The 57,671-nt window shown below is 46.4% G+C and carries 52 protein-coding genes (1 of these 52 running past the window's edge); 8 read left to right on the forward strand and 44 right to left on the reverse strand.

The annotated features are described in order from the left end of the window. The 16 genes from KTH89_RS06605 to KTH89_RS06680 form a co-directional block, all read right to left on the reverse strand. A partial coding sequence (locus KTH89_RS06605; protein WP_238721124.1) for a hypothetical protein occupies positions 1-189 on the reverse strand: 189 nt, incomplete at its 3' end. A 57-nt stretch (positions 190-246) separates the two neighbouring features. Further along, positions 247-1,521 (reverse strand): L-cysteine desulfidase family protein, encoded by a 1,275-nt coding sequence (locus KTH89_RS06610; protein ID WP_408639958.1) that lies wholly within the window; start codon positions 1,519-1,521, stop codon positions 247-249. Between the two features lie 81 nt (positions 1,522-1,602). After that, on the reverse strand, positions 1,603-2,574 hold the full coding sequence (locus KTH89_RS06615) for an aldo/keto reductase (protein ID WP_238721126.1): 972 nt from the start codon (positions 2,572-2,574) through the stop codon (positions 1,603-1,605). Positions 2,575-2,583: 9 nt separating this feature from the next. Further along, complete coding sequence (locus KTH89_RS06620) at positions 2,584-3,660, reverse strand: LacI family DNA-binding transcriptional regulator (protein WP_158343774.1); 1,077 nt, start codon at positions 3,658-3,660, stop codon at positions 2,584-2,586. Positions 3,661-3,894: 234 nt separating this feature from the next. Beyond that, a complete protein-coding gene (locus KTH89_RS06625) occupies positions 3,895-4,434 on the reverse strand; it encodes an L-2-amino-thiazoline-4-carboxylic acid hydrolase (protein WP_158343772.1) in 540 nt (179 codons plus the stop codon). Between the two features lie 107 nt (positions 4,435-4,541). After that, positions 4,542-5,249 carry an ABC transporter ATP-binding protein gene (locus KTH89_RS06630; protein WP_238721218.1) on the reverse strand — a complete coding sequence of 236 codons (708 nt, stop codon included), beginning with the start codon at positions 5,247-5,249 and terminating at the stop codon, positions 4,542-4,544. Continuing rightward, complete coding sequence (locus KTH89_RS06635; RefSeq protein WP_238721127.1) at positions 5,242-6,030, reverse strand: ABC transporter ATP-binding protein; 789 nt, start codon at positions 6,028-6,030, stop codon at positions 5,242-5,244. Before KTH89_RS06635 ends, KTH89_RS06630 begins: the two co-directional genes overlap by 8 nt. Further along, the gene (locus KTH89_RS06640; protein WP_158343765.1) at positions 6,030-7,076 is read right to left on the reverse strand and encodes a branched-chain amino acid ABC transporter permease; all 1,047 of its coding nucleotides are present in this window, start codon (positions 7,074-7,076) and stop codon (positions 6,030-6,032) included. Before KTH89_RS06640 ends, KTH89_RS06635 begins: the two co-directional genes overlap by 1 nt. Before the next feature lie 12 nt (positions 7,077-7,088). Beyond that, a complete protein-coding gene (locus KTH89_RS06645) occupies positions 7,089-7,964 on the reverse strand; it encodes a branched-chain amino acid ABC transporter permease (RefSeq protein ID WP_158343763.1) in 876 nt (291 codons plus the stop codon). Between the two features lie 82 nt (positions 7,965-8,046). Continuing rightward, positions 8,047-9,291, reverse strand: coding sequence for an ABC transporter substrate-binding protein (locus tag KTH89_RS06650; protein WP_158343761.1), 1,245 nt, complete (start codon positions 9,289-9,291; stop codon positions 8,047-8,049). Positions 9,292-9,972: 681 nt separating this feature from the next. Further along, a complete protein-coding gene (locus tag KTH89_RS06655) occupies positions 9,973-11,577 on the reverse strand; it encodes a DNA/RNA helicase domain-containing protein (protein ID WP_238721128.1) in 1,605 nt (534 codons plus the stop codon). A gap of 190 nt (positions 11,578-11,767) precedes the next feature. Then, a complete protein-coding gene (locus tag KTH89_RS06660) occupies positions 11,768-12,574 on the reverse strand; it encodes a hypothetical protein (protein WP_238721129.1) in 807 nt (268 codons plus the stop codon). Between the two features lie 55 nt (positions 12,575-12,629). After that, positions 12,630-14,054 (reverse strand): sensor histidine kinase, encoded by a 1,425-nt coding sequence (locus tag KTH89_RS06665; protein WP_238721130.1) that lies wholly within the window; start codon positions 14,052-14,054, stop codon positions 12,630-12,632. After that, positions 14,051-14,710, reverse strand: a complete 660-nt coding sequence (locus KTH89_RS06670) for a response regulator transcription factor (RefSeq protein ID WP_158343754.1) — start codon at positions 14,708-14,710, stop codon at positions 14,051-14,053. Before KTH89_RS06670 ends, KTH89_RS06665 begins: the two co-directional genes overlap by 4 nt. Positions 14,711-15,183: 473 nt before the next feature. Beyond that, a complete protein-coding gene (locus KTH89_RS06675; protein WP_238721131.1) occupies positions 15,184-15,648 on the reverse strand; it encodes a GNAT family N-acetyltransferase in 465 nt (154 codons plus the stop codon). Between the two features lie 141 nt (positions 15,649-15,789). Continuing rightward, entirely contained in the window at positions 15,790-15,978 is a 189-nt protein-coding gene (locus KTH89_RS06680) for a hypothetical protein (RefSeq protein WP_238721132.1), read from the reverse strand. Positions 15,979-17,285: 1,307 nt separating this feature from the next. On the opposite strand from KTH89_RS06680, the gene KTH89_RS06685 reads away from it, so the two are divergent. Beyond that, entirely contained in the window at positions 17,286-17,882 is a 597-nt protein-coding gene (locus tag KTH89_RS06685; RefSeq protein WP_238721133.1) for a recombinase family protein, read from the forward strand. Between the two features lie 216 nt (positions 17,883-18,098). Beyond that, a complete protein-coding gene (locus KTH89_RS06690) occupies positions 18,099-20,228 on the forward strand; it encodes a hypothetical protein (RefSeq protein WP_238721134.1) in 2,130 nt (709 codons plus the stop codon). Between the two features lie 164 nt (positions 20,229-20,392). Here the strand turns inward: KTH89_RS06690 and KTH89_RS06695 are convergent, their stop codons facing one another. From KTH89_RS06695 to KTH89_RS06760, 14 genes are all read right to left on the reverse strand, one after another. Beyond that, a complete protein-coding gene (locus KTH89_RS06695) occupies positions 20,393-20,707 on the reverse strand; it encodes a type II toxin-antitoxin system RelE/ParE family toxin (RefSeq protein ID WP_238721135.1) in 315 nt (104 codons plus the stop codon). Further along, a complete protein-coding gene (locus KTH89_RS06700) occupies positions 20,704-21,012 on the reverse strand; it encodes a type II toxin-antitoxin system RelB/DinJ family antitoxin (protein ID WP_238721136.1) in 309 nt (102 codons plus the stop codon). The genes KTH89_RS06695 and KTH89_RS06700 overlap by 4 nt, the downstream gene beginning before the upstream one ends. Positions 21,013-21,409: 397 nt before the next feature. Then, positions 21,410-22,678: an L-cysteine desulfidase family protein gene (locus KTH89_RS06705; protein ID WP_238721137.1), complete on the reverse strand. Its 1,269-nt coding sequence runs from the start codon at positions 22,676-22,678 to the stop codon at positions 21,410-21,412. A gap of 85 nt (positions 22,679-22,763) precedes the next feature. Beyond that, a complete protein-coding gene (locus tag KTH89_RS06710; protein ID WP_238721138.1) occupies positions 22,764-24,122 on the reverse strand; it encodes an amidohydrolase in 1,359 nt (452 codons plus the stop codon). Positions 24,123-24,169: 47 nt separating this feature from the next. After that, positions 24,170-25,126 (reverse strand): ABC transporter permease, encoded by a 957-nt coding sequence (locus KTH89_RS06715; protein WP_238721139.1) that lies wholly within the window; start codon positions 25,124-25,126, stop codon positions 24,170-24,172. Between the two features lie 16 nt (positions 25,127-25,142). After that, complete coding sequence (locus KTH89_RS06720; RefSeq protein WP_238721140.1) at positions 25,143-26,228, reverse strand: ABC transporter permease; 1,086 nt, start codon at positions 26,226-26,228, stop codon at positions 25,143-25,145. Continuing rightward, the gene (locus tag KTH89_RS06725; protein ID WP_238721141.1) at positions 26,215-27,762 is read right to left on the reverse strand and encodes an ABC transporter ATP-binding protein; all 1,548 of its coding nucleotides are present in this window, start codon (positions 27,760-27,762) and stop codon (positions 26,215-26,217) included. The genes KTH89_RS06720 and KTH89_RS06725 overlap by 14 nt, the downstream gene beginning before the upstream one ends. Positions 27,763-27,923: 161 nt before the next feature. Continuing rightward, on the reverse strand, positions 27,924-29,087 hold the full coding sequence (locus KTH89_RS06730) for a BMP family protein (protein WP_238721142.1): 1,164 nt from the start codon (positions 29,085-29,087) through the stop codon (positions 27,924-27,926). A gap of 104 nt (positions 29,088-29,191) precedes the next feature. Further along, positions 29,192-30,115 carry an aldo/keto reductase gene (locus KTH89_RS06735; protein WP_238721143.1) on the reverse strand — a complete coding sequence of 308 codons (924 nt, stop codon included), beginning with the start codon at positions 30,113-30,115 and terminating at the stop codon, positions 29,192-29,194. Between the two features lie 79 nt (positions 30,116-30,194). Then, positions 30,195-30,686 (reverse strand): L-2-amino-thiazoline-4-carboxylic acid hydrolase, encoded by a 492-nt coding sequence (locus KTH89_RS06740; RefSeq protein ID WP_238721144.1) that lies wholly within the window; start codon positions 30,684-30,686, stop codon positions 30,195-30,197. A gap of 854 nt (positions 30,687-31,540) precedes the next feature. Next, positions 31,541-32,170 (reverse strand): GntR family transcriptional regulator, encoded by a 630-nt coding sequence (locus KTH89_RS06745; RefSeq protein WP_238721145.1) that lies wholly within the window; start codon positions 32,168-32,170, stop codon positions 31,541-31,543. Between the two features lie 340 nt (positions 32,171-32,510). After that, a complete protein-coding gene (locus KTH89_RS06750) occupies positions 32,511-33,281 on the reverse strand; it encodes a hypothetical protein (RefSeq protein ID WP_238721146.1) in 771 nt (256 codons plus the stop codon). A gap of 115 nt (positions 33,282-33,396) precedes the next feature. Next, a complete protein-coding gene (locus KTH89_RS06755; protein ID WP_002590762.1) occupies positions 33,397-33,627 on the reverse strand; it encodes a helix-turn-helix domain-containing protein in 231 nt (76 codons plus the stop codon). A 112-nt stretch (positions 33,628-33,739) separates the two neighbouring features. Then, on the reverse strand, positions 33,740-33,970 hold the full coding sequence (locus tag KTH89_RS06760; RefSeq protein WP_238721147.1) for a helix-turn-helix domain-containing protein: 231 nt from the start codon (positions 33,968-33,970) through the stop codon (positions 33,740-33,742). A 112-nt stretch (positions 33,971-34,082) separates the two neighbouring features. Here KTH89_RS06760 and KTH89_RS06765 point away from each other — a divergent pair, with 112 nt between their 5' ends. From KTH89_RS06765 to KTH89_RS06775, 3 genes are all read left to right on the forward strand, one after another. Next, positions 34,083-34,373: a DUF6809 family protein gene (locus tag KTH89_RS06765; RefSeq protein WP_238721148.1), complete on the forward strand. Its 291-nt coding sequence runs from the start codon at positions 34,083-34,085 to the stop codon at positions 34,371-34,373. A gap of 496 nt (positions 34,374-34,869) precedes the next feature. Beyond that, positions 34,870-35,964, forward strand: a complete 1,095-nt coding sequence (locus tag KTH89_RS06770) for a PDDEXK nuclease domain-containing protein (RefSeq protein WP_238721149.1) — start codon at positions 34,870-34,872, stop codon at positions 35,962-35,964. A gap of 17 nt (positions 35,965-35,981) precedes the next feature. After that, a complete protein-coding gene (locus tag KTH89_RS06775) occupies positions 35,982-36,503 on the forward strand; it encodes a helix-turn-helix domain-containing protein (protein WP_238721150.1) in 522 nt (173 codons plus the stop codon). A gap of 251 nt (positions 36,504-36,754) precedes the next feature. Here KTH89_RS06775 and guaA read toward each other — a convergent pair whose 3' ends face one another. From guaA to spoIIID, 3 genes are all read right to left on the reverse strand, one after another. Beyond that, positions 36,755-38,296 (reverse strand): glutamine-hydrolyzing GMP synthase, encoded by a 1,542-nt coding sequence (gene guaA / locus KTH89_RS06780; protein WP_238721151.1) that lies wholly within the window; start codon positions 38,294-38,296, stop codon positions 36,755-36,757. A gap of 400 nt (positions 38,297-38,696) precedes the next feature. Further along, positions 38,697-40,070, reverse strand: a complete 1,374-nt coding sequence (locus KTH89_RS06785; protein WP_238721152.1) for an MATE family efflux transporter — start codon at positions 40,068-40,070, stop codon at positions 38,697-38,699. A 387-nt stretch (positions 40,071-40,457) separates the two neighbouring features. Further along, positions 40,458-40,730: a sporulation transcriptional regulator SpoIIID gene (gene spoIIID / locus KTH89_RS06790; RefSeq protein ID WP_158343702.1), complete on the reverse strand. Its 273-nt coding sequence runs from the start codon at positions 40,728-40,730 to the stop codon at positions 40,458-40,460. Positions 40,731-41,031: 301 nt separating this feature from the next. Between spoIIID and nox the strand changes: the two genes are divergently transcribed. Beyond that, a complete protein-coding gene (gene nox, locus KTH89_RS06795) occupies positions 41,032-42,366 on the forward strand; it encodes a H2O-forming NADH oxidase (protein WP_158343687.1) in 1,335 nt (444 codons plus the stop codon). 278 nt (positions 42,367-42,644) lie between these two features. Here the strand turns inward: nox and KTH89_RS06800 are convergent, their stop codons facing one another. The 6 genes from KTH89_RS06800 to vanG form a co-directional block, all read right to left on the reverse strand. Further along, positions 42,645-43,280, reverse strand: coding sequence for a GNAT family N-acetyltransferase (locus KTH89_RS06800; protein ID WP_238721153.1), 636 nt, complete (start codon positions 43,278-43,280; stop codon positions 42,645-42,647). Positions 43,281-43,474: 194 nt separating this feature from the next. Further along, positions 43,475-43,690: a hypothetical protein gene (locus KTH89_RS06805; RefSeq protein WP_238721154.1), complete on the reverse strand. Its 216-nt coding sequence runs from the start codon at positions 43,688-43,690 to the stop codon at positions 43,475-43,477. Positions 43,691-44,132: 442 nt separating this feature from the next. After that, on the reverse strand, positions 44,133-44,789 hold the full coding sequence (locus tag KTH89_RS06810) for a VanW family protein (RefSeq protein WP_238721155.1): 657 nt from the start codon (positions 44,787-44,789) through the stop codon (positions 44,133-44,135). Further along, positions 44,786-46,237, reverse strand: a complete 1,452-nt coding sequence (locus KTH89_RS06815; protein ID WP_238721156.1) for a Na+/H+ antiporter NhaC family protein — start codon at positions 46,235-46,237, stop codon at positions 44,786-44,788. The genes KTH89_RS06810 and KTH89_RS06815 overlap by 4 nt, the downstream gene beginning before the upstream one ends. A 12-nt stretch (positions 46,238-46,249) precedes the next feature. After that, complete coding sequence (locus tag KTH89_RS06820; RefSeq protein WP_238721157.1) at positions 46,250-47,017, reverse strand: D-alanyl-D-alanine carboxypeptidase family protein; 768 nt, start codon at positions 47,015-47,017, stop codon at positions 46,250-46,252. A gap of 41 nt (positions 47,018-47,058) precedes the next feature. Next, a complete protein-coding gene (gene vanG, locus KTH89_RS06825) occupies positions 47,059-48,114 on the reverse strand; it encodes a D-alanine--D-serine ligase VanG (protein WP_238721158.1) in 1,056 nt (351 codons plus the stop codon). Between the two features lie 385 nt (positions 48,115-48,499). Here vanG and KTH89_RS06830 point away from each other — a divergent pair, with 385 nt between their 5' ends. Then, entirely contained in the window at positions 48,500-49,051 is a 552-nt protein-coding gene (locus KTH89_RS06830) for a YdeI/OmpD-associated family protein (RefSeq protein ID WP_275061757.1), read from the forward strand. A 528-nt stretch (positions 49,052-49,579) separates the two neighbouring features. Here KTH89_RS06830 and KTH89_RS06835 read toward each other — a convergent pair. From KTH89_RS06835 to KTH89_RS06855, 5 genes are all read right to left on the reverse strand, one after another. Next, positions 49,580-51,202, reverse strand: coding sequence for an N-acyl-D-amino-acid deacylase family protein (locus KTH89_RS06835; RefSeq protein WP_238721159.1), 1,623 nt, complete (start codon positions 51,200-51,202; stop codon positions 49,580-49,582). A 74-nt stretch (positions 51,203-51,276) separates the two neighbouring features. Continuing rightward, complete coding sequence (locus KTH89_RS06840; protein WP_238721160.1) at positions 51,277-52,548, reverse strand: hypothetical protein; 1,272 nt, start codon at positions 52,546-52,548, stop codon at positions 51,277-51,279. A 153-nt stretch (positions 52,549-52,701) separates the two neighbouring features. Next, on the reverse strand, positions 52,702-54,033 hold the full coding sequence (locus KTH89_RS06845) for an ATP-binding protein (RefSeq protein WP_238721161.1): 1,332 nt from the start codon (positions 54,031-54,033) through the stop codon (positions 52,702-52,704). Between the two features lie 194 nt (positions 54,034-54,227). Continuing rightward, positions 54,228-54,659 carry a helix-turn-helix domain-containing protein gene (locus tag KTH89_RS06850; RefSeq protein WP_238721162.1) on the reverse strand — a complete coding sequence of 144 codons (432 nt, stop codon included), beginning with the start codon at positions 54,657-54,659 and terminating at the stop codon, positions 54,228-54,230. Positions 54,660-54,763: 104 nt separating this feature from the next. Further along, the gene (locus KTH89_RS06855; RefSeq protein WP_238721163.1) at positions 54,764-57,043 is read right to left on the reverse strand and encodes an extracellular solute-binding protein; all 2,280 of its coding nucleotides are present in this window, start codon (positions 57,041-57,043) and stop codon (positions 54,764-54,766) included. A gap of 325 nt (positions 57,044-57,368) precedes the next feature. Here KTH89_RS06855 and KTH89_RS06860 point away from each other — a divergent pair, with 325 nt between their 5' ends. Then, positions 57,369-57,671, forward strand: the 5' end (the start) of a protein-coding gene (locus tag KTH89_RS06860) for an alpha/beta hydrolase (protein ID WP_238721164.1). The gene runs 579 nt beyond the window's last position; 303 of the gene's 882 nt are visible here — the first part of the coding sequence; the start codon lies at positions 57,369-57,371; the stop codon falls past the right edge of the window.

The raw sequence follows: 57,671 nt of genomic DNA on the forward strand, positions 1-57,671 counted from the left end.
CCGGGAACACATCACGTGTTCCTGGTGAATAGGCTCGGTTCCTGAACCCGGCTTTTCGATTTCACTTAGCGGGTGCCAGCGCAAGCCCTCCGCGCTCCCAGGGAGATACAAAAGAACCCGGCCGCCCGGAGCGTCCCCGGATACCATTCCCGGATACCGCCCGCGGTTCCAAGCCCTAAGCAGCGGCATACGAAGCCCCCAGGATGAACACTAAATTCGTGCGGCAGCAGCGCCAAACTAACGGTCTTAGGAATTAATCATCACATCCAGAATCACTTCATCCGTGATTCTCATGCCCTCCCGGGCAATCATCGCGACGCCCTCCACCGTATCGTTCACATCTTCCTTCACAATTCCTTCCCCCGGACTGAACGTCCGGCCACCAAACGTAAGGTTGATCGCCATCAGAGCCGCTTCCACGCTGGACGCGATCTTAGCGGCGCAGGAAGCCTTCGCCCCGTCGCACACGATTCCTGCCACATTAGCTAATGTATTTGTAACCACCGCGCCGATCTCTTCCACACCGCCTCCCAGCAGGTAGGCGATCCCGGCTCCCGCTCCCGCCCCGGCGCTTACTGCTCCGCAGTAGGCGGAAAGCCTTCCGATCTCCTTTTTCTGGTACACAGCGGTCAGATTGCTGATGCACAGGGCGCGGTACAGCTGTTCTTCCGTGGCTTTTAATTCTCTGGCATAGACGATAACCGGCAGCGAGACGGTCATCCCCTGGTTTCCGCTTCCCGAATTGATCACCACCGGCAGTTCGCATCCGCCCATCCTGGCGTCGGACCCCGCGGCCGGCATTGCTTTGGCCAGAGCGCTGACATTATCTCCGTACATCTTTATCAGCATCGCGCCCACATTGGCTCCGTAGGTATGTTTTAATCCATATTCCGCAATCGTGGTGTTATATTCTATCTGACGTTTCAGGATCGGTTTTACATCTTCGATCCGCACATTCCGGGCGAACTCGTAGATGGCCGGAATATTCAGGAAATCCATCTCCACTTCCGCTTCCATCTCTTCCTCGTCGTGAGGCACATCCAGCAGGACTTCCCCATTTTTTTCAATACGCACGATACCGGTGTGGGTGTGGATCACTTCCACTTTCGAGATCTGGTCCCCTTTTTGCATTTCCACGACAATATGCAGCTTCGCCGTGGAGTTCAGCAGCGCGGCGGTACAGATCCCCTCCTCCATCAGCTCTTTGGTACGCCTTCTGTGTTCTTCCGTTACCTTGCTCAACACTTCCAGTTCCAGGGAAGAGTCGCCTCCCACGGCCCCTATAATAGCCGCCGCCTCGATCCCCTTCAGGCCTCCGGTGGCAGGTACGACCACGCCCTTTACATTTTTTACGATATTACCGCTGCTGGAGACGGTGATCTTCTCAGGGAAATCGCCCAATACTTCCCTGGCTTTCGCCGACGCATAGGCTATGGCTATAGGCTCCGTGCACCCAAGCGCCGGAATCAGTTCCGTTTCCAATATTTCAATACACCCATGATAAATTCCCTGTTTCATAATTTCCTCCAGTGCCGCACTTGCTGCGGCTATATTCAGGTATGCGCTCTGCGCGTTCCTCCAGTGCCGCATTTACTGCGGCTCTTACTTAACCGGTTTCTGATTGGAATTCCCCAACTGTACTCTGCCCTCATCGGTCAGTGTGGCCCGATAGAGCTCATACCACTCTTCCCGGCTCAGCTCCACATTGCTGGCCGTGCAGATATCCTTAAGCCTCTCTTTGTTCGTAGTCCCGATCAGCGGCTGTATCTTTGCCGGATGCCGCAGTATCCAGGCTATAGCCAGCGCAGAGGGGGATACTCCCTTCTCCTCGCACATGCGGTCTACCGCCTGATTCAGGGCAGGATAATTGGGATCACCCATAAAGACGCCGCCGTAGAAGCCCACCTGGAACGGGGACCATGCCTGCGCCGTGATGCCCATCATCCGCATATAGGTAAGAACCGAACCGTTCCGGTCAATATTGTCTTTTTCGTTGAGTTTGATGGAATTCGTGGAATCGATCAATTCCGTGTGAGCAACGCTGAGCTGCATCTGATTGATGATAAGCTTCTGCTTCAGACAGGACTGCAGATAGGCAAGATCCATCATTTTAAAATTACTGACGCCGAAGTAGCGCACTTTACCGCTGGCCTGCAGGATATCAAAAGCCTCCGCGACTTCCTCCGGCTCGATCAAAGTGTCCGGGTGATGCAGCATATAGGTATCCAGATAATCTGTGTGAAGCCTCTGAAGGCTTCCGTCTACCGACTCCAGAATATGCTTTTTCGTGGTATCCAGGTACAGGGTCTTATCGGCATCCCGGATCAGTGTGCATTTCGATTGTATACGGATGCGGTTTCTAAGGCCGGGATTCCTGTCCAGGATTCTTCCGAAGACCAGTTCCGCGTCCCCGAAACCGTATACATCCGCGTGGTCAAAATAGTTGATTCCTTCTTCTACTGCCGTCAACACCAGGCTTTCCGCTTCTTCAAAGGGAATCCGGCAGTCTCTCATACATCCAAGCGCCAGCTCGGACGCGTTCATGGCACCATTACCGATCGATATCTGTTTCATCTTAGCCTCCTACTCGATGATCATAGTGCCCAGACTTTTTTTAGCTGATTTCAAGGTGGATTCGCGGATCACGACTTCCGTCTGTATGGGTAATACTTCTCCTTTCACCGCTTCTCCCTTCGGATTCCGTATACGTTCCAGCAAAAGTTCGGCGGCCGCCCGGCCATATTCATATTTTGGCATACTGATGGTGGAAATCGCCGGAGACGACACCGCGGACAAGGCCACACAGTCATTTCCGATCAAAGCGATGTCCTCCGGAATCCGGATTCCCGCTTCCTTACAGGCATAGAGCGCTCCCACCGCCATCTGGTCGTTGGACGCGAACACCGCGTCGATCTCTTTGCGCTTCATCAGCAGTTCCTTCATGCAGCGATATCCTTCCAGAACCTCGAAGCGCCCGCAGATGATCAGTTCTTCGTCTATTTCCAGACCCTCTTTTTGCAGCGCCCGCTTATAACCGTTCAGCCTCTGCTCCGCCATGGGGGAATTCTCCGGCACGGATATATAGGCAATGTGTTTTCTTCCGATTTCCGTCAAATGCATAACCGCCTGATAGGCCAGCTCGTCATGGTCCACCACGACGCTGTCCACATACGGATTCAGGCACGGGACTTCCAGCTGTACCACCGGGATATTGATATCCTTTTTCTTAAGCCTGCTTAAAGACTTCAGATAACCTTCGGTTTTCTTATCCGCGCGGGATACGGAAGGGACCAGGATAATGCCGTCGATCCATTGATGCACCAACGTTTTTACCATCTTCATCTCTTCCTCCACGCTGTCCTCGCTCTCCAGCACGTGGACACTGTAGCTGTTTTCCTTGCAGACGTCGCTGACCCCTTTTATCAAATCAATATAGAAGTTCCTTTTTAAGGAAGTAACGATCAGCGCAATCGTATCGGTCTTGGCATTCTTCAGCGTACGGGCAATGGGATTCGTCGTATACCCGATCTGATGCGCCGCGTCCAGCACCCGTTCCTTCAGTTCGTCGCTGACTCCGGCCGAATTATTTAACACCCTTGAAACTGTCGCGATTCCGACATTCGCCAGTCTGGCCACATCTTTGATTCCTACTTCACTCATTTGTATGTACTCCCTATTTCCATCATTTTCCCCAATCTCTCCTTAAGATCCGTTATCCTTATCAAGTGCAGGGCAGCCAGTCTTCTCCCAAGATTTGGCTCGATTATACTATTATAGCATATTCTTCTGTTTGGGAATAGCGGTGCACATATTTCTTCGATCCGCTCTGCGAAAGGAGTTTACCCCTTCCGCAGCAGGCGGTGAGTCACGAAGAGAAACTCTTTTTATCCGAAACTAAACAATTGTTTTTTCTTTTAATTTTTCAATCTTGAAATCACAGTATTCGCAGCCTTTTTTGGCGCTGGTGCATAACCAGGTTCCCTGCAGATCTAACGCGTTGGCATGTCCATAGTCCCCGTAGCTGGCGATATCGCACAGATATTCCACTTCTTCAGGCTCAAGTCCCATATTCTCCCAGCCCTGTACCAGAGCGCATTTGCCCGCCATACGTACGGTAGCGTACTCATCCGTCTCGTCGCAGATGCAGTTTCCAACCGCCAATGTGTTGGAAACCCCGTTGCAGGATACCAGGAATTCCGCCATGCCTTTGGGATTGCCGTCGCTGCCCGCTCCGCATCCGGACGCCGCTTTGTGCTCGCCGTATGCATATAACGCTTTTTTCGCGTACAGGTCAAAAAGTTCCCTGGGCATTACTTTGTAGAAAAATCCCAGATATCTGGCCCGGTCTTCCAGCGCGGATTCGATCATCTTACGCACTTCTTCGTATGTATAGTTATCCTTTTTGTTGTACTGTACTCTTTCTTCGTTTGTCATGGTTCATTCTCCTTTTTTTCCATTATGATTGCCTGTTTTACAAGGCATACGGGTACGCCCTCCGGGCGCTTCCCTCATTTATATGCAAATCCGTGATGCCGCCGCTGTTATGCGGAACCCAGATAAGCCTTCCGTACATCATCATTGGTCTGCAGCGCTTTCGCGGAGTCGCTTAAGGTAACCCTTCCTGTCTCCAGCACGTAACCTCTGTCCGCGATCTGCAGGGCCATATTGGCGTTCTGTTCGATCAAAAGAATCGTCACGCCGGTCTTATTAATCTTCACAATTAACTCAAATATCATTTCCACCAGGTTCGGCGCCAGTCCCATGGACGGCTCATCTAACAGAAGCAGCTTCGGCTTGCTCATCAGTGCCCTGCCGATAGCCAGCATCTGTTGTTCTCCGCCTGAGAGCGTACCGGCGGACTGTTTTCTTCTCTCCTTGAGCCTGGGGAACAGATCATACACTTCCTCATAGGAAGCGGCGATCTCTTTTTTATTTTTGCGGGTGAAAGCCCCGATCTGAAGGTTATCCTGAACGCTTAAGCCTCCGAATACTTCACGGCCTTCCGGAGACACGCCGATTCCAAGCCTGGTGATGTTGCAGGATTTCATCTTCGTAATATCCTGTCCGTTGAAGATGATGCTGCCGCTGGACGCGGGCGCAGTGCCGGTAATACTGCTGACCGTGGTACTCTTCCCGGCCCCGTTGCTGCCGATCAGCGTTACGATCTCGCCTTCGAGCACTTCCAGGCTCACGCCTTTGAGCGCGTGGATACTCCCGTAATACGTATGTATATCATGAATCTCAAGCATCTTGTTCGGCATCTTTTTCTACACCTCCACTCCCGAGATAAGCGCGGATTACCTGCGCATCCCTTGCGATTTCTGCGGGAAGCCCTTCTGCGATCTTTCTGCCGTGGTCGATCACGTAGATCCGGTCGGAAATGTTCATAACCACGCTCATATCATGTTCGATCAGCAGTATGGTGTGCCCGTTCTGTCGGAGTTTCAGAATAAATTTCATCAGCTCCTCTGATTCCTGAGGATTCATGCCCGCGGCCGGCTCATCCAGGATGATCAGCTTCGCGTTGGTGGCAATCGCCCGGGCGATCTCCAGTTTTCTCTGCATTCCGTAGGGAAGATTCTTCGCATAGTTGTTGATCTGATCCCCTAATTCCAGGGACTCTAACAGATCAATCGCTTTCTGGGCCGCCTCTTTTTCCGCTTTCCTGAATTTTTTCGTTCGGAAGAGCAGATCCAGGAAATTATACTGTATGTTAATGTGATCCCCCACCAGAACGTTTTCAATTACCCGCATCGTGGGAAACAGACGGATATTCTGGAAGGTACGGGCCATTCCGGCCTTGACGATCTCCCGGGGCGCCTTGTTCTGAATCTCTTTCCCCTCAAATTCGACGGTACCCTTGTTCACCTTATAGACGCCGGTCAGCATGTTAAAGATCGTAGTCTTACCTGCGCCGTTGGGGCCTATGATACTGACGATCTCCCCTTGATTCACTTCAAAACTGACGTCCTCTACAGCAATCAGACCGCCGAAAACCTTTGTAATCTCATTTACCTTTAACAACGCCATTATCCCACCTGCTTTCCTTTGCTGCCTTCCTTCCGGGCCTGTAGCGCCTTCGGAAGTGTCACTCCCCGCGGAAGCTTATAGGGCTTTTTGCTTAAGCCGCCCATAAGGCCCTGGGGCCGGAAGCGCATCATGAGGATCAACAGCAGTCCGTATACTACGAACCGGTAATCCGCCAGCGCACGCAGCACCTCGGGGAAGGAGATCAGCAGTATCGAGCCGACGATCATACCCGGTATGGAACCCAGGCCTCCGAAGATCACGATACACAGTATTGTCATGGAGATATCAAAGTTGAAGGAGTTGGCGTCGATATAGCGGTTCATGGACGCGTAGAACGCTCCGGCCATACCTGCCATGGCCCCGGACAGGATAATCGTCTGTACCCGGTATTTGGCCGTATTGACTCCCATCAGCTTCGCGGCCAGCTCATCTTCCTTGATGGCGATCACCGCACGTCCGAACTTGGACTTTAACACTGCCAGGCTCACCAGTACCGCTATGGTAACTAGAACTAACATCAGCCAGTAGAAGCCTCCGTTCGAGGTGGTGAATTCCCAGCCGAACAGGCTTGGCCGCGGGATATTCCGCACTCCCAGCGGTCCGTTGGTAACACTGTTGAAGTTGAGGATAATCATTTCCACCACTTCGCCGAAAGCCAGCGTGATAACTGCCAGATAAGAACCGGAGAGCCGCATCGTAGCGATACCCAAAACCAGCCCGCCGATCGCTCCTCCGATAATTCCAAAAATTAATGTGATCCAGAAGGGCCATCCCAGTTTCGATCCCAAAAGGCCCGAGAAATATCCGCCCAGGCAATATAGCGCCGCATGTCCCATGGAAGTCTGTCCCATATAGCCCGCGATCAGGTTCAGGCTCATGGTCAGAATCGCGTAGATTCCGATCAGGCACAGCACCCTTAAGAAATACTGGCTTTTGAATAAGAACGGGACTAAGATCAGGACCAGATAAAGCACCGGGATCACTATTTTTTTCTTTGCATCCAGGAAATCCGTAAACTTCGCATAGATTTCACCTAGTATTTTCATAGCTTTCCTCCCTTAGACTTTATCAATATTATCTTTGCCGAACAGCCCCGACGGGCGGATCAGCAGTACCAGGAACAACACCACATAGGCGATGGCGCTTCGGAAGCTTCCGCCTAAGAACGCTACGGCCAGGGCCTCCGCCACACCTACGACGATACCGCCCACGACCGAGCCATAGAGCACGCCGATTCCTCCCAGAACCGCGGCCGAGAAACCCTTGAGGCCCGCGTCCGTACCCATGGTACAGTAGACCATCTGGTAATAACCGGATACCAGTACGCCGGCTACCGCCGCGCACATACCGCTTAAGAAGAAGGTGAAGGTCACGACCTTTTTCACGTCGATCCCCATTAAGTTAGCGGCTTTTGAATTTTCTCTGGAAGCTCTCATAGCCAGTCCGATCTTGGTCTTGTTCACGATGATTGTCAGGATGACCAGGAATACCAGAGCGATTAAAAACATCATGATCTGCGCGCTAGTCAGCGTCACGCCGAATATCTCCACATTCCCGAAGTCGAAAAGCTTGGGAAATGTTTTTTTCGTACTGTCAAAGCAAATCATTAACATGTTCTGTATAATATAGGATACGCCTATGACGGAGATCAGGCAGGTAATATTGGGCGCGTTTTTCGCCCGAAGCGGCGCCAGGATCACACGGTCCATCGCCATACCCAGCAGACCGGTCATAAGAATCGAGAATACAAATGCCGCCGGCATACCCCACTGCATGGCCACCGCGAACAGGGCCATATGCGCTCCGAATGCAAAGATCGACCCGTGCGCCATATTCAAAAGTCTGAGAATACCGAATACCAGGGAATAACCAACCGCGATCAGCGCATATACCATCCCCAGCATAACACCGTTTAAAATCTGTTCGAGTAGCAAGCTGCCACCTCCATATCTCACTTAATCCCTGCCCGGCGGCGGTCACTATGCCGCGCCGCCGGACAGCTGCTGTCATACCGGGTTATTTGATGTGCTCTGCTTCCCAGTCTGCCTGGCTTTTCAATACATCCGGGATTTCCACATATTTTCCGTCTTCGATCTCCAGAAGAACCTGCTCTTTCAGACAGTTTCCTTCCTCATCGAAGGTAATTTTTCCGGTTACACCCTGGAAATCCGTGTTCGGAAGATTTTTCACAATGTCCGCTCTCTCGGCGGAGTTTCCGGCTTCGATGGCGTACAGGATCGCGTTGGTGGCGTCATATACCTGAGCCGCGAAGGTACTGGGGTTGGAGCCGTAAGCTTCCTCGAATTTCTTGGCAAAGGACTGGATAGCCGGGTCTTCACTTTCATAGAAGAAGCTGGTTCCTAATACTACGCCGTTGGCATCTTTACCGGCCAGTTCGATGAATTCCTGGGAGAAACATGCTGCGGACATAACGAATTTTACATCTTTGTCTTTTTCTCTGTACTGCTGGATGAACGGTGCGGTAGCGGAGTAAGGGCCGGAAGAATAGATGGCTTCCACGCCTGCCTGCTGGAACTTGGCAACCGTAGCGGTAAAGTCAACGGTTCCGTCTTCATACAGCTCTGCCAGTACCAGTTCTCCGCTGTACTGGTCGCCGTAGCGCTCCAGCATATCCTGGATTGCGGTGGTAACGGCTACGCCTGCGTCATTGTTCGGGTTGATGGTTCCGATCTTCTTAACGCCCAGGTAGTCCATGATCTGAAGCATGGTGTTCGCGTCCGTGGTGTAGATGGCGTTATTACGGAAGATGCAGTCGCCGACTTTCGCGAAATCCATATGGGCGGCGGAACCGTTGATTAACGCAATCCCGGATTCCTGATAAACCTCTCCGGCCGTCATTCCGACACCGCTTGAGAAATGTCCGAGTACCGCGCTGATGGAGCTGTCGCCTACGATCTTTTCCGCTATGGAAGCGGCCTGCTCGCTGGAGTTGGCATCGTCAAAGTCTACCAGTTTGATCTTTCTGCCGATGACTCCGCCTTTTTCATTCCATTCGTCTACCGCGATCTGCGCTGCGGTCTTCATGCTCTTACCGTACTCCGCGTTGTCTCCGGTCTGGGGGCCTACGAATGCCAATGTGATGTCCTCTTTGCTGTTGTCCGCGGCCTGGGTGGTATCCGCGTCTTTACTGCTGCTTCCGGCTTCCGCCTGGGTGCTTTCTGATTTTTTGTCACCGCAGCCTGTCAAAATGGAGGCAGCCATGACCAGGGTAAGTAATAGGCACATACTCTTCTTTTTCATCGTTTGTTCTCCTTCTCCTGAATGGTTTTTCGTGGTTGTTTCTTATTTCTTTTGAATAGGGGCACTTGACGGCTGGCTTTTGGCCGTTTCTGTGCAATCTATGAAAAATAGTCTGCGAAGGTTTATGGAACGCTGCTATTTTTCATGTAGCTTCGGCTATGTGATGTCCGGCGGCAGGGCGTCAGACTTGCTCGGAAACGTTTTCAACCGTGGGCAAAAAAATATTGGGATTTTCACTTGTTTTGTTTGCCTGGTTAGGTAATTGAACCCGGGCGGACCCAATTTTTTGCGGTTTATGACACTTTTTAACATTTTTCCGCAGAAAATAATCCTTTTTCTCTTCCAAATACAGCGGATCTGCCGTGTTTTTCCGGAATGTCATAGCTCTTTAGCTGATGCTGTTATTATATAATTCTTGAAAACGATTGTCAATATATGGATGTGATTTCATCGCCAATTCTTGCATTTTTAACGAATTTATTATAGTATTTTTGTGCATTATGCTTTCTTTTTTGTTAATTTTAGAGAGATGGCTCTTATGTTTAAGAAAACGTTTCCCAACGTTTGGACATATTTCTTCTGTTCCGAATAAAATAATAGATTTTTCCAGGTTATCGTATCGCTATATTATATTCTAAGTTGAAGATACTTTTTCAGCCTTGTCCTTCTGCCGGGAATTTTTCAAGACCATGTATCTATGAACTGTTCCATGTATTTCTTCAATGCCGGGTCGCAGATGTAGAGATAAGTCCCCCGTATACCGCGGGTCAGCAGTACGTAATAGATATTCTTAATGTAGGTATCCAATTCTTCCTCCGTAGCCGTCGCTTTCCCGTTTCTGTCGAAGTAATTTGATTTGTCGATTACCACCTTTTTGTTTTCGGGATCGTATTTGATATCATTTCCCAGGATCACAAACGCATAGTTCAGGTCATAGCCCTGGATGGAATGGATGCAGCCTACCTCCTCAAGGGCGGTCTCACTGTGAACCCAGTTTTTGGTACGGTTATTCCACATGCGCTCGGAATTTTCAATCCTGATATCTTTTATGGACTTATCTTTTTTGCTTTTCCAGGGCCACGCGTAACCGGCAACCATTCTGCACAGGTTGACCGCGCTTTCCTTTTCTGTCAGCAGTTGTTCGAAGTCGGCAAAAGAGTCTACGATCTTCAAGTCATAACCCGGGAAGGACTGCTTTTTCGTCAGGTTATTGTGCAGAAGATCTTTTATGTATTTAATGTAATTGCTGCCGCCCTTGACCCGCATCTGGCTGGTCAGAGTGTGGTAGGTCACCATTCTGTTCCGGAATCTTTGATTCATCGTGCGGCTCATAAGCTCCATGCTAATACCGGAGGGGCCCACCACCTGATCGCTGTCGTAGAAAAGGATCGGACAATCTGTCTGGTGGAATATCCAGTCTAATTCCGTAGCGTTTTGCGGAAGATTTAATTTCTGGTTATTACCGTCGTGGGAGCCCATGTTAGGGATATTTTTACGCTGGTGCAGACGATGGGCCTCATCTACCAGCAGGATGTCGTATCTTTCTTTTGTCACATCGGACGGGCCTAAAACTTCGGACGCTTTCAGGCCTTCGATATGGCTGAACAGGGTTTTAATTGTGGCCCGCAGAGAGGTCTGGGGGATCACGATGCCGATCTTTTTATGGCGGTAAGGGGCATTTCCGTGCTCGTCTGTATAGTCCCGCAGGTATTTGAACAGGAAGACCGCCACTATGGTCTTGCCGCTGCCGGGCATGCCCTGCACGATGATCGGATGCCGGCAGTTGTTCTGAAGGCTGTCGAATATGGCGTCTACAGCCGTGCGCTGGTCGTCGGTGAGTTCTTTGTAGGGGGAATATTTGAAAAGGTCTGAGTTTTTTATTTCAGCAATGTTCTTTCGGACCAGTTTTTTGGCGCGGAGCTGGTTCCACAGGTTCGGAAAATAATTGTCGTAGTATTGTTTATTATAATAATCTTTGTTGGCAATTCCACGGTTGTCGTTGGTCAGAATGAACGTTTCATCCGCGGCCATCAGCTGGATGAGCTGGGATTCGAAATCTAAAGTCACGGATTTGTTGAATTCGTCGGAATAGATGAAGTGCACGTCTTTGAATATCTTTTTGTCCCGTGTGTTTTTATGCTGGGACATACGGGTGGTGACGTCGTTGGATTCGCCTATGTAGGCTTTTCTTCCGTTTTCCAAGATGTATAGCATGGGCCAGTTGTGGAAGTGATGTTGGGGGCCGTAGGAATCGGCGCCGAATTGTTTGTCTGTGATTTGGAACATGTTCTCCCTCTCCCTGGATGGTTGTTAGGCGGTTTATTTATTCATTATACTTTTCTCCCATTCTATTGTAAAGAAAATCCGCCTCGTTTTCCTCGTTGAACTTACCTCGTATTGAGTACCTAGAAAAAGCACCGGCAGAGATCGGTTTACCGAAATCTGCCGGCGCTTTCCTATCAGACGAATTACAACATCATCCCAATCCGGAGCCTTCCTCCATAGGTTTTATAATGATCTCCGCCTGCTTTCTGCTCATATATTCAAAATGCTCCACCTTTCCCGCATAAGTGTCAACCGCCACTTGAACAGCCCCATCTTTTCCATTTCCATAGGTCAAAACCGTTCTCGAATCCGCAATAATTGTAGCGCCCATGAAATCAAGTTTGCCGTCTGCGATCATCTCGTGGGACTTCAGAAATTCTTCCGCAGCTCTTTTTGATTCCTCAACATTCAGCGGAACCTCTGATACCTCCCAGCCCATATAGCTTAAATACAGACCGTCTATTTCTTTATCCTTCGTAAACGTCGCATAAAATTGAGGCCGCATTTTTTCCTTTATCTCCGGCAGCGGAAAACCATCCGGCCCGATGCTGCCGTCCGCCCGAAGAAGTTCGTAATTCTCCGGAACGCTAAAGTCAACGCTATAGCTGCCTTCTAAATCTTCAAAAGGGTCAAAAGCGTAGACATTAACGTCAAATTGTGACGGATCTACGGTTACATCAAAATACTTCTCGAATCCTTCCACTGCCGCCTGTATAAGCTTCGGATCATCCTTCTCGCAAACAAAATCTGAATGAATGACCAATTCGGGCTCAGCTTCCGCATCCAAACCGTGTCCTGCATTGTCATCCGCCGCAGCTGTATGATACTCCTGCTGTATTACCTGCCCCGTCGTGTCGCGGTTGGCAGCGGCCTCTGCCGGTTTGCCGCCTCCTGTCAATGTCATAGCCAAAGCCGCCGCAATAATAAATTCTCCAAAAATCAAACCTTTCTTGAGCAAAACTAATACCTCCTTACTAATGTTGTTGTTATTTGTAACAATTATTATGATAAGTTCAGTTTGTATCCTGTTTGTAACATGGAAAAATTATTTTGACCAGAGTGCCTTTCCCCTCTTTGCTCTCCAGAACGATACCGGCCTTATGTATCTTAACAATATCGGCGCAGATCGACAGACCAAGCCCTATCCCGCTGTTCTTTCTGTTTCTGACCTTATCCGCCATATAAAAGCGTTCGAACACTCTCGCTTTATCTTCTTCCGGAATACCTTTTCCTTCATCTTCCACCTCTAAAATCACGCTGCTCTCCCCGGTATGGCTCCGCAAATAAATGCTGTCTCCATGCTCGGATGCTTTTTGGGCATTATCCAGCAGATTGGAAATAAGAATCAGGAGCAATTCCCGTTCTCCCAATATAACAGCGTCGGAATCGGGCATCGTACATTTTAATTCCGTTTCAAACGCGGCTGCTTCAAACCTTCCCGCAGCCTCCATCATGATAGTTCTTAAATCACAGGGTATTAATTCAAAAGAGTGCCGTTCCAAAAACACCAGATCCATCATAAACCGGGACAGCTTCTCAATCCTCTTCCCCTCCCGGAAAATCCGGTCCGCCAGCTCCTGTGTTTGTTCTTCCCCGCCGGGAGCGGAGCGCAGCAAGTCCGCGTATCCGATCACCGACGTCAAAGGCGTGCGCAGCTCATGGGTGAAATTATCCAGAAAACGCTGCTGCTCCTTTGCCTTATTCTCTAATTCAAGGATTGTTCTCTCGACCGCATCCGCCATCTCATTATAGCTGCCGGCCAGCTCCGCCACCTCATCCCTGGCGTGAATACGGACTCTCTCTTTATAATTCCCCTTTCCGATCTTCTTCACAGATTCTGTCAGCACGCGGAGTGTTTTCGTCAAATGCCGGATCATAAAATACATTCCTCCGGCCATAATCACCGATATGACCGCGCAAAGCTTCAGAAAATAAGAGTATTGATTCTTCCGGTCGGAGTAAATACCGCTGATATCCCGTATATAGGTATTCGTTAAATTTCTGTTTCTCAGAGGTATCTGATTAGTCAGAATTAAATATTGCCTGGAGCCAGATTCTTGTATCCTATACTCTGCAACGCCGCTTCCGCCTTCTCTGCCGGCGCCGGCAGCCGGCAGCGTCTCGTCCAGATTGCTGTACATGATTTGATCCTCATCCCGGATCTCTAAATAGATGCCTCTTGAATTTATCCGGCTGTCCAGATATTCCGTGATATAGTCCTTATCTCTCGCCCCCTCTATTCTGGATTCCTTGGCGCGGTTGAGCATGACATATCTCAAGATTCCCGATGAAATTCCGGTCTGTTCGTCAGCCGACTGGCGAAGCGCCTGTTCGAATGCTGTATTTTTGTTATTTTCAATCATCAGAATTCCGGCAATCCAGAAAGCCAGTAGAAAAAAAGAGAGGGAACAGATGCACATTTTCTGCCATAATCTCATTCATCCACCTCCAGCCGATAGCCTATTTTCCTGACGGTAATAATGGACGTCTCCAGGCCGAGCTTCTTTTTCAGCCTTTGTACATGCAGGTCTACGGTTCTGCTCTGCCCGTCGTATTCACCGCCCCAGACTTCCTCATATATCCGGTCCCGGTATAGAGCGATATTCCGATTGCGCACGAACAGGAGGAGAAGTTCCATTTCCTTCATGGTTAATTCTACTTTCTGTCCGGCTTTTTTGACGGTTCTGGAATCTATGTCGATTTCCATATCGGCTATCGTTATCCGGCTCTTCCCTTTGTGATAACGCCGCAGGACGCTTTCCACTCTGGCTGTGAGTTCCGCCATTTCGAATGGTTTCGTAATGTAATCGTCCGCTCCCAGTTTCAGTCCTTTTACTTTGTCTTCCAGACGTGTTTTGGCAGTGATGAAGATTACCGGGGTATGGAATTCTTTTATGTATTCCATCAGCTCGTATCCGTTGATTTCCGGCAGCATGATATCCAGGAGAATCAGATCGTATCTTTTTTGTTCTATCGCATCGGCCGCGGCTTGGCCATCATGTATACATTCGCAATCGTAGCCTGCTTTTGACAGGGCCAGATTGATGTAATCTGCTATGTATTCTTCGTCTTCTATGATTAATATTCTTATCATTTGGTATCCGCCTCCTGATGTCCTGATGTTTTCGTCTTGCTTTTTTACTCGTGCACGCTCACTGGTGTACTTTTCCTGGTATTGGTAAGTATGCATCTTGTTTGTATCAGACTTGTATCATTTGGGACTGTTGTTGGATGGGCTGAGGTGTTGGGGTGGCCGGGTTGTTGGATGGTTGATTTATTTTCATAATCAATCAAAAACCCTACTGATTTTCTTATTCTTGAAAATCAGTAGAGTTTTCTATTATGAGAGTATTTTTTTGTAATTATGGAAACATAGTTAGCGGTACAAGGCTTAAGTTTTTTCTGCTGTCTATATGATGCGCGGCTTATTATTCTATGATACTATGGTGCGACTATACGATTTATAAAATATGATTCTTCTCTTTAAGTAGTTCTCGATTGTTTACATCTTAGTATCTATTGATTGGTTGGAGTGTCTGGATAATGCATCATATACGGACTTGTGCATCAATCAACCCTCAACTTTTTCTCCATAATTTCATAAACAAGCTTAACATCATTTTCCAACTCACAAATTCCATGTTTCACTGTTTTATATCCTCTGTGCTCGTATATTAGTACCCCCGGAAGCGACGCATCTAAGCTAACGGTATCATAGTTTTTTATAATTTCCGCTTCTAAATGGTTCATAATCTGCGAACCGTAACCTTGCTTTTGATAATGGGGCAGCACATATACTCCTGTGATATGGTTCCTTTCGTAGCAGCCTGTTCCGGCAATAGTATTGCCGTCTGTTATGACTCCCATGTTGCCGGATAGTATACCATCCAAAATATGTTCCGTGCTATGGTGTTGACAGAAGAAATCTACTACCTCTTTAGGGTAATACTTGGGATATATTGATTGTATGGTGGTATGGAGAACGTTGCGGATTGCATCCGCCATGTCTAGAGTTGCTGTGATATATTCCATGCTTATCCTCCCAATATACTGTTTGGTTCGTTTAATATTTTTCTATTATATATTAAATTAATTATATTCAGCAAGGCAATATGTAATTGGCTCACTAATCGTTTCCCTGTTACGCTAAGGATGCGCTGCCTTATCCGGGGATTACTTCTTTCTTAATTCTTCGGATTCATTTTCTTCTTCATCAAGTTCCCGAACCTGTGCATCACCTGTTCCAGAAAGTGCTTCAAGAATCTTGGCTATCTCATTTTGGGCTATGGGGCCTGAGCCCAAGGACAGACACACCATTAGGGTGAGAAATAGTTTATATATCTTTGCTTTCATTGCTTTCATTCTTATTCCTCCTATTCAAGCTCTGATATGCTTCATTTTTGTAATAAGTATGAGTATGTGGTCTATACTTGCTGCTTCATTGCATACGAAAAGGAAGCCATTGTTTGATTAAAAATGGCTTATATCCACTAACTCATTTGCATTGATTTGAATAGGAGTTGATTCAATGATCCAGACGCACCTTCTGATTAATTAATGTCCATCTGTCAGGCAATAATATAAATAAGGTGTAAAAGAGAAAAAGAAAATCTATGATAATAAAAAGAAGCAGACTGGTATCTTTTGGGATAGCTGGGATTATGAGTATTGAGCTTATATTTTTCGTTATAGATTCATTAAAAGAATTGTCTTTGGGCGTAAATGAATCCTTTAAATAGGTAGTATTCGCTCTGTGTTCATTGGCAGTAATACTTTCTGAAGTTGGCCATACCTCATTTACTGTTGTCTTATCTATGAATTCATAAAGATTATACGAGCTGCAAAAGAACACATTCAGCGTTAAGCATATGGCAAAAAGAAGCATGCTGAATAAAAGTATAATACGAGATATGGAATTGTTCTTATTATTTATTTCCATTACATGTTCCTTCTTGGTTTCCGCTGGGACCAATGTGATCAAGGCTGCATTGGTTTTGATTTTATATCTTGAGTTGCCGGAAAATTCTATTTGTTGGTCTAAGTATAGCATAGTACTACATAGATTTACTACAAGAAAGAAGGGGCACAACTCTCCAGCGTGACAAGTATGTTAAGAGCAGAGGGAAAATGGGCATAAGGTGAACGTGAGACATTCGGAAAAATCCGGCTGTCTTTTTTTGCCTCAATAACCGCATACTGTAAATGAAGCGGGAGAAACACGACCATGTTAAGAATACGACAAATGATCAGATCAGTATCCGGCATATTAGTAATGGAGTTTTAAAAGACGACAGGAGTGGAAAAGCAGTGGCCTCGTCCGGACGGATGATGGCGGCAAATGGTTCGAAGCAACAAGCACAGCAGGCCTGACAAGGCTGTGCGGCAATCCCGTCAAGAACTGGAGAGCCAACCGACACGGCAAACCTCGTAAGCGCAGTTTGGTATTTTGCGGAGTCAAAATACTCTCCGTGTGACGGAACGGGAGTAAAATGACGCGATGGTAAGAGAAACAGCAGTTTACCCGCGCTTTTGCCATGACATACAATGGGGATAACCGCGTCATTCAACCAGGCTTTGACGGATGGAGCCAGCCCTTTTGCAGAAGGATGGCTCCATTTGTTTTTTGTCTCCTTGTCCGGCATATTTAAGTTGGAAAGGAGGTGAATGTTATGGATTTCGGCTATATACGGGTATCCAGTACAGACCAGAATGAGGACAGGCAGCTTGTGGCCCTGCGCGGGAAAGGAATACCGGACAATCGGCTGTACATAGATAAGCAGTCCGGGAAAAACTTTGATCGTCCCAAATACAAGCGGATGGTGAGAAGATTAAGACAGGGCGACCTCCTATATGTCCTGAGCATTGACCGGCTGGGGAGAAATTACAAGGAGATACAGGAACAATGGCGGTTGCTGACCCAGGAAAAGGGCGTGGATATCTATGTTCTTGACATGCCATTACTCGACACCCGGCAGGGAAAAGATTTGATGGGAACCTTTATTGCCGATCTGGTCTTGCAGATATTGTCTTTTGTGGCCCAGAACGAACGGGAGAACATACGCAAACGGCAAGCTGAAGGGATTGCGGCGGCCATGGCAAGGGGCGTGAAATTCGGCAGGCCGCCATATCCCCTGCCGGAGAATTTCCACGAGGTGCATAAGGCATGGCGGGACAAAAAAATGACACTCCGGCAGGCGGCGGAGGCCTGCGGAATGCCGGTCGGAACCTTCTATGCAAAAGCGGTCAAATTTGAAAATACCAATTAAATGAAACGTTTGCTGAATTTGCAAAAGTCTACTTTTGCAAATTTCAACGCATATATATATTAATAAAAATTATACAACAAAAAGCCTGATGTTTCAATTATTTTCCATATGCTTGCCTCTATTTCCCACCATGCTTTTTCCGCTTTGCAAAAGTAGACAAATGCAAACCGGCCTGTGCAAAGGGCAGGAAACGGAAACACGATAGGAGGAAAACAGATGAGAAGAGTAAAAAAAGCATGGGCTTTGTTATTATGCCTTTGCACGGCAATATCGCTCATGCCGACACCAGCATTAGCGGCAGGAATACCGGAGGATTGGGACGGCACAGTGGACACCTCATGGTATGATCCGGGAAGCCCGAATCAAAGTTATGAGATTGCTTCAGCTGCCCAGCTCGCAGGACTGGCAGAGCTTGTCAATGAGGGGAATGATTTCAGTGGCACGACGTTTACACTGACGACCGACATCAATCTCAACGATAAAGAGTGGACGCCCATCGGCAAGGGATATATGGATTGGGGAACCGGGGAAACCAGTCTGGGCTTTTCCGGTACTTTTGACGGCGGCATGCATACCGTCCAGGGATTATGCGTCACCGTCAATTCCGCCGCTTCCAATGACGGATATATCCTTGGCGGCGCAGCATTATTCGGTTATCTCCTTACAGGGACGGTAAAGAACCTCACGGTGAAGGGAAACGTCAGTGTGCAGGATTTCGGCCCCATAAACGCTCCTATGGGAAATAATGCCGGCATCGTAGGATTTAACGGTGGCGGTATTGTGGAAAACTGTATCAATTATGCAGCTGTCACCGGCTATTATACCGGCGCTGGTATCGTGGCTTACAACACCGAAGGAACCATCACCAAATGTACCAACTATGGAAATATCACTGCCCGTACCGGTACGGCCGGAAGTATTACCGGCGGAATTGCGGGCTATGCAGATGGCAGCAGTCTTTCTTTGTGCCATAATGCCGGTACCGTTACTTATGTTGGCACGGCAGGCGCTGGTTCTGTAGGCGGTATCGTCGGTGTTGGGGATGCCCCTCAAAATACGATTCAAAACTGTTATAATTCCGGTACCGTCTCCACCAACTGGAACGAGACATGCGGCGGTATCATTGGCAGCGCATCTTCAGTAGATATCACTGGTTGCTATAATTCCGGTACCGTCTCCAATTCTGCCAATGCAGCGAAGTGCGGTGCAATCGGCGGGAGTGTTGGTACAGGTTCTTTCATTGCAAACAGTTATTATTTAGACGTTTCCTGTGGACAGGGATATGCTGCAAGCAGCAGCGTCGAGCCTGAAAATGCGAATATCACCGCAAAGACGGCTGAAGAATTAAACGACGCGGACTTTCTTAACATACTCAATCAGTCAAACCCTGTCTGGGGCATTGCGAATGGTGTCGATTATCCAGTATTCCTTTTCACCATTCCGGCCGATTATACCGCTGTTGATAAAGCACTTTTGAAGATTCCGTCCGATATGGGCATTTACACCGACGCGACGGTAAAATCGGTAAACGATGCAGTCAATGCGGTAATTCGGGGGAAATTTGCTGATGAACAGGCTACGGTTACTAAATACGCCACTGCAATCGGGGAAGCCATCGCCGGTCTTATATACAAGGACGCCGACTATTCCGCCGTGGATCGCGCCATCGCCAAAGCAAATGCTCTCAACAAAGGCGACTATAACGATTTTTCCGCCGTGGAAGCCGCTGTTAATGCCGTTGTCAGGAACAAAAACATTACTGAGCAGGATGAAGTAAACAATATGGAAAATGCTATCGAGAAGGCCATCGCCGGTCTTATATACAAAGACGCCGACTATTCCGCCGTAGATAATGCCATCGCTAAAGCGAACTCCCTCAACAAAGGCAATTACACAGATTTTTCCGCCGTGGAAGCCGCTGTTAATGCCGTTGTCAGGAACAAAAACATTACTGAGCAGGACGAAGTAAACAATATGAAAAATGCTATCGAGAAGGCCATCGCCGGTCTTATATACAAGGACGCCGACTATTCCGGCGTGGATGATGCCATCGCTAAAGCGAACTCCCTTAACAAAGGCGATTACACGGATTTTTCCGCCGTGGAAGCCGCTGTTAATGCCGTTGTCCGGAACAAGAACATCACTGAGCAGGACGAAGTAAACAATATGGCTCGGGCCATCGAAGATGCTATAAATAGATTGGTTAAAAAGACAACGCCTACCAGCAGTCCCCAGACGGGTGATACCAGTAAGCTGACTTTTTGGTTTGTCCTGTTTATCCTTTCAAGCGCCGGACTGACGGGAACCGTCCTATATAACAATAACAAGAAGCGTAAGACAAACTGATTTATTTCCCCCACTATGCGAAACCGGCTCCCCTTTCTGGAGTCGGTTTTCTTATTCCTACCCAATATCCGTCATACCGATTGTATGGGACAATGCCTCAAATACAATACAAACAGCCGGACTAAATCTCTGATGTATGATTTTTCAGAATGAAAGTGATCTTTTTATCCTTTTAATCGTTTCTCAATATCTGATGCACTATATAATACATCGGTCACTGTGACCTTTTCTTCCCGAATCACATAAAAAACCGTATAATTATCAACCAGCATTCTTCGAATCTCTTTTGAATGTTCTGGTTCAGAATCCATAATAGAAAAACGGTCTGGGAACTTATCTAATTTTAATATTGCATCGGCAATGCGATTATATTGCCCAATTGCATTTTCTGGTGACATTAAGTTGAACGCAATGTAATGATATAATTGTTCCATATCGGCCAATGCTTCATCTGTAATCTCTATCGTATATTGTATCATACGCCATGGTTCTCCCTGAATTTTGCAAATGCATTCGCTGCATTCTGTACTCTACCAGCTTCAATATCGTCATAGCCTTTTTTTAGTTTTGCATGAAGCTGCTCGTCTGTCATCAGATCAGCGTTAATTTCATCTGGTGCTTTTGGTAATGTTACAGCAAATGGAATACCTCCCGTCAATGATATCTGGTTCAAATACATATCGATTGCCGTTGACATTGGCACGCCAAGTCTTGATAAAACTGATTCTGCACGTTCTTTTACGATTGGATTAACTCTTAAATTCAATGTAGCTGTTTTTTCCATAAGTCAAACTCCTCCTATTAATATTATTGTAACGCAAACGTCGTTACTTATCAAGAAATAATTGTACTATGCTAACTAGATCTTATAATCACAATTCAAATTATACCGTGTATATATTGTTTCATAAGAAACGGGTATCATACGGGCTACTAATCCTTAAAAAATTCGTTGTATTCCACATCAAACAATACTTGTAACGCTTTCAAGTTACTGGCTCTGATATTTACAGTCCTCCCATTAACTTCATATAAAAATTTATGCTTAAATGCCATAAAGAAAACTCTCTTCTAAGCAAACAAGTTTTTATTCTTTCACTTGTCTACCCAGAAGGGAGCATACTCTTTAAACTTCGCTGTGGGTTCTAACAGCACCGGCAAACCCAGGCCAAACAACTTCCTTATTTCCCTATCATAATATTGAGAATTTCAATGTCAGTATCCGCCATACCCACTCGCCCAATACGGCCGATATTTGCAATCGTCTGATCAATATCTTCCTCAACAAATCCTTCCCCATGTGCAAATGCAAATCCGTCTTTTGCAAGCATATAACTCATAAGAGCCGTATCAACCGCGCTCCGGATCTTGGATGCACAACTGGGTTTTGCTCCGTCACAAATCATACCGCCGATGGTGCCCACCGAATTAATGACCGTTTTGCAAATCACCTCGAAACTCTCATCGTACAGATACGCCACGCCACAGGCTGCTCCGGTAGCCGCACTGACAGCACCGCAATAGGCAGAAAGGCTTCCAATATAACGTTTCTGATTCAAAGCGACCAGATTAGACAACACAAGAGCCCGAACCAGTTTTTCATGGGAAACATGAAGCTCCCCGGCATAAACAATAACCGGCATGGAAACAGTCACTCCTTGATTACCGCTTCCCGAGTTAATCACAACCGGCAGTGGACAGCCTCCCATACGCGCATCTGACCCGGCTGCGGCATAAGCAGCCGCACGAAATTTCACATCATTGCCATAATTTTTAATAACTTCCGAACCGACATTAACTCCCCAGTTCCTTTTAATGCCTTCTTCCGCAATCGCCGTATTCATCTCAATCTGCCGATTAATAATTTCGCATACATCTTCCATACGAACCTGATTTGCAAAATCATAAATATCGCACATATTGAGCAAAGTTTTATCGCCATTCACCTCAGACTGTGTCTCATCACTTTTTGTATAAATAATCTCTCCATTATGCTCAATCTTAGTAATATTCGTATGATAAGACCGGATTTCAACTGCTGCACATTTGCTGCCTTTTCTGACTACGCAATAGATATATAAATTTTCTTCTCCCTCACGAAGGTGAACAGAACAAATCCCCCTCTCAATAAGTTCGCTGGTTTTTTGGCGGTGTGCATCATTTATCTCACTTAAGACCTCCAGTTTCTTATCGGGTTGTCCTCCTACCGCCCCCAATACCGCTGCAACATCAACCCCTTTTTGACCGCCTGATGCCGGAACTGTTACGCCTTTTACATTTTTAATAATATTGCCGCTGCAGGTTACGTCTATTTTATCGGGCAATTCACCCAAAACCTGACGCGCTTTCGCCGCAGCATATGCCACAGCTATCGGCTCCGTGCATCCGAGCGCAGGAAACAACTCGTTTGCAAGTATGGCAACATAATTTTCGTACAGCATTTTATTCATGATTCTAATCCTTTCTGACTGTTAATGTACAAGAAATTGAAATGCACCGCATGCGGCAATAATGACCTATTGATACTATCCTATTCTAAACATTTAAGTAGTCTTGCAGGGAGCACCCTTCCATCAACGAAGAATACGGAGGATTATTTTTTATCCTTTCTTCAAACTCCGCCTTTGCTCTTAATAACAGCTCAGGATTCTCAATCAAATCAAGAGCCAGATTTGCCATCAATTTAGCAGATGCGTGCATCCCGCGTTTTGCCGCGTCACTCTTTCCCTGTGCAACTGTTCCCCAGTTGTGAGGCTTCGTCCCCTCAGCTAAAGTCACACCAAAAAAATGGGTTAGCGGAGCTTTCCAGCTGACATCACAGACATCGGAATGAATCAGCTCCTGTCCGATATTAATGTCGGACCGGTAAGGCTCTAAAGCCTGCGGATGAGTGCCTACCGCCAGGAATTTCCGGCCATACTCCAATTCTTCTTCTGTGTAATCTAGCGGAAGTAGCTCCTCCATGTTTTCTCTTAAAGCTTCATTGAGCGTATTGTTCACCAAATAGTTTGCATAGCTGCTGGCAACGAAAGGTCCCGACATTTTAGTACCAGTCATAAGCGCAGCTCCTTTTGCTATATCTATCACTCGCTGAAATACTTCTTTTAAATAGTTCAGATCCGGATGCCTGAGCTGGTAAAAGCCTTCTGCATGGTCAGGAACCACATTTGCGGCTTTACCGCCACTATCGATGATGGAATAAGACATTCTGGTATCTTCCTGGACCAATTTTCTGAGAAAATTATAGCCGATATTCATAAGTTCCAGCGCATCGAGAGCGCTCCTGCCCTGTTCCGCATGTAGAGCATGAGCCGACACGCCATCCCATTGAAAGTAAGCAGATGTAATTGCTCTTCCTGAAGTCGTAATATCCCAGTAATGGTATGGATGCCAGGCAATGACAGCATCCACATCATCAAATAACCCCTCGCGAACCATGTAGACCTTTCCGCCCCCGCCTTCTTCTGCCGGACACCCGTAATAACGCACAGATGCTTTTATATGGTGTTTTTCCAGATATTCTTTCACAGCGCACGCAGCCTCCATGCTTCCTGCTCCAAACAGATTATGGCCGCACCCATGGCCGGGAGTTCCCGGTTGAACCGCTTTGGGTTCTGCAACATCAGCCGCCTGGCTTAAGTTTGGCAGCGCATCCAGTTCACCCAAAAAAGCAATAACAGGTTCCTTTGTTCCCCAATGCGCCACCAACCCCGAGTCCATCCCTGCCGCAGGCATTGTGATTTCAAAACCTCTTTTTTCCATATAGTCTGCCTGTATCTTTGCAGACCGTATTTCCAAAAAGCTTGTCTCCGCAAATTCCCATACTTTATCGGAAATTTTTTCAAAATCACTTTGCCTGCGTTCGATAATATCATTTATCTCTTCTCTAATCATAGTAACGATACTCCCTTCACTTCCAATCCGGAGAAAGCCGCTCTATATCATGCTTTCTTTCCAACCAGCGCAGACTCTTCCCTGCGGCGTTTCATCCGTTGAATAATCACAGTGATAGCGAGAACCAGCGTCGTAGCCACATAAGGGAACATGGAAACAAACTGGTTGGGAATACCCCAGGGCGCGATACGGGAGGCAACGGACTGGGACATACCAAAGAAGACGCAGCCAACGCCGGCAGCCAACGGATTGGCATTTCCAAACTGCATGGCCGCCATACCCATAAATCCTTTCCCTCCGCTCATGCCCTCAATGAAGAAGCAGGAATAGCCCAAAGACAGATGGGCGCCGCCAATACCTGCACATGCCCCTGACAGAAGGAGGGCCTGCATCTGTTTCTTCCTCACATCAATCCCCGCTGTCATGGATGCCATAGGATTCAAGCCCACAGAACGAAGCCGAAGGCCCCATACCGTCTTATAAAGCATGTACCAGACCGCAATGACAAGTGGTATAATAAACAGATCCGTCACCGCGTAGCCGCTGAAAAGACTGGAAAGCACCGGACTCTTATTGAGAAATCCCAAATTCACTTTTGCTATGGCCTGCACCTTATCACTGACAAAGTTTCCGTTAGCCCCAAAAATGGCATTCAACAGGAAACGTGTCCCGGACGCTGCAATCATATTGACGGAAAGGCCTACAACAAAAATATTCACCTTATAATTCAGATAGGCTTTCCCCATAAACCATGACACCAACACCCCAATCAACATGCCCGCCAAAACTCCGCATATCCAGCTCCCGGTAAAATAACTGGCGGCAAATCCGAAGAAGGCCCCGAACATAATAATCCCTTCTGCGGCAATATTAACGATATTTGCCTGTCGGCTAATAACTGCACACATGCAAGCATAAAAAATCGGCACAGTAGCTACAAATCCATCGTGAATCAATGTATAGGAAAATATTTTTTCTAAAATTTCCGACCAATTTGCAAGCATATTCTTCCCCCCTTCCTTATTCCTTCACGTTCATTTCTTTGTTCCGAACAAAAATTTTTCTGACAAATCTGAAAAATCTCTTATAATCAAACATTTTCTCCATAGAAACAAAAAGAATCATAAGAGGTGTCACCGTATAAATCAGCGCGCTGGAGATACCCGTATAATATTCCATACCGCTGCCTCCTGCTCTCGTGAAGGAAATAAAGAAGGAAGAAAGAGGCACCAACGCCAGGTTGTTGTTTACAAGCAGACATGCGATAATGCCCTGGAACGCTGAATTCTGTGAAAAATTCTGAATAAAGCTTCCATAAATCCCCAGCACTTCCAGACCTCCGGCAATACCGCCAAGGCCACAACTGAGCATTACCGTGGCAAGTACCACCCGCTTTGACTTCATGCCCACGGTATCCGAAAACCTTGCATTGGTCGCAACATTTCTGATTTTAAAACCAAACGTTGTTCTAAAGGTCAAAAAGTACACAAAAATGTAAACCAGAAACGCTACAAAAATTGCCGTACTCGCACGGCTGGGAGAAAGCGGTAATTTCGCAAACATAGCATTTTCCTGAACACGGGGGGTCTGCGGGATTGGTGAACCGGGAGACACCCAAACATTGTTGATCATAAAGTCGCAGAAAAACATTGCCACATAGTTCATTAAAATGGTAGTACATGCCTCATTTACGTTATAATAAGCTTTCAGAATACCGCATATGCTGCCATACAGCGCAGCTACGATAAAACCGCACGCCAGACTAATGGGAATGATTACAATTTTGGGTAAATCCGGGAGAAGGAACGCCGGCGCCGCCGAGAACATTGCGCCAAGATAAAAGGAGCCCTCAAGTCCTAAATTGAAATAACCGATTCTTCTTGTCAGACTGTATGCAGATGCAATCGTCAAAATCATAATAAAATCTTCAATCAGAGAACCAAAATTAAACTTGGACCCAAATCCGCCTCGGAACAACTGATAAAAAGCGTCGATCGGATTGTGTCCGCATATCGCAATGACCACACCAAAAAGAACAAAAGAAAAAACAAAAGCCAAAACGATTCTTATCGTTGTTTCAAATTTCTCAGACTTAACTTTTAGCATCCGCTTCGCCTCCTAACATCAGCATACCAAGCTTCTCATCCGTCAGATATTCGTCATTGACCACTTCTCCCGATATACGTCCTTCATACATAACAATAATTCTGTCGGAAAGAGCCAAAATCTCATCAATATCCGCTGAAATAAGCAGCACTCCAAGGCCTTCACGCTTTGCCTTATCAATAAGCCGGCGAATTCCCTCAATACTACCGATATCCACACCACGCGTCGGCTGTGCCGCCAGCAGAAGCTTTTTCCCCGGCGCCCCCAGTTCACGGGCAACTACAATTTTCTGCGCATTTCCGCCGGAAAAACCCATGGCCAAATTGCGTGGATCCCGCGGCCGGATATCGAAGCGTTCGATTCTTTCTTCCGAAACTTTCCTCATTTCTTTCTCCGAAATGATGCTGTACTTTGAAAAAGGCGCATCTCCAATCTCTGCCGCCACCAGGTTATAGGTCACCGTATGCTCCTTATTCAAGCCGCGGTCATTACGGTCTTCCGGGATATGGGCAAGTCCGCAGTCTCTAACGTAGTGCGGAGCTTTATTGGAAATCACTTTATCACCCAGTATAATTTCGCCCTTCTCAACAGGCCTTAAGCCTGCGATCGCTTCTCCCAGCTCACTTTGCCCATTTCCATCAATACCGGCTACACCGAGAACTTCTCCCGCCCGAACCATAAAAGAAATATCTCTGTTTTTGGATAACTCCCGTTCGGAGGGAACATAGACATTCTTTACCTGTAAAACCGGCTCACCCACTTCAACCATAGAACGTTTTCCATCAAGAAACACCTCGCGTCCAACCATCATTTTTGCAAGTTCAGGAATCGTTGTGTCAGACTTATGGACTGTAGCAACATATTTGCCCCCACGCATAACACTGATGCGGTCACTGATCGCCATAACTTCTTTGAGCTTATGAGAAATGAATACAATCGTCACCCCATCTTTTCTCATAATATCCAGAATTTCGAACAATTTGTCGGCTTCCTGCGGAGTAAGAACAGCGGTGGGCTCATCGAGAATCAGTACATCCGCCCCGCGATAAAGAGCCTTGATAATTTCAACTCTCTGCATTTCACCAACAGATATATTCAATACTTTTCTATCCAAATGAACATTCATCTGGTAGTTTTCTATATAATGATTGATTTTTTTTCGGGCTGCGGTAAAATCCAACGCCATCTTAGAGTTTCTTTTTGTAGGTTCCACACCAAGAATAATATTCTCAAGAACTGTCATTTCCTTCACAAGCATAAATTCCTGATGGACCATTCCAATGCCGTGTTTAATGGCGCTATGCGTATTATATTTACTTAAATCAACTTTCTCACCATTTAAAAAGATTTCACCCTGATCGATTGGATACATACCGTACAGAATTTTCATCATTGTCGATTTTCCTGCACCGTTTTCCCCTATAAGAGAATGAATTTCGCCCTTGAATAAATCGAACCTGGCTCCATCTACAGCTTTCACAAAAGGAAACTGTTTGTGAATATTTTTCATTTCAACAGTTTTTTGCTGTTGCATGCCTTTTCCCTTTCTCCCTGCAGGCTATGTATTTAGATTGAACGGCTCAAAGACGCCATTCGTCCGCCAAGTGTAAAATACCTGCAGTCAGGCTCATAAAGCCTGGCCGCAGGTATCATGCAAACCCCCTAAGCGATATCAACTAACCAGACTTAATTGATTTATTCCTCACCTCTGGCGGCAGGAATATATGGAACCTCTATCTTGCCGGCACGAAGGTCATCACGAATCTCAATAGCCTGATTGTAATAATCGTCAATTACATCCATCTGTAAATGTTCTTTAATGGTGGCCATATCTGTGATATCAAGAGCGCCGGAGGCACAGTCCATAAGAATAAAGCCCGGTTCCCAGGTACCTTCAATAAACTCTTTCCCAAATTTATATGAGGTGACATCTCCGCACTTCAAACCGGAAGTGATAATTTTACCTTCATAATCCGCATCCTTGTTCGTATCAAGGCCAAAAGAATAGATATCTGCTTCGTCACAAGCTTCAAAAACACCTACGACTGCCGAAGAGATACAACCCAGAATACAGTCGGCCCCCTGCGAAATCATCCCTTTTGTCATTTCTTTAGCAAGCAGCGGATCGGTATAGGAACCGGTCCAGGACTGAAGAACGGTAACATCCGGACAGGTGAATTTTGCACCGGCTTCAAAACCGGTGAAATAGTCCAGGGTTGTGGGAGCCTCCATACCGGAAATGTAACCTACAACATGTTCCTCGTTGATGCCGGGGATATCTGTGTTCTGTGTAAACAGACCCGCCAGACAGCCTAAAAGGAATGCGACCTCATTACAGGCATAAACGTCGGAGGCAAATTGCGGATTATCTTCTACAGGAAATTCATTTGCCACATAATAGACATCCGGGAAACGCTCCGCAACGCTTAAAAGAATTTCACCACAGGAGGAGGCATTTACAATAACCAAATCCGCCCACTCGGAAGCAGCAATAATATTGGGTTCCCAGTCTGTTGTTCCATTGGGAGATTCATAAATTTTAATCTCCACATCCGGATAGTCTTCTTTCAGCTTATTTAACCCTGCCCATGTAGTATCTGTAAGCGCTTTATCTCCCAATACGCCGGTGGAAACAAAACCAATCTTAACACCTGCTCCGGTAGTCGTGGGAGCCTCAGGAGCATTCGCTTCCAGCCCCTCCACAGCCTCCATACCGGAAGTAACGCCTTGCGATTCATTTTTCCCATCTTTCGCCGTAGTACCGGCATCAACAGGTGTCTTTTCAGAATTTCCACAGGCTGCCAATAAACTAACCACCATTACAGCTACAAGCAATACACTTAATATTCTTTTTTTCATTTTGCCCCTCCTTCTCCATTTAGGGTGTTTTTTTATATTAAGGAGACACAAATTTGATTAGTGTCTCCTTAATATCCCGTCAACCTGTCACGTTAACCTTGCAATTAATATACAGTTGCATTGAGTTCAGCGATTTCTTCCTCTGTAAGCTTAACAGAAGCGGCTGCGATGTTTGCTTCCACCTGCTCAGGAGACTTCGCGCCAACCAGAGCACAGGAAACAAGCGGATTGCTCAGCGTCCAGCTAATTGCAACCTGAGACATGGGCAGACCACGTCCGTCAGCAACCTTTTTAAGAACCGCAAGTAATTTTTCGGTCTTGGCCCAGTTTTCTTCCCGGAACTCATGATAGAACATAGGCCGGCGTTCTTCCGCACTCTCGACAACTCTGGGCTTGTCATACTTACCGGAAAGCAATCCACCTGCCAGCGCGCCATATACTTCGACTCCCAGCCCGGCATTCGCTGCAACAGGAATAATATCTCTTCCGGCAGCTTTTCTTGTGAGAGAGTAAATTGTCTGAACAGACACAGCACCCGCATCAGCAGCATTCAGCACTTCCTGAGCATTGTGGTTGCAAACACCCCACTCCCGAATCAATCCTTCTTCTTTGAACTTATTCATGGTAGCATAAGCAACTTCCATAGAGCTGTTATAATCCGGGCAATGAATCTGATATAGGTCTATGTAATCTGTGCCAAGGCGGCGAAGGCTCTCTTCCAACTGCATTCTCATGCTTACAGGTGTTAAAAGCTTGTAAGAACCGCCTTCATACTTGATATTACCGCACTTTGTGGCGAGAATAACCTTGTCTCTGATTCCCTTAAGGGCCTTACCAAGAACCTCTTCCGAGTTTCCATAGTTCGGAGCTGTGTCAAGCAAATTGATGCCTCCGTCAACCGCTGCATGTACAGTATTAATAACGGTATCAATATCCACCTTACCATAGAAATCACTGCCGAGTCCCCAGCATCCCAGAACCATACGAGAAACCTCAAAGCTGCTTTTACCAAATTTTACATATTCCATACTCTTAGATCCTCCTATACAATTAAAGAAAAGAATTTAATTTTTTGACCATTACTCAATTTAACAGAATACCTCTCCATTATTTATGAAAATGGAGTTTACAGGTGGCGCAACCTTTTGCAATTGTATCGGTAAGTTCGAGCTTGTAACCCATAGATTCGGCAATCCCCCTGTCACCATCCATTGCCATATCGCAAAGATGCGCGCAGGTTTCATCGTCATATCCCATCTTCTGCCATGCGGCGAGAAGAGGACAATAATGAAACTCTGCATAGACATCGTCTATCGTACTGGACGTTTCAATTTCGAACGTTGCCTTTCCAATATCATTAAAAAAGACTTTGTCAAAATTAGTTAAATCAGAAATATCCCCGGTCTTCTCCTTCCATCCAAGGCCGTGAATGTTACCTGTGCGCTTAATCGCTTTTCTTGTAATAGTTTCAGCATCAGCACCGGCTTTTTTAGCCTCTTCATAAGTTAGAGCCATCCAGGTTGCGCGATGCTCGACCTGGCTTCTGTTAATGTTGGCTTTTTCATTGCCTGTTTTTGATGCCACGTTTTTAATTGCCACTAGTTTCCCTCCTTATGTTTTTGTAAGTTGTTGAAAATGAACTGTTTGCTCTTTGTACTAACCTTGAGTAATGCTCAAATCATTATAATGTGATTATAAATATTATCAGTAATATTGTCAATAAACTTATTAGCCAAAAAGGGACTGCAATTTTTGTCTGTATTTTACAAAACAAAGGTATAACTTCATAATAAATTACACTTTCTGCACAACTCTTTTATAGTAGAATGCCAGCCTTCCCGATATCAAAAAGAGTTTCGCTTGCGAAACTCTCCGCGGTTCTTCCTCGGGTTTGGGTATGCCCGCTGCTCAGGGCCGGGATGCTCCGGACAGCCGGATTCCTTTGTGTCTCCCCGGGAGCGCATAGGGCGGCTGAGCTCCCGCTTAGTGAAATCGGAAAGCCGGGCTCAGGATGCCCGGCGGACTTCACGTCCGACGGGCAAGAGCCTCTGAACCAGGAACACATCACGTGTTCCTGGTGAATAGGCTCGGTTCCTGAACCCGGCTTTCCGATTTCACTTAGCGGGTGTAAACGTAAGCCCTCCGCGCTCCCGGGGAGACACAAATGAATCCGGCTGTCCGGAGCATCCCGGTCCTGAGCAGCGGGCATACCCAAACCTGAGGAAGAACCCTCTCCGCCTGCGGCGGGCCGCGTAAGCGGTGTCTTCCTTTCCGCCGCAGGGCGATCCTCCGGAGGACTTTTAGTAACATAAAAGTGTGGGTGTCAGAGTAAATTACTCTTTAACACCTACACTTTTATGGTACTAAAAAAACCCGGAAAGCGACATTTCTGCAACTTTCCGGGTTCTCTTTTTTATATATTTATATTTTACTCTGCATGCGTACTCGGATCTCTAATCTGTAATATAAATCGAGATATCTTCAATATCCTTGCATAACATCTCGGTCGCAGCATCATAATCGCCTTTCTGCATATGATACTCAATCGCATTATGATAATCCTCTTTCCAGTTCAAGCTGATGTCTTTGGAGGGCCAGTACAATTGCGCATAGGCACGATAAAGAATACTCAAAGACTTTTCCAGAACTTCCTGAACAAACTGGTTATTTGTAAAGGAATACAGCATCGAATGAAAGTCAATATTCGTACGCCAGGCCTCATAACGTGTTTTCGGCCAGCTGGCATTGGCCTCACGGTTAAAATCCACAATCTTTTTTAACATCATATCAGAGTAATTCCTGCAATTTTCACGAAACGCATCCACTTCCAGAAGTCTTCGAAACTGCGTAATTTCTCTCACCCTTCTTTCTGTAATGCGTACGATCTCATAGCCATAACGCGGTATGCTCCGCAAAACCTGCTCATTGCAAAGTTCAATCAGGGCATCACGCACCGGCGATTTGCTGACATTGTATTTCTCCACAAGTTCCTTCTCATTAAAAACATAATCAAGGGGATAGACCCCATTGATAATATCGCATAGTACCCCATCATATACCATTTGTTTAATAGATGCTCCCACTGTACCCTCCCCAAATTCGATATTGTTATTCATTATTTTAATAATATTATTATAAATTTTTATTTAATATTATCACTATACCATGATTTGTCAACCATCAGGGCATATATTTCTGAAATTGTCGTAGCCTTTTCTCACTCGAACTTCCTAGGTCTTTAACTTGTTTGTTAATTATATGGTGTTTACATCAAGGCTTTTCGTGCCTGTTTTATTCAAATTATACTGCTTATATATCATTTCGGAAGAAACAGGTATCATACGGGTATCACGGAGTAACATTTCTTGACCGTCTATTCTAAGCTTACAACAAAACTTTATATACTGGATTGTTTCCTTATGATTACCTTAATTCATTTGGAATTGTTCTATGCAATACGTTTTTTACTTTTTTCTTCATTTTTAAATACAATACGAACAATATGACACCAACAACAATAGAAACGATGAACACAAATGTTTTGTACTCCTTGTACGGAAATCCCACGAATTGTGATACTACTATTGTACAACAAAATCCTAAAGCTACAATCAGCATTGGAAACAATTCATCGAAACAAGAACGCCAAATTCCACGAATACCCTTATTTTTTTTCAATTCAATACAATTTCTTATAGGCCTACCACCCTTTATTTTACAATTAACGAATAAATCATCGCTTGATTCCGTATGCAGTATTTGAAGACTAACTCCTTCACCACTATCCATATAATCAAATATAAGTTCAATATAAGTCGATGTAAAATTCAAAACAGAAAAGTTATTGCTGTCATCACTCTGCCTAATAACTTGAGCATCTAAAAAAGATTCTGATTTACATTTGATTTTTAGGGATTTTTCAACAAGATCATCATGATTAATAACTTCACTTCCACTATTCCAAATATAAAAAATTGTTGAAGTTAAATCTTGAATTGACTTGCCATCAAATTCAATATTCAGTTTAGAGATAGGATTTTTCCCTTGTTTTATTATTTCATTACTAAAATAATCTACTGAAATTTCTTTTGTTTTTCTTCCAACAATCCATGTATATATTGCAAATATAAGAGAAAATATTGTACACAAAGATAATACAGACCATGCATATTGATTGCTCATTAGTTTTTCCATTAGTTTTAACCTCACTCTAACTCCATACATAATCTTATTCTTAATCACTTTAAATAACATGGCGCTAGCACCATGTTATTCCTTTTATCAAGGAAAAATAACAATAAGCATTTTCTCAATCTTTAAAAAACTCGCTGTACTCCACGTCAAACAAAACTTGTAACGCTTTTAAGTCACTGGCCTTGATGTTCCTTCTCCCAGCTTCTATATTTGCCAATGTGCTTCGTGACATCATGCTGCCCATTAGTTGTAATTGCTCCACCACTTCTATTTGTGTCATATTCTTTGACATCCGCACGGTCTGAATGTTTCTTCCTAGTGGAATGTCCTGCAATATCCACTGCATACTATACCTCCAACCTTGTGACCAATTAGTAACTTGGTTTGAGTATAGTCAATAAATTTCATAATCATGACACTGGATAGAAACAATCATATGTCACTTAAAAATCCGATATTCAATCTTTGAAAAATTCCTCGTAATCCACATCAAATAATATCTTCAACGCCTTTAAATTACTTGCTTTGATGTTCCTTCGGCCTGCTTCTATATTCGCCAGCGTACTTCTTGACATAAGCCCTCCCATTAATTCCAACTTTTCAATTACCTCTTTTTGCGTCATATCCTTTTTCATTCGAACCGTCTGAATATTTCTCCCCAGCGGAATATCCCGTAAAATCCACTGCATGACTACACCCTACAAAATTTTGTGACTGATTAGAAACTTTTATATTGAGTATAGTTAAAAATTATGCTAAACTTGTCACCAGATAGAAACAATCGCGTAAGGAGGTTCCGAAATGGAAAAAATCTTAGAACAACTTTATAATGGGGAGTTATATCCCTATTCAAAATTTCATACAACAGTAGAGGGTTTCAAAGTAAATGGGGATAAAGCCTTTAAATCCTATTCTGTATTTATTGAAAAACTGCCAGATGAATTAAAAGACGAATTTGACGAATTGATAGATTCCCACCTTGACCTGTTACCGCTTGAACTAGAACAAAATTTCATTGACGGTTTTCGTATTGGCGTCCGAATGATGACAGAAGTCTACGCTGCTCCTCTGGATAAAGAAGAACACTCATAAATTATTATAAGGGCAGCCGCCAGCACTCCGGGGCTGCCCTCATTTCCTACCGGCTTAAATCTTGTTCCAGCTTGTATACTGTTCCCTTTAAATCGTTCTGTTGGTGGTATAATTCGTTTCTGCGTCTGCAAATTTCTTGATTACGTTTTAATGCTTCCTTCACGCCCTCTCTGGCCGGAATTTCTGTTTCCTTATAGTTTTTCATCAGTTCCCGGATTTTAGCCTCACGCCTTGCTTTAAAGTCCTTCTTGATTCTCCTGCAATTCTGATGAAAATTTTACTTTGCAATTTTGCCCCTCCTTTCTTAAACATATTTATTTAAGTTCCGCAACATTATATCACTAAACATTTAACGTTAAGTCAAGTGGTTTGCAGAAAAATATTAACTTTTTTTGTTTAGTTTCTTATTGTTATTCATTTTCGCTTGTGTTATACTCTACACAAACATATATGTTTAGTTTCTCATCAATCAAAATTTGAATAGGAGCGAAATAAAATGGAACATAAAGCGGATGTCTCCATATCGGAAACAAATATAGAGAGGCTATATCTAAACACTGTGGATTTGATTCAGTATGCCCGTAGCCTTGCAGTAAAACATGTAAATTTCATACAGTTAATGACCTATTATTCTATTGGAAGATGGATTGTTGAAGAACAGCAGGAAGGCAGCACCCGGGCAAAATATGGGCAACAGGTTATCAAGAATTTGTCAGAAAAATTATTGAATGAATTTGGCCGGGGATTTTCTGGTGACACACTGAAAAATGCCAGAAAATTTTATCTGATTTACAAGGAGCGAATAAGTGAAACAGTGTTTAGCCTTTTTGCAATCGAAAAAAGCGAAACGGTGTTTAGCCTTTTAAATGAAGATGTGCCATTCCAATTATCTTGGTCGCATTATTTACAATTAATGCGAATTGAGAATGCCAACGAGCGCAATTTCTATGAAATAGAAGCAGTGAAATCAAATTGGAGTGTTAGAACACTACAACGGCAATATAATTCAAGTTTGTATGAGCGATTGGCATTAAGTAAAGATAAATCAGATATTTTGTGTCTTTCAACAGAAGGAAATGTAATTGCAAAACCACAGGACATCATAAAACAACCAACAGTTCTGGAATTTCTCGGAATAGAAGAGAAGGCAAAATATGTGGAATCTGACTTAGAATCGGCAATTATTGATAAATTACAGAAATTTCTTTTGGAGATGGGGAAAGGCTATCTGTTTGAAGCAAGACAGAAGCGATTCACATTTAATGAAGATAATTTTTACGTTGATCTTGTTACTTATAATCGTTTGTTACACTGTTATGTTTTGATTGATTTAAAAGTTGACAAATTAACTCACCAGGATATCGGCCAGATGCAAATGTATGTAAATTATTATGACAGATATGAAAAGTTAGATACAGAAAATCCAACGATAGGTATTTTGTTATGCAAAGAGAAAAATGACGCATTGGTCGAAATTACTCTGCCCAAAGATGCTAATATCTATGCTTCTGAATATAAACTGTACTTGCCGGATAAAAAAGTATTACAGGATAAGTTGAAGCAATGGATTGACGAAGAATACGACAATTAACAAAGGAGACTATTATTATGGCAATCGGACAACGTATCAAATTTTTCCGCAATAGAAAAGGAATGACACAAAAGCAGCTTGGGGAAATTCTAGGCTTTCTCGGCAAAACCTCTGATGTCCGTATGGCACAATATGAGTCAGAAGCCAGAGTGCCTAAGATTGATCTTGTAAAAGAAATGGCCGGTATCTTTGATATCAGTACCCACGCCCTCACTGTACCCAACATAGACACCTACATCGGACTTATGCACACCCTCTTTACATTAGAAGATGTGTACGGACTTAAAATAAGTGAAATAGACGGGGAACTTTGTCTGCGTCTGGACAAGTCCAATCGTGATAACTATACTTCTCTGTTCAATATGTTTCAGGCGTGGCAGCAAATGTCTGCCAAGTTGGAACAAGGCGAGATCACCAAAGAAGAATACGATCAATGGCGCTACAAATATCCCGAACTTGATACTTCCCATCATTGGGCAAAAGCTCCATCTAAAGCACTTAGCGATTTTCTTGTGAGTGAATTGAAAAAAGAAAAATAAGCATAAAAAAACCTTACCAACTTTTTGTTCCATTTCTGGAAACTAAAAATCAGTAAGGTTTTTCTATGCTATTTGAAGTAAAATAACTTCGTTGTCGTGACATTCGCCAACTGAATATGCAAGCATATTCGTTTGGCTTATTGTACGCGCACATTATGTCAGTAGGTATCAAATGTTGCCAAATCATTGCCACGCACTAAACAAATTTGTTTGAAACCCGCATAAATACTAGGTTTTTTCAACCGGTAAACTCACTCGAATTCAATCGTAGCCGGCGGCTTCCCCGTACAATCATACAGTACCCGATTCACATGCATAACCTCATTCACAATCCGGCTGGACACCTTCCCAATCACATCCCAAGGCAGCTCCGCCGCATCCGCCGTCATAAAATCCGTAGTATTCACCGCTCTCAACGCGATCGCATAGTCATAAGTCCTCTCATCCCCCATAACTCCAACCGACCGCATATTCGTAAGCGCGGCAAAATACTGTCCAACCGTCTTATCCAGCCCGGCATTCGCCATCTCCTCCCGGAAGATACCATCCGCCTCCTGTAGAATCTGTATCTTCTCCTCCGACACATCGCCGATAATCCGGATGGCCAGCCCCGGCCCCGGGAATGGCTGCCGGAATACCAGCTTCTCCGGGATTCCCAGCTCTAACCCAGCCTTCCTGACTTCATCCTTAAATAAATCCCGTAACGGTTCGATAATCTCCTTAAAATCCACATAATCCGGCAGTCCTCCCACATTGTGGTGAGACTTGATCACCGCCGAATCCCCCAGGCCGCTCTCAATTACATCCGGATAAATCGTCCCCTGCACCAGAAAATCCACAGCTCCGATCTTCTTCGCCTCTTCCTCAAACACCCGGATAAACTCTTCGCCAATAATCTTCCGCTTCCGCTCAGGCTCCGCAACCCCGGCCAATTTCACATAAAACCGCTGCTGTGCGTTCACCCGGATAAAGTTCAGGTCATAAGGCCCGTTCGGCCCGAACACCTCTTCCACCTCATCCCCTTCATCCTTCCGAAGCAGCCCGTGGTCTACGAACACACAGGTCAGCTGTTTTCCGACCGCCTTAGACAGCAGTACCGCCGCTACCGAAGAATCCACGCCGCCGGACAGGGCTAACAATACTTTTCCATTCCCTACCTTCTCACGCAGTCCCCGGATCGTCGTCTCCACGAACGAATCCATCTTCCAGTCCCCGGCGCAGCCGCAGACTTCGAACAGGAAATTCGCCAGCATTTTCATGCCTTCCTGCGTGTGCACCACTTCAGGATGGAACTGTACGGCATATAACCGCTCCGCCACATTTTCCACCGCGGCCACCGGACAGGACTCCGTAACCGCGCAGATGCGGAAACCATCGGCCGGTTTCTCTATATAATCCGTGTGGCTCATCCAGCACACCGAATTTGTCAACACATTCCCAAATAATTTGGATGAGTTATCCACATTTACTTCCATTTTTCCATATTCCCGCACAGGAGCCTGGGTTACTTTCCCCCCCAGCTGATGCATCATCATCTGCGCTCCATAGCAGATCCCCAGGATCGGGATTCCCAGTTTAAATATACCCGGATCACACAGAGGAGAATCCTCTCCATAGACGCTGTTCGGTCCGCCCGTAAAAATAATACCCTTTGGATTCATTTCCTTAATCTTGTCCAGGCTTAAATGGTAAGGATGAACCTCACAATACACATGACACTCTCTTACCCGTCTGGCTATCAACTGATTATACTGTCCGCCAAAATCCAACACGATTACTAATTCTCTATCCACGTTATTCCTCCTGTATGTTCGATTCACCCTGTTCCCCTGATTCCACAGCATCCCGGAAAAACTCCCGATTCCGCTTGCGGAAATTGCACCATACAACCACTATTCGAAACTTCAGGCGGTAAAGCCTTCCTTTCAACCCCAAACGGTTCACCCGCTCACTGATCTGCCAATGCCCCGTTCTTTACTACAGCCCATAAACTAATCCACATTTCTGTATGCCAGCCTTTATAAATATCCAGCATACCGGAAATCTTCCCACTTTAAAATCACTACTTTAAAATCACCACTTTAAAATCCATAAGATTATTTTCTAGGAAATAGTTTCTCTACATTATAAAATATGATACCTCTAATTGACAAGTATTGATTTTTACACCTTCTATATCCGCTTATAAATCATCTATATCCTCTGCAGCTTCCACTTCCCGCGCACAAACCGCGTTACAAAGCAAACCGCCCGGCATAACCAGTCTATTGTCATCGCTACCCAGACTCCAAACACGCCCCAGCCCAAAAACTTCGCCAGAACATAACTAAATCCAATCCTGCACACCCACATGGATACGATCGCTACGATCATCGTAAACTTCACATCGTTCGAAGCCCGCAATGCATTCGGCAGCGTAAACGAAGACGGCCAGATCACCATACAGCACACCGCATGATAAATCAATATCTCTGTTGTCAGCTTCCCGGTCTCCGGCGTCAGATTATACGCCATCACGATCAGCGGACATCCCAGAACCACTACCAGATTTGTCACGATCATGAACACATGCGTCAGAAACATTAATTTCTTCGTATAATAGGTAACCTGTCCATAATCCCCGGCCCCCACGCACTGGGACACCACCGTCACTACCGCCAGGCTCAGAGCCGATCCCGGCAGTATCTGGAACAGCCCCACGCTATTGCACACCGCGTTGGCCGCGATAGCCGTAGTTCCAAAAGAAGTAACGAGACTCAGCACCAATATTTTCCCCAGCTGGAACATACTGTTCTCCAGCCCGTTCGGTATCCCGATATGCAGGATCTTCTTCACCAGATGCCGGTTAAACCGCCATTCAAATTTTTTACTCAGATGGATCTGCCGCTTCTCCTGACGCAGCAGCACCAGGATCACCACCGAAGCTACGATTCTTGAGACCAGCGTCGCGATCGCCGCGCCCGCAACACCGATACCCGCGCCATAGATCAGAATCGCATTCCCAGTAATGTTAATCACGTTCATCAGCAGGGAGATCATCATTGAGATCCGGGAATTTCCCATCGCCCGGAACAGCGCGGCACAGGCGTTATACACAGACAGAAATGGAAGCGACACCCCCGTAATCAGCAGGTAAATCTTCGCGTTCTCCATAACATTTGCATCGATCCGTCCAAACACATGGCTTAATATAAACTGATGCGCCACTAACAAAACCATCATAATAGCAAAAGAAGAGACTAAGGTAAATAAAACAAGCTGATCAGCCGCTTTACATGCCCTCTCTTCTCTCTTCTGCCCGATATAATGCCCGGAGACCACAGCCCCGCCGGTCGCCATAGCCGTAAAGACATTGATTAACAGCACGGTAACCGTATCCACCAGGGAAACCCCGGAGACCGCCTCTTCTCCTACGCCGGAAATCATGATCGTATCCGCCATACCGACCATGACTACCAAAAGCTGTTCTATAATTAATGGTATGATTAACTTTCGAAGATCCCCGTTTGAAAATAATCTCTTTGGTTCAGCCGCCAGTTCTGTCTTTTGTTGTATCTGCTCTTCCATCTCTATCCCCCTTAATGCAATTTTCATTGTAAACGTTTGGTTAAGAAAGTCAATCTCTTTAACCCACAAAATTTTACACGATCCTTTAGGAAATATGTCAATTTTTCCAAACGGCCCTCCTCGATACATTCTAATTGTCAAATCCGTTACATCCCAATCCACTCCGAAATAGACCTGTCCCTAATTGGCCAAAAAGTCGAAATGGACATGTCCCAAATTGATCAGTTTGGGCATGTCAAAACAAAACGACAGAATCCGGATGCGCAGCGGTATGGGCCGCCGGCGCGCAGGGGCTTGTAAACCGGGTACGCGTAATGCATCCTAGTTGGACAAGCCTCTTCCCAGAGTCCGTCGTTTCTGTTTTTGATTTCCGGCCTAAGAGGCAGACTACTCCTGAACCTCTTCACTCTCATGCTGATGAAGATATTTCTCCCGAGTAGCTAAGCCGCCTCTTATATGGCGTTCTGACTTATTGACATCCAATACTTTGCGAGCCTGCCGGGCCAATGCGGGATTGATTTGGAGCAGGCGATCCGTTACATCCTTGTGCACGGTCGACTTGGAGATGCCAAATTTCTTCGCGGTTTGACGCACTGTGGCATTGTAGTCGATTATGTAATTGGCGATGTCAATCGCGCGTTCTTCTATATAGCCTTTCAAGGAAATCCCCCTACAATTTCGATGTTTTTACATTGTATGCAGGGAAGGGAACGGTTAGTACCGTTTTTCTGAGGGATTTCACTTTTGGGAATCCATGCGGCTTTGCTATTCTTTTGCGTTCGAAATTATACACTTAAATTTATCTGTATCTCGTTTCTTTAGCTTTCTTAAATTTTATAATATTTCTATTATTCCTTTACATTTTCCCGGACAAATTTCATAATAATAAGAGAAAGACTTTCCGTTATTTTATAATTAGAGAAAGGCTTTCTGGCGAAAATAAAATCAGGAGGAACAAGCAATGGAAAAAATCGTTGTGATAGGTGCTAATCATGCTGGAACTGCCGCACTAAACACTATACTGGATAACTATAAGGGAAAAGAGGTCGTCGCCTTTGACGCCAATTCAAACATCAGCTTTCTCGGATGCGGAATGGCGCTCTGGATCGGGAATCAGATCGACGGCCCAGAAGGCCTCTTCTATTCCAATAAGGAAACACTGGAATCAAAGGGAGCCAGAATCTATATGGAGACCCCGGTGGACACAATTGACTTCGATAACCGCATTGTACACGCCACCGGAAAAGACGGCACAAAGTATGCCCAGCCCTACGACCGTCTGATCCTGGCCACCGGCTCTTTGCCTATCGCTCCGGCCATGGAGGGCATTACCCTTCAGAATGTCCAGTATGTAAAGCTATACCAGAATGCCCAGGATGTCATCGATAAGTTAAAGGATCCGTCGATCCGCAAAGTTACCATAGTAGGCGGCGGCTACATCGGAGTGGAACTGGCCGAAGCCTTCGTCCGCAATGGCAGGGACGTCACCCTCATCGACTGCGCCCCCCATGTACTGGGAAATTATTATGATGTGGAATATTGCCGCAGAATGGAAGAGACGCTCAGTGACCACGGCATTCATCTCGTTTTGAATACAGGCGTAGAGGCGCTGGAAGGCTCGGAAAAGGTAGAACGGGTCGTAACCGGCAGCGGTACCTTCGATACGGACATGGTGGTCCTGGCTATTGGTTTCCGTCCCAACAATGTGCTGGGCAAAGATCATCTGGCACTGTTTAAAAACGGCGCCTATCAGGTAAACCGCCGTCAGCAGACCAGCCTTCCCGATGTTTACGCCATCGGAGACTGTGCTACCGTTTATGATAACTCCATTCAGGATACCAGTTATATCGCTCTGGCTACGAACGCCGTTCGAAGCGGTATCATCGCCGCCCACAATGCCTGCGGCACTCATCTGGAGTCTCCCGGCGTGCAGGGCTCCAATGCGATCCGCATATTCGGCCTGAATATGGTGTCAACCGGGATGACATTGGCCCGGGCGGAGAAGTTGGGCTATGACGCCGCTGTGTCGGATTTCGAGGATCTGCAGAAACCGGCGTTTATCCGGGAGGACAACTATAAAGTGAATATCCGTATCGTCTATGACCGTAAGACACGGCAGATCCTGGGGGCCCAGATGTGCTCGGATTATGATATTTCGATGGGGATTCATATGTTTTCACTGGCTATTCAGGAGCAGGTTACCATCGACCGGCTGAAACTGCTGGATGTGTTCTTCCTGCCGCACTTTAACCAGCCTTATAATTATATTACAATGGCTGCGTTAGGAGCGATTTAACGGATTATCGGAAATAGCATAAATGCGCAATCTTAAAGTAAAATATATAGCTCTGTGATATCCCCCCTTCTAAGCAACAAGTTTTTTTACTTGCCTGCCCGGAAGGAAGCATGTCACAGAGCTATATATTCTGCTTTTATTTATATCTGCTTTTATTTTTATCAGTCTTAATTACTGCGTCGGTCTTAAAAAGGTCTGGCCGGAATCTGAAGCAAGGCGTCGTGCCTTTCATGTCTCTTCCGCTTGGATTTTTCGGAATCTCGCTGCCTCAAAGAAATTTATTTCAAAAACGCGTGACTGTGAATATAAAACTCTTCCTGGCTCGGCTGGTATTTTTTCTCCATTTTCCCCAGCCCGTCGTCAAAGCGCTGTGCTTCTTCCTCGTCGATCTGCATGAGCGGACTATCGTAATAAATCCATTTTCTGCCGTCCAACGCATCTGCCTTAAGCTCTTTTACCAACATCGCCGCCGGAAATGTTCCGTCTTCAATACAGACGTTGTACTTTTTACAGCTCTTAAAACCGCGGCTTACATAATTGCCCGGATTCCCGAATATTACAATCACCTCGTATCCAAGTCCAGCCGCTTTTTCAAAGGAATATTCCAGCAGCATTTTTCCATACCCCTTTCTCTGGTACTCCGGCAAAATGCTGACGGGCCCAAAGGTGATGATTTGCTTTTCTTCCCCGTTTTCGTCCACCAGCCTTGCTTTCGTATACATGACATTTCCGATTATTTGACCGTCTTTTTCGATCACAAAGTCCAATTCAGGCAGAAAATCTTTATGCTGCCGCATGATATGAACTAAATAGTGCTCAGCACATCCTGGAATATATAAATTATAAAAAGCCTTTCTGGTGATTTCTTCTACTTTCTTATAGTCCGTTTCCTGTTCGTTTCTGATCTTTATCATGTTTTCCTCCGGCGGCGCATGTACTGCGCCGTAATTCTAATTCTACGTAAATAGGTTCTCTTAACCCATTTTTTGCATGTACGTTCAAGCATTTAAGACTTAAAAAGTCTCACGATTTTAGCATATTAATTCTTTTAGTGTTTCAAATCCTCTTCTACCTTCACGAATTCATTGTGCATCCTATGTCTTCCTCATTATACCTTTATACTTCCGTTATCATTTACTAAATGCCACTTTGCATACCTATTTTTCCCCGTTGCTGCAATAATCTCATCCTTTTTCATGGCCTGAAGTAAATTAGAAATTTTCTTCGATTTCTGTTCATCGCTCAGCACTTCTGGCAAAGCTTTTTCCAGCACTTCCATTAATTCTTGCTTGCCGGCATCATCCATTGATTGTAAAGCTTTCAAAATTAATTGCTTACAGATATCATCATCCAGACCTTTATTCCGAACCTGTGTAAATCATATGGTTCCGCCTTTCTAACTCTTCTATGACTAATTTCTATGACTATTCAAGGACTTTCCAGAACTAATTTTATCCTGCTTTTAGTCATAGTTCAAGATTAGAAACTTAAAAAGCAAGCGTTTTTATTTATATATATAAAGAGAGCATATCAGTAAAAGATTTTGTCTTAATGATATGCTCCTTCATTGTTATTCCATATTTATTTCTGCGACCACTTTAAATAATTGGCTGATACCCACAGAAGAGTTAGATTAAAATAAATATTTACCTGCTATCCAATATGGCTGCTTTTAAATTTATCATCCTCCCATATTATAATCCAAAAGCTTTGTATCTTTTGTCAAATTTGACTTTGCTAAATTTCTTTACAAGACTATCCGAAACCTATAGCGCAGACACCTCTTCCGGCAGCGGAACCGGTCGGTCTGCCAATATGCATCCATAAAGGTTATCCTCGTCAAACGAGAAATCCAGCTGAAACGTGGCATTGGATTCATTTTTCACTTTAAGGTCAAGCCAGCCCTCGCTAACCGTCGCATCCACCCAGCTCGGCACTCCTGATTCCGGTACCGGGAAGCTGTGTTTCGCATGGTTATGATGCTCCACCACAGTTAAAGGCGTGTGTTGGAACAGCCAGTAGAGAAGATTGCTCAACTGGCAGAGCCCTCCCCCGTAGACCCCCTGGATCTCGCCGTGCACCAGGCAGAGGCCGTCTTTATAGCGTTCCTTTCTGTCCGCATACCGCGCCAGATGCCAGAACGAAAAAGTCTCGCCGGGGCGGATCAGTATATGATCCATGGTCTTCACCGCCAGCTTCAGATTATGAACCTTGTTGTATTGATACCGGATATCGTATCCTGTATTCGGATTGATTAACAGCGAATGGGTCTCGAAGATCAGATGCGGCAGCAGGCCCTCTTCCTTCGTATGGCTATAAATAGCCTTGTCAAATTTCATTTTCAGGTAAAACAGAAATTTTCTCTGCTTCTGCCGCAGGGGCAGAAGAAAGGGAAATAACTCCGTCAGCCGTTTCCTCTTCATGATATAACGCCTCCCTTTTCCTGCTCCTTCTGCGTCAGAGCCTGCATACCATCCTTACGCCCGACACCGAATATTATACTGACAGCCATAACCGCCAGCATGGCAAAGGAGTAGAACACGAACGGGGTAATCTGTCCGGCCGTCAGCGGAGCCTGTCTGTCGGCAGCGAATCCCAGCGTGTAGATAATCGCCGGTGTCCAGGGCATACAGTATACAAGCGTATTGGACTGCGCATCCAGCAGATTCGCCGTCCGGTACGGACTGATTCCGAACTTCTGGGAAATAGGCTTCGCAAAGGAAGCGCCTACCGCCAGGATCGCCGGGGCATTTAGACCCATAATGGCCGACAGGCCGATCACCATCAGGGAAATCACGACTTCGGCCGCCGCCGGCCCTCTGGCGATACGGCTGATTACGCCAAGCAGCTTCCGGTCGCCGTGGCCGGCCCGCATGATCGAGGTGGCGCCGAAGAGCAGCAGGGCCAGCACACAGACCTGGATCATGCTGCTCAGGCCGGTATACAGTACGCCTCCCACTGTGCGGTCCAGTCCCTCACCCGACACGGAGAACAGCGCGGGAATGGACGCCTGGGCAACGTCGATCTGCACGATATCGATTAGACCCGCCGCCACTGCCACCGCCCCGGCCGCCACGATGCCGATGCTGGTGGCGATGATAATATTTCCCGTCCTGGCCGCTATGATGATCGTCAGGATAACCGGGAGGAACATAAATAACGTTTTCGGATCATATGCATAGGAGCCTGCCGGAGCGCCGGATTGGTTCAGCACCACCCCGGCCACCGTAATCGCCGCTATCGTAAGCGCGGCGGCAGCCAGCGCGTATTTTAACCGGGAACGCACCACTCCCGGCACATCCACGCCCTGGGAAGCAGCGGAACAGATCGTCGTATCTGAGATAGGAGCCAGATTATCCCCAAAGGCTGCGCCGGAGATAATCGCGCCCGCCAGAATCCCCGGATGAGCTCCCAACGCAAGGCCGGCCGGATAAAGCACCCCCATGCCGGCGGCGATGGTTCCGAACCCGGTTCCGGATGCCGTAGCAAAGATTGCGGAGGAGATAAACGCGATCACCGCGAAAAGAATCCCATTGACGCCGATCCCCGCAGCCAGACCGGCCACCCCGGCAGCCAGGCCGGATTCCCGCAGGATTCTGGAGAAGACCCCTGCGAACAGCCAGCAGACCACCGGCACGATGGCCTCTTTGCTGGCCATCCCGTCAATCATAGCGTCCGCATAACGCTTTTTGTCCTTCGCCAGGAAGAAGGAGAGCAGAAGGCCCAGAAAAGCAGGCAGCCACAGCGCCCCGTCGGAAATCGAACCGAAATAAAATGTAGTTATGACAATACACACAATGAAGATAACGAACGGCAGAAAGGAAACCCATTCCCCGCCGTAAAACTCCAGTTTTTCCCTCTCATTATTCATTAAGATCCCCCTCTAATCGATTATGTTCTGCCAGAACATAGTGATAATAAATCCATCCACGTTGTTGCCGGATACGGTACAGCTGCAAAGCTCCGGGCACGGTATTTGAACCGGCTCGTCACCGGCCTGTACCGTGAAAATCTCGTAACGTTTTCCATGCAGGTCGATGAACAGATGGTTCCCCTCATAGGGAAATTGTTTCAGGTAAGCCAAATATTCTTCCAGCGTAAAATTGTGCATCTGCATCAGGGACGCATGGGGCCTGCCTACATAGCGGAAATGCCAGGGTTCCTGCGCCACGCCGGTAATCGTTTCTTTGCGCTGCTGGTAGCGCTCCACGAACCCGTATCGGGGGGCCAGCTGCCGGAATAGCTGGCAGATTCCCGTATAAGGGAATTCAGGAGCAATAAAATCAATGTCCGGCACATTTTCAGCCAGATCGATGGCCAGTCCGGTCTGATGCTCGCTGCCGTCAGGAGGCGCCACATATTTTACCGTGTATTCTTTCCCATTTTCCTCCATAGAACTGCGGTATATGTCTTCCTGGTCCTCTCTGGTACGGAATCCGCTGACCGGTACGATCTGCGCTTCCGCCTCCAGGTCCCGCAGCAGTTTCCCAAGGTTTTCCACCGCTTCTTTTGCCAGCAGGATATCAGGATAATCCGGGCGGACCGGCTTCAGGGATACCTCCTTGCGCCCCGGCGACACCGGAAAGCTTCTGTTGACCAGGATCAGATTGCCTTCCGTTATATTTTCCTTTTTTAATGTGATTTTTTTCATCTATGCCTCCAGAATTCTATATCTACAGAATAACGGTATTGCTATTTTCCATCTTGCATCGCCAGCCCTACCAGACGGTCCAGCATTTCTTCGAAGGAAATGCCTACGTCCTTTAACATGCTGGGATATCTGCTGACGGCGGTGAGTCCGGGGATGGTATTTACTTCATTGAACACCACGTCGCCTTCCGGGGTCAGGAACATATCCACTCTCGCGAAGCCTTTACAGTTAAGCGCCCGGTAGATAATCGCGGCGGTTTCCCGGATCTTTGCGGCCGTCTGGGCGTCGATACGGGCAGGCATATGAATCTTGGCTTCTTTTCGGTGGTATTTTTCCTCAAAATCGAAGAAGCCACCGGGGCATTCGATCTCATCCACGGTTCCGATCACCAGCTTTAGATTGCCCAGTACGGAACATCCGACTTCAAAGCCTGGAATTTCCTCTTCGATCACCACTTTATCATCCACCTGGAAAGCGCTTTGCACCGCGTCGATCAGGCAGGAGGCATCGGTTACTCTGGTGATTCCGAAGGAGGAACCGGCTTTCACCGGTTTGACATACAGCGGATAGGTGAAGGTCGATGTACAGCCGGCCAGTTTTTCACGGTCTATTTCTTCATACAGAACCACGGAGCGGGGTACCTTTACGCCTGCCGCCCGGACTATGGTGTGGGCAATATCTTTATCCATACCGACCGCGGAGCTTAAGGTATCGCAGCCCACCAGAGGAATTCCCGCCAGCTGGATCAGGCCCTGTACGGTACCGTCTTCCCCGTTTTTTCCGTGAAGGACCGGAAACGCCAGATCCAGAGGAGTTCTGAGCGTACTTCCCTGGCGGAATTCAATGAGGCAGCGCTGCGTCCGGTCCGGAGATATGATCGCCGGCGTACAATCCTGCCCGTTGCACCAGGTGTCTGCCAGGATTTTTTCAGCGTCTCCCCGGAAACGGTACCAGCCGCCCTCCCGGGTAATGCCCACCGGGATTACCTCATATTTTTCACGATTCAGATGTGTGATTACCGCATGGGCGGATTCCAGGGATACTTCGTACTCGTTTGAATTTCCGCCGAATAATACCGCAATACTTTTAAGTTCCATTTTTTAGACCCTCCTCTGATCTGATTGGTCTTCCGATCCACTTTTATAAATAATCAATCCGTTTTTCTTTTTAGCAGTGGATAATCGACTCTTGTTAAGTTGTTATAATGGTAGCAGAGTTTTGGAGAAAGTCCTTTAAGTTTGATTTATAAGTTTATTAAGATATTCTTATTTTCCACTTAACATTGTGTGTACACGCTGTTTTTAAAGGTTCGGAGACGCGAAATGAGTTGTTTGACATTTCCGTGCGCAAATATTAGAATGGAAAAAACTAAGTTAGGTTTGGCCGCCTTTGACGGATGAGGCATAGACCGACAAATTAGAGATTTGCACACTTTGTGCGGGCAAGAGAAACGATAAGGAGGGACTTATCATAAGCGAAATAATGAAATTTGCCAACAGAGGAGATTTTCACGAATGGCTCTGTAAGCATTGTATATCAAATGAAGGTATTTGGCTTTTGTTCGGTAAGTCTGGTGGACCAAAAACTATAAAAGCGGGAGAAGCTCTGGAAGAAGCTCTCTGTTTTGGCTGGATTGACGGGCAAATGGAAAAGATTGATGATAAGACATATAAGAAATATTTTTCTCCGCGCAGAAAGAACAGCAAATGGTCACAAAAGAATAAGGCATTGGTGAAAAAGCTTGAGGAGCAAGGGCTTATGACTGATTTTGGCAGGAAGAAAATAGATGAAGCCAAGAAGAACGGGCAGTGGGAAGCTTCAGCCCCTCTGGCAATCATTACAGAAGAACAAATTGCCTGCCTGTCCGCACTGCTGGAAGGGTACGAACCCGCTTACACAAATTTTCAAGCCATGTCTCTATCCGTAAAGAAAACTTATACACGGGCATATCTCGATGCAAAGACAGACGCTGGACGGGAAAAGCGAATTGCTTGGATTGTGGACAGGCTTAATAAAAACCTAAAACCGATGTAAACGTCATGTACAAGTGCATATGCACTTGCGATTTTCTCCGGGAATCCGTTTATTGGGGAGGTCATGCGGAACGATAGAAAAACGTTTTTGGGGATTCAGGATCAATTTACAGGCCCCCTCGGTTTTGCACCCGCAAAGGCCGTCCTGCCTCTTGCGGTTTCGGATAGGTATACTATGCACATCAGCCGGTCGGACAAGGGCTTGCTGATCGTGGTGCCCAAATGGTGCCCAACTTTACAAAACTATGTTGTTACAGGTTATGCCGCTTTATTCGTAGGATTTGAGCTATAAAAAATAAGGGGCTGTGAAAAAACATTCAAAATACAAGGAGGACTTTCGTCTTCACAATGGCAAGACAGTAAGTCCTCTTTGTATTTAGACCGTTTTTTCACAGCTCCTTTTATGGTAACTTTTATGATACTAAAATAGCCGTTCCAGTCCTGGTAAACCGGCGTTATTTTTCTTTTATATTTTACCGGAACGGTGGAAGAATCCCCGCCCTCACTGCCGTCCGGTCAGACCGCCTTCTCACCGCGCGCTTTCGCCGTTAAGCAGCACTCGGCCGGAACTCTGCTTCTGAATCTGGTCGCGCACCACCGCCGGTTCGCCGTTCACGAACACGTAAGAAAATCCTTCCCCCGGCTTCTTGGGCTGATCATAGTCCGCTCCCGTATGAATCCGTTCCAGGTCGAACACCACCAGATCCGCATCCATACCTTCCCGGATCAGCCCTTTGGTAGTTAGCTTGCACACAGCCGCCGGAACGGATGTCATTTTCTTTACCGCAGTCTCCAGATCCAGCACCTTTTCTTCTTTCACATATTTCTCCAGCACTCTGGGAAATGTGCCGTACAGCCTGGGATGCGGAATTCCCCCCACCGGATACACCGAATCGGAAATAATATTGCTGTAAGGATACCGCATCACCTTCCTGACATCATCCTCCGACGCGATAAAGTCCACCATAGAAATCTCGCAATTTTCTTCCACCAGCATATTATAGGCGCACGCATAAGGGTCCATCCCTTTCAGGCGCGCGATCTCCGCCACCGATTTCCCGGAATATTCCCGGTTGTGCTCCCGGTTCAACGTGGTCATCCGGATGTTCTCCCATCCAACCAGATTCACCAGATTCTCAAAATCCACGCCGGGCTTCTGCAGGATATCCGTAAGCTTTTCTCTCATCGCAGGATCGGTCAGCCGCTTCAGAATTCCGGGTACCCCTCCCTCCAGGTAAGCCGGGGGCAGAATCTGAATCAGCTGCGTGGAACCTGCCGTGTAGGGATACACATCGCAGCTGACGGCAAGTCCCGACTCCCTGGCTTCATCCAGGATGTCCAGCGCCTTTGCGATCCCATGTCCCCAGTTTCGCTGCCCGACGCATTTCAGATGGCTTAAATGAAGCGGCACCTCCAGATACCGGGCGATCTCCACCACCTCCCTTAAGGAAGCATGAAAATTATCGCCCTCGCCCCGGATATGCGTGAACAGCTGAACTCCGCTGTTTCGCATTGGCTCCAGCACCTTCTTAAATTCTTCCGTTGAATAGTTGTATTCCGGCGCATAGACGATTCCCAGCGATACTCCCAGCGCCCCATCCGACAGAGCCGCTTCCAGATACCGGTGTGCCTGCCTCATTTCTCCATCCGTCAGACTTCCGCTGCGGTACCCGGCGGCGGCCGCCCGGACCGTCCCGTTTCCAATCAGCATCCCCACGTTGAGCGGCAGTTTCTGTTCCTTTACCGCGTTTATGTACGACCGGAAAGAGTGGAGCGGAACTCCCGCCGGCATATTTCCCACGATCGGGGCCAGGAAACCTAAGATCTCCTGTCGCCGCTCCTTGGGACAGGGAACCACGCTCAGGCCGCAGTTGCCGTTCACGATCGTCGTCAGTCCCTGGCGAAGCTCCAGCTCACCGAATCCCTCCCGAAAGACCGCCGCATCCGCATGTCTGTGAATGTCAATGAAGCCCGGCGTCACATACTTGCCCTTGACATCGATCACCCGCTCCGCCCGGACCCCTTTTAAGGAATCCTCCTTTTCCGGGATAACAGCCGTGATCTTTCCGCCGAGAATACCGACGCTTCCCGGGAAAGCCTGCCGTCCGCTGCCATCTACAATCACCCCGTTTTTAATCAGCAAATCGAACATCCCACACCTCCATCCACCGTTTCCAAATCCTTATTTCCGCCTCTTCCGGTAAATATAACTGGTAAATATAACCGCTAAATGACTGTATAGCCTCCCCGGACCTCTTCAAGGGAATGCCCTTTCAGCCCATATTGGGGGACTTTTTTCCGCAAATTAGTTACCAGCCTCCGAATACGCTCCCTCCCGCCATCTTCCCCGATGCCTGTCATAACTCCCATCATTTCCATCATTTCTCGAATACTGGCACCTGTCATGGCTAAGTTCGTACAATGACGGGTAAGCGACTCCGCTATTTCCTCCGACATATCCAGATTTGTTTGAAATTTTTCCACCATCTCCCGGTAATAATCCTGCTTGGGAAAATATTCATGCCGATACATATCCCGGATATCCTCAGGGGTAAAATCCCGATATTCCAGATCCGGATACTTTCCCCTCTGCGCCAGTATTTCCCCGCAATCCGCTTCCGAGATAAGGGAGACAAAGAACTGCTCGTCTTTTTCGAACATATACAGCTCTTCCCAAAGGATAAAACGGTCTTTGATGAAATTTGCCCATTGATTCACCGGCGTTTTATCTCCGGAGGCTCTGAATATAGCCAATAAGTGCTCTATTTCCACCATTCCGTACATGTTGCAGGCTCCCCGGACGATTTCTTCCCAGCCGTTTAGCTTAACGATCAGTTTCTGATTGGCGGATTCATAGAATATTCTGCCGAAAGCCTCACTTGCGTTTTCCGGTACCATCACACTGACGGTGTGGGTCTTCTCATCGAATGAAAGATCGATCAGACCGCTTAGAACCAGCCTTTCCAACGGAAGCGCCATTTCAAAAGCATCCAGCTCCCCGCCGGTCTCAAGTCCCATGATCTCTTCAAACAGGTTCACGGTCTCTTCATTATACAGCCCGATCCAGGTCATGGGCATTTGGGTCAGTGTCTTGACAACGCTGGCCGCCAGCCGCGTTTTGTTCCAGCCGGATACCACCTCCGCGTCCAACAGCCTGCAAAGCTTCAGCATGCTGTTTTTATTATAATCGGTCAGTACCTGCTCCCACGTTCTCGCGGTATGGCCTTTTATGAGCGAAAACTTCGGAAGATCCGATAACATCTGTTCCAGCGTCTCAGGTGCCGGATACTCCCCATCCTCCATTTTCCACTTTTCTGATTCCATCATCCTTAAAAACGTCTCTTTGATATTATCATTGCCGCTGTGCAGAAGAAGGACTTTCTCTTCCATCGACATACTTTTTATGCGATCGTGTCTGGCCTCTGCTCTTTCCAATTTCTTTGTAGCGTCCAGGACTTCCCGGTAAGTCTTATCCTGACTTTTGTCATCCTTCTTCATCCAAATTCCTCCATCATTGGTGTTGCACCTTATGGCCGCTGAATAATTTCCATACTTTACCATGATGATATCATAAATCAGCAGACCTGTGTATACTTATTACAGAGTATTTCCGCTGCTTCTTTTTCCCGCTGCACCTTTCCGTATTTCATCCTATTGATCCAGGACAAATCCGATCAGCCTGTCTGCCTGATCGGCCATAAATAGCGGAATGTTCAGCACATCGCCATCCAGCTTCAGATTATCCAAAGAGAAGCGCACCCGCAGCTTCACCTGCTCCGGGAATAGCTCTTTAAATTTCCGCAAACTCTTACTGGTAATATTCGTTTCAGATTTTACTTCTACCGGTATCATATCATTGTCCCGCTGAATCAAAAAATCCACTTCATAAGGAGGATTACTCTGGCTCCAATACCGGGGAGGAACTTCAAACTGGGTAACGAGAGTCTGCAGCACATAGTTTTCCGTCAGTGCACCCTTAAATTCTGTAAACAAACGGTTTCCCTCTCCAAAGGCTGTGGGCGCCAGCAGAGCCAGACGGCGCAGAAGGCCCACGTCTACCAGATAAATCTTAAATGCGGACAGATCATCGTAGGCGGATACCGGCAGCCTTGGAGCTGTACTGCGGAAGATCTTGTGAACGAGCCGCGCATCCACCAGCCATTGCAATGCATCTTCGTATTCCCGGGCGCGAGCGCCTTCCCTGACCACTTTGTATATGAACTTTTTATTCTCCCGCGCTAACTGGGAAGGAATCGATTTCCAGATCATAGATATCTTAGGAAACTCGCTGACAACGGGATGTTTGGCAAAATCTCGCTCGTAAGCGCCAATGATGCCCGACAAAGCCTCCTGCATTGCGTCAACGTCACGGGCCTCCGTCCACATCAAAACGGGTTCCGGCATGCCTCCGGTGACAAAATACATCTTTAGCTTCTCGTAAAGGGGATTGAAGAATGCATCCGGGATAGGTTCGATGTTCTCTATACTATCCAGGTACATTGCAAGATTCGCATCACCGTTCGCCATTAGAAACTCGGTAAAAGTCATGGGATCTATCTGCATGAAATTGACCTTTCCTACCGGGAAAGAGGACGGTTTCGACAGAGCGATCCCCAGCAAAGAACCCGCACAGGCAATGTGGTACTGGGGTGCATTCTCACAAAAATATTTCATCGCATTGATGACCTTGGGGCAGTCCTGTACCTCATCGAATATGATAAGGGTCTTTTCCGGCTGGATTTTCTGTCCGCTGGCCAGCATTAAATTTTGTATGATACGATTCACATCCTTTGTAGTTTCAAAAAACTGTTTGTATTCTTCATTTTCGTCAAAATTAAAATACGCAGTATTTTCATAATATCGTCTTCCAAATTCTTTTAACACCCATGTCTTCCCTACCTGCCGCACTCCTTTAAGGATCAGTGGTTTCCGGTAAGGAGAATCCTTCCATTTCAGCAGCTGTTTTAAAATCAATCGTTCCATATGCAGCACTCCTTCACACTTTTATTGGAGTTTTTGTGATTTTAATCACATAATTATTATAGTCCGAATAACGTACAAATTCAATGTCATTACATAATTATTGGCAATTACGAGATAATTTAAAACGGCATAGCCGTAAGCCATGCCGTTTTAAATCCGAAACCCTATGTTATTATTCTTATATTTCTTAAATATTACTCCTCCGGTATGACTGTCTCCGTTTGTGCCGTTACCTCTACTTTCTTTCCGTTTTTAAAGCTGTTGAACGACGCCATGGATAAAATGAGCAGGATGATATAAAACACAACTATTCCTATCAAAAATCCCATTGCTATTCTAAGTATTCGTCTTGTCCTCCGGTTCTTAACCGCCAGCTGTTCGTTGATTCTCGCCAGCTGCTCCGCGACTTCGCTTTGATTCATTTCCTCTGTTATTTTTGCTCCCAGCAACTCGCTGACTGAAAGCTCTAATATCTCTGAGATCCGGATGAGCATATCCGCGTCGGGCACCGAGATTCCTTTTTCCCACTTGGATATCGTCTGGCGTACCACATGCAGGCGGCCCGCCAGTTCCTGCTGGGAGAAACCTTTTGCCGTACGAACCGATCTTAAATTCTCACTAAACATAAAATGACACCTCCATTTTTCATTTTCAGCATCATTCTAATGGAAAAGATACCGTTGCCGCAAGCAATGCAGCTTAACCTAAACCAATAAGAGGTTTCTTTCCCTTACAGTATCTTTCTTAATTTCCCCTGCAGCACGGCGAACACATCTTCCAGCTGTTCCAGGTTCGCCGTATGCCCGTCCATCGCCTCCCGGATCAAAGGCATCATCTCTTCATAGAAAATATGAACGAATTCATCCTCATTGATTACGTTCCCCTTGGCCGTCGTCTGGGGCAGCCGTTCCAGAGAATTTTCAAACTCCGTCATGGCCCTTGGAAGCCACGGATAAAGGGATACCATATCATAATTCCGATATACGGAAATATTCGGAGACTGCCCTCCCAATATCGTATGCGGAATGGCTATATCAGATCCGGAGGCCCAACGGATGAACTTAAACGCCGCCTCAGGCTTTTGGCTGTTCTTGGAAATTCCAAGGCTCCACCCGGACAGGACGGAACTTCCCGGAATCCGGGTATATCCGAAATCATCCACAACCTTTGACTGCAGCCGGTCCACCAGGCCTGTGGCATAGTTATAGAAGGTATAAAACATGGCGGTATTTCCGTTTATAAAATCCACCGCGGCATCCGCCGGTTTTTTTGACAGCAGGCCGCCGCTGGTATACTGGACCGATTCCAGCAGGCTTCGGACCGCTTTGCGGTTCTGCAGGGTATTTAACTGCAGGGCCTGCTGCCTGTTAAACAGGCTGCCGCCGTAGTCCCAGATCCGGGGCATCAGGTCGCACAAAAACAGATCCGGGTTGGAGATGGCCATCGAATGGCCGAATTCCACCGGGGAATCCGGGTTATATTTTCTCGTAAAATATTTGGCCAGCGCGTTAAACTGGAACCAGTTCTTCGGCACTTTCAGCGGTATCATATATTTGCGTTCCAGATCATCCGCGATCTCTTCATTGGAAAATATATCCTTCCGGTAAAACAGCAGCTGCGTGCAGGCCATATAGGGCAGGGCATAGTGCCTTCCATTGTACATACTGTAATGGCCCGCGGCGTTGGGCAGATAATTACTGATGTTCAGCGGGTAGGCTTCCATCAGCTCATCCAGGCAAAGCAGATATCCCTTATCCGCGTAGTAAGCTAACCACGGAACATCAAATAAGATGACATCAATCTGGGAGCTGCCGCTTTCACAGTAATTACAGATATATTCAAAGGAATCCTTCGGCAGCACCTGTTTTATTTTTACCTTGATATTTTCTTTGGCGTAAAAATCAATCAGCAGTCGGGACAGGCCGCTGACGGAGGTTTCATCATCTAACAGCAGTACGCAGATTTCTTCCGCCGCCTGGGTCGGCCTTTGGGTTTTAATTTCCATAGCCGGTTCCAGCTGCGCAATATTGTAATCATCCTGAAAAACCACCTGCTGCTTTTCGAACACGATGGGGGAACGGATATTGCGAAGCAGCAGTTTTCCGGCCTCCTCGCCGATCTGATAAGCGCCCCGGGATGTTTTTACGATCGCGTTGTCATGGTGGAACACATCGTCCATGGAATCGCCGGTGGATATGATCTGAACCTGTTCTTCCTCATCCAGATGATAGATCTTCAATGCATACTTTAAGCCTTCCGCCAGACGGTAGGAGGTGGTGAGGATCACCTGGGGTATCCGCTCCCCCCGTTCCAGCAGCTGAATCCCCGCCCGGAAACCGCACTCGCGGATCGCGGTGGTAAATATAATATTCTCCGCCTCCGTTTCCTTTCCCGCTATTTTAAAAGCGTTCTCGTAGCCGGTGCGGGCCATGATATTTTCCCGGTAGCTGTCGGGGCCGCAGACCAGGGCGATCCGCGTATAATTTTTTGCCAGCAGCTCGCCGGTGATTCTTTGAAACAGTTCTTTATTATCTACGGTTACAAAATTACAGTCAAAATTCTCCGGCCTCCGGTCGATCAATACGTAGGGGATACCCGATTTTTCCAGCTTATCGAATATCTCCCGGTTCTGGGGCTGGCAGGTGTACAGGATCATCCCCGCCACATTGCGCCCGATCAGGTTTAGGATCGCTTTGGTCTCCATGCGCGGGTCTGAGTCCGTAAGTTCCAGCACGAAGGTCTGGTCGTATTGGGACAGATATCCTTTGATACTGCTTAACAGCCGTTCCAGATAAGGCTCTGAGATCGTCGGGAAGACAATGCCGATATCCTGGTTCCGCTTCATTTTCAGCTCTCTTCCCGAGTTCTGCACCACATAGTTCAGGTCATCGATGGCCTGCTGGATCGTCCTTGCGGTCTTGGCGCTGATGTTCTTCTTATTGTTAATGTAATTTGATACGGAAGCAATCGAAACGCCCGCTTGTTTCGCCACATCTTTGATGGTAATCATTGCTGCTTCCTCCTTCATTTATCATAGGGTAAATTCTCTGTTCCAAATACCGGATAATCCTTTGTTACTTAATATCAGTAAAATGCTTATTAAGTTTATTATATTTTACTTATTTTACGAATGCAAGATAATTATTTTTTATTAAACGTTTTACTAAAATGAAATAAAATTACGTTGAACGGCCGATTTTTGTATGCTAGAATAAAGGCATCAAAACGAAATGAGCCATTTCACTAAAAACAAGGTAAATCCAATGAAACACCCTTCGGGTATACCTGTATGCCTTTAAAAACAAGGCAAATCTAATGAAAGGAGGAACCGGCAGATGGAATATCAAAAACATTTTTTCAGCGGAGGAACCCCCCGAACGATTACGATCGCTCTTCCCTCCGATGATCTGACGGTAAAATATCCGGCGGTTATCTTATGCCACGGACATTCCCGTCACAAAAATGACGGTTTGGACGCTTTGTCCCAAGTTCTGACCGGCGCCGGTTTCGTCACTGCCCGCTTTGACTTCAGAGGCTGCTGCGACGGTTATGAACAAAGATACATATTAAACTGCGCCACCGACTGGCCCGAGGACCTTATGAATGCGATATCTTATATCGGCACGCTGCCATTTATC

The organism is Diplocloster agilis (assembly GCF_019042275.1).
GTDB lineage: Bacteria > Bacillota > Clostridia > Lachnospirales > Lachnospiraceae > Diplocloster > Diplocloster agilis.

Excerpts from the sequence above, each read along its gene's own strand:
- KTH89_RS06830 (WP_275061757.1), top strand. The coding sequence starts at position 48,500 with ATGAAATTTGCCAACAGAGGAGATTTTCACGAATGGCTCTGTAAGCAT.
- KTH89_RS06815 (WP_238721156.1), bottom strand. The coding sequence starts at position 46,237 with ATGAATAATGAGAGGGAAAAACTGGAGTTTTACGGCGGGGAATGGGTT.
- KTH89_RS06730 (WP_238721142.1), bottom strand. The coding sequence starts at position 29,087 with ATGAAAAAAAGAATATTAAGTGTATTGCTTGTAGCTGTAATGGTGGTT.
- KTH89_RS06810 (WP_238721155.1), bottom strand. The coding sequence starts at position 44,789 with ATGAAGAGGAAACGGCTGACGGAGTTATTTCCCTTTCTTCTGCCCCTG.
- KTH89_RS06650 (WP_158343761.1), bottom strand. The coding sequence starts at position 9,291 with ATGAAAAAGAAGAGTATGTGCCTATTACTTACCCTGGTCATGGCTGCC.
- KTH89_RS06625 (WP_158343772.1), bottom strand. The coding sequence starts at position 4,434 with ATGACAAACGAAGAAAGAGTACAGTACAACAAAAAGGATAACTATACA.
- KTH89_RS06725 (WP_238721141.1), bottom strand. The coding sequence starts at position 27,762 with ATGCAACAGCAAAAAACTGTTGAAATGAAAAATATTCACAAACAGTTT.
- KTH89_RS06840 (WP_238721160.1), bottom strand. The coding sequence starts at position 52,548 with ATGAAGAAGGATGACAAAAGTCAGGATAAGACTTACCGGGAAGTCCTG.
- KTH89_RS06785 (WP_238721152.1), bottom strand. The coding sequence starts at position 40,070 with ATGGAAGAGCAGATACAACAAAAGACAGAACTGGCGGCTGAACCAAAG.
- KTH89_RS06635 (WP_238721127.1), bottom strand. The coding sequence starts at position 6,030 with ATGGCGTTGTTAAAGGTAAATGAGATTACAAAGGTTTTCGGCGGTCTG.
- KTH89_RS06760 (WP_238721147.1), bottom strand. The coding sequence starts at position 33,970 with ATGCAGTGGATTTTACGGGATATTCCGCTGGGGAGAAATATTCAGACG.
- KTH89_RS06775 (WP_238721150.1), top strand. The coding sequence starts at position 35,982 with ATGGCAATCGGACAACGTATCAAATTTTTCCGCAATAGAAAAGGAATG.
- KTH89_RS06685 (WP_238721133.1), top strand. The coding sequence starts at position 17,286 with ATGGATTTCGGCTATATACGGGTATCCAGTACAGACCAGAATGAGGAC.
- KTH89_RS06670 (WP_158343754.1), bottom strand. The coding sequence starts at position 14,710 with ATGATAAGAATATTAATCATAGAAGACGAAGAATACATAGCAGATTAC.
- KTH89_RS06715 (WP_238721139.1), bottom strand. The coding sequence starts at position 25,126 with ATGCTTGCAAATTGGTCGGAAATTTTAGAAAAAATATTTTCCTATACA.
- KTH89_RS06735 (WP_238721143.1), bottom strand. The coding sequence starts at position 30,115 with ATGGAATATGTAAAATTTGGTAAAAGCAGCTTTGAGGTTTCTCGTATG.
- KTH89_RS06820 (WP_238721157.1), bottom strand. The coding sequence starts at position 47,017 with ATGAAAAAAATCACATTAAAAAAGGAAAATATAACGGAAGGCAATCTG.
- KTH89_RS06750 (WP_238721146.1), bottom strand. The coding sequence starts at position 33,281 with ATGGAAAAACTAATGAGCAATCAATATGCATGGTCTGTATTATCTTTG.
- KTH89_RS06665 (WP_238721130.1), bottom strand. The coding sequence starts at position 14,054 with ATGAGATTATGGCAGAAAATGTGCATCTGTTCCCTCTCTTTTTTTCTA.
- KTH89_RS06615 (WP_238721126.1), bottom strand. The coding sequence starts at position 2,574 with ATGAAACAGATATCGATCGGTAATGGTGCCATGAACGCGTCCGAGCTG.
- KTH89_RS06620 (WP_158343774.1), bottom strand. The coding sequence starts at position 3,660 with ATGAGTGAAGTAGGAATCAAAGATGTGGCCAGACTGGCGAATGTCGGA.
- KTH89_RS06765 (WP_238721148.1), top strand. The coding sequence starts at position 34,083 with ATGGAAAAAATCTTAGAACAACTTTATAATGGGGAGTTATATCCCTAT.
- KTH89_RS06630 (WP_238721218.1), bottom strand. The coding sequence starts at position 5,249 with ATGCTTGAGATTCATGATATACATACGTATTACGGGAGTATCCACGCG.
- KTH89_RS06700 (WP_238721136.1), bottom strand. The coding sequence starts at position 21,012 with ATGGAAAAAACAGCTACATTGAATTTAAGAGTTAATCCAATCGTAAAA.
- KTH89_RS06655 (WP_238721128.1), bottom strand. The coding sequence starts at position 11,577 with ATGTTCCAAATCACAGACAAACAATTCGGCGCCGATTCCTACGGCCCC.
- KTH89_RS06675 (WP_238721131.1), bottom strand. The coding sequence starts at position 15,648 with ATGGAATATATCACAGCAACTCTAGACATGGCGGATGCAATCCGCAAC.
- KTH89_RS06705 (WP_238721137.1), bottom strand. The coding sequence starts at position 22,678 with ATGAATAAAATGCTGTACGAAAATTATGTTGCCATACTTGCAAACGAG.
- KTH89_RS06845 (WP_238721161.1), bottom strand. The coding sequence starts at position 54,033 with ATGGAACGATTGATTTTAAAACAGCTGCTGAAATGGAAGGATTCTCCT.
- vanG (WP_238721158.1), bottom strand. The coding sequence starts at position 48,114 with ATGGAACTTAAAAGTATTGCGGTATTATTCGGCGGAAATTCAAACGAG.
- KTH89_RS06835 (WP_238721159.1), bottom strand. The coding sequence starts at position 51,202 with ATGTTCGATTTGCTGATTAAAAACGGGGTGATTGTAGATGGCAGCGGA.
- nox (WP_158343687.1), top strand. The coding sequence starts at position 41,032 with ATGGAAAAAATCGTTGTGATAGGTGCTAATCATGCTGGAACTGCCGCA.
- KTH89_RS06695 (WP_238721135.1), bottom strand. The coding sequence starts at position 20,707 with ATGATACAATATACGATAGAGATTACAGATGAAGCATTGGCCGATATG.
- KTH89_RS06710 (WP_238721138.1), bottom strand. The coding sequence starts at position 24,122 with ATGATTAGAGAAGAGATAAATGATATTATCGAACGCAGGCAAAGTGAT.
- KTH89_RS06850 (WP_238721162.1), bottom strand. The coding sequence starts at position 54,659 with ATGTTTAGTGAGAATTTAAGATCGGTTCGTACGGCAAAAGGTTTCTCC.
- KTH89_RS06770 (WP_238721149.1), top strand. The coding sequence starts at position 34,870 with ATGGAACATAAAGCGGATGTCTCCATATCGGAAACAAATATAGAGAGG.
- KTH89_RS06800 (WP_238721153.1), bottom strand. The coding sequence starts at position 43,280 with ATGATAAAGATCAGAAACGAACAGGAAACGGACTATAAGAAAGTAGAA.
- KTH89_RS06640 (WP_158343765.1), bottom strand. The coding sequence starts at position 7,076 with ATGAAAATACTAGGTGAAATCTATGCGAAGTTTACGGATTTCCTGGAT.
- KTH89_RS06755 (WP_002590762.1), bottom strand. The coding sequence starts at position 33,627 with ATGCAGTGGATATTGCAGGACATTCCACTAGGAAGAAACATTCAGACC.
- KTH89_RS06855 (WP_238721163.1), bottom strand. The coding sequence starts at position 57,043 with ATGATTACCATCAAAGATGTGGCGAAACAAGCGGGCGTTTCGATTGCT.
- KTH89_RS06690 (WP_238721134.1), top strand. The coding sequence starts at position 18,099 with ATGAGAAGAGTAAAAAAAGCATGGGCTTTGTTATTATGCCTTTGCACG.
- KTH89_RS06680 (WP_238721132.1), bottom strand. The coding sequence starts at position 15,978 with ATGAAAGCAATGAAAGCAAAGATATATAAACTATTTCTCACCCTAATG.
- KTH89_RS06720 (WP_238721140.1), bottom strand. The coding sequence starts at position 26,228 with ATGCTAAAAGTTAAGTCTGAGAAATTTGAAACAACGATAAGAATCGTT.